This window comes from Nocardia sp. SSK8, assembly GCF_037034205.1.
In the GTDB taxonomy this organism is placed as follows: Bacteria; Actinomycetota; Actinomycetes; order Mycobacteriales; family Mycobacteriaceae; genus Nocardia.
The window spans coordinates 1-56,917 of record NZ_JBAGKD010000015.1 but is presented as its reverse complement, the minus strand read 5'-3'; the positions used below and the strand labels follow the sequence as shown (position 1 = coordinate 56,917).

The following is a 56,917-nucleotide window of genomic DNA, read 5'->3' as shown; positions in this document are numbered from 1 at the left end:
CAGGGCGATCGACGCGAGCAGGGTCGCGCCCGCGATGGTCCAGCCGATCGGGCCCGCCAGCGCGAGCAGCGAGGCGCCCGCCGCGGTCCCGCCGCCACCGGCGGCCAGCGCGCCGCCACCGAGCCACGCCAGTGCCGCCTGGCTCGCCGCCGCCCCGGACAGGGTCGAGATCGCGGTGCCGGTCGACGCGGTCCCGAAGGTGGTGGCGACCCAGATCGCCGCGGACGGAGCGAGTCCCGCCACCGCGGTGCCCGCCGCGAACCCGGCGCCGGCGCCGACCGCCGACGCCCGCGCCGCTTCCAGCTCGTGCTGCGCGAAGTCCTCCGCGTTCAGGAACTGCTTCCGGTGCACCGCGATCTCGTCGAAGTCGGTATCGAACGACTTCGGGGTGTTGGCGATGCTGTTCACCAGATGCTCGACCAGCTCGATCAGGTCGGTCGACCGTTCGCGCTGACGCAGCAGGGACAGACCCTTGTCGGCCATCGCCGTGAACACGCCGTTGTATTCCGCCACGGCGTCTGCATAGGGGTCCGGCTGCTTCGCGGTCAGCTTCTCGACCTTGCCCCTGGCGGTGTCTTTGACAGTGCCGACCTGCCCGGCGAACTGCGACGACGCGGTGCGCGCCATCTTGCCGAGTCCGTCGACGGTCCGGCCCAGGCCCTCCTTGGCATGGACGACATTGAGCTTCGTGCTGCCCAGGTCGAGTGGTTCCATCAGCGCCCCCTCCAAGATCGTTGCGGCTCAACAATCTAACGGAGAAGGGCGACCGCCGGTGACGGATCGGTTCAAGCGTGTAGGTCGAACCGGTCCAGGTTCATGACCTTGTCCCACGTGCGGACGAAGTCGCGCAGGAACTTCGGTGTGGCGGTGCGGGCGGCGTAGACCTCGCAGACCGCGCGGAGCTGGGCATCCCAGCCGAAGGCCAGGTCGACTCGACTGGCTTCCCAGCGTTTCCGGCCGGTGCGCCGCTCGGTGCCGAGATAGGTGCCGTCGTCGGCCGGTGACGGTTTCCACTCGGTGCTCGTGTCGAGCAGGTTGACGAAGAAGTCGTTGGTCAAGGTGCCGGGTGTCTCGGTGAAGACGCCGAGTGGGGATTGCTTGTAGTTCACGTCGAGCACGCGCAGACCGCCGAACAGGACAGTCATTTCCGGCACCGTCAGCGTCAGGAGGTTCGCCTTGTCGATGAGGAGGTATTCCGGTTCCAGCGGAGCGTTTTTGGCGACGTAGTTCCGGAATCCGTCCGCGGGGCCCGCTAGCGCGTCGAAGGACTCGATCTCGGTCCATTCCTGCACGGCGTCGCCGCGGCCGGGCGTGAACGGGACCGTCACCGTGTGCCCGGCGGCTGCGGCGGCCTGCTCGACGGCCGCGCAGCCCGCGAGCACCACGAGGTCGGCGAACGAGACCCGGACGTCGCCGCTCTGTTCACCGTTGAACTGCTGCTGCACAGCCTCGAGCGCGGTGATCACCTCGGCGAGCTGGTCGGGATGGTTTCGTTCCCAATGACGCTGGGGCGCCAGGCGGATACGGCCGCCGTTGGCGCCGCCGCGCATATCGCTGCCGCGGAAGGTCGAGGCCGCCGACCATGCCGTGTAGATCAGCTGTTGACGGGTGGGGCCCGAAGCGAGCAGTGCCGCTTTGAGTTCGCGGATGTCGTCGGGTCCGATCAGCCCGTGGGTGACCGGTTCGATCGGGTCCTGGAACAGCTGGGGTTCCCGCGGGACGAGTGATCCGCGATAGCGCGTGATCGGCCCGAGGTCGCGGTGGATCAGTTTGAACCACGCCTTGCGGAACTCCTCGGCCATCTCGTCCGGATTGTCCAGCCAGCGCCGCGTGATCTCCTGATACACCGGGTCGACTTTGAGCGCGATATCGGAGGTCAGCATATTGGGCTGATGCCTGCGGTTCGGGTTATCGGGCGCGGGCGTGGTGTCGGCGCCCGCGCCGTCCTTGGGGCGCCATTGCCACAGCCCGCCCGGACCGCGATAGACCTCCCAGTCGTAACCGTAGAGATTCTCGAGGAAGGTGTTGTCCCACCGCGTGGGGGTCGGAGTCCAGGTGACCTCGATACCGCTGCTGGTGGTGTCGGCGCCGACACCAGTGCCGAACGAGTTCTGCCAGCCCAGATCCTGCATTTCCAGCGGGGCGGCGGCCGGTGGCGGCCCGATGTCCTCCTGCGGGCCCGCGCCGTGGGTCTTGCCGAAGGTATGACCGCCCACGATCAGGGCGGCGGTCTCGATATCGTTCATCGCCATCCGGCGGAAGGTTTCCCGGATGTCGACGGCGGAGGCGACCGGGTCCGGGTTGCTGTCCGGGCCTTCGGGGTTGACATAGATCAGGCCCATCTGGGCCGCGGCGAGGGGTTGCTGGAGTTCGCGGGTCGAGGAGAAGCGCTCGTCGCCCATCCAGCTGCGTTCGGGACCCCAGTAGGTCTCATCGCCCTGCCACCAATCGATACGGCCGCCACCGAATCCCATCGTCTCGAATCCCATGGATTCGAGGGCGCAGTTCCCGGCGAATTCCATCAGGTCCGCCCAGGACAGGCTGTCCCCGTATTTCTGCTTCACCGGCCACAGCAGCCGCCGGGCCTTGTCGAGATTGGCATTGTCGGGCCAGCTGTTGATCGGGGTGAAACGCTGCATACCGTGCCCGGCGCCACCGCGGCCGTCATCGATGCGATAGGTGCCCGCGGCATGCCAGGCCATCCGGATGAGGAATGGACCGTAATGCCCGAAGTCGGCGGGCCACCATTCCTGGGAATCGGTGAATATCGCCTCGAGGTCGGCACGAACCTCGTCCAGATCCAGGGCTTCGAAGGCGGTGCCGTAATCGAAGTCCTCGTCGAGCGGATCGAGGGCGGGTGGGTTCTGCTGGAGTATGCGCAGGTTCAGCTGGCCGGGAAACCAGTCGGGGACGCCACCGACCGCTTCCGGCCGCGTGATCGCGCCGGTGAGAATGGGGCAACCTGTGTCCTCGGAATCCGCCATCGCAGCATCCTTTCGGGATGAACGCAGGAAAAAGTGCGGCGTACGTTGATTGCCGGTCGGGTCCGACCCTAACCGATCCGGTCGGCCGGTCTGTGGCGACATTTCGATCGCGAAGCAGGCTTTATGATGGCACGATGGCCGGTATCGCTGAGGATGTGGTGCTCCTGCTGGTGAGGATCCTGGTGAGCGTCGCTTTTTTCGCGAGCTCACGGAACAAATTCGGGAACATGCGCACATTCGCGGCCGAGAACGGGGTGCCGCTGCCGGTGGCGTATGCGGTCGCCGTCGCCGAGATGTGCGGTGCGATCGGGCTCTTCTTCGGCATAGTGGCGCCGGCGGCCGCGGTGGGTGTCATGGCGCTCATGGTTGCCACCATCTCGCTGCACATCCTCAAATGGCACAGCCCGTACTGGGCCGACAAAGGCGGCTGGGAGTACGACGCGATGCTGTTCGCGCTCGCCGGGGTGGTCGCGGTGTTCGGTGCCGGTACGGTGTCGGTGGACGGCCTGCGAGCCTGACTCCGAGGGCGTGTCTCACCGCTCAGGACCGGGCCGGGCTCGCCGTGATCGCGGCGGCTTCGAGATCGGCGTCCCTGGCCGCGGGACGGTGTCGCCCTGGGGGTGGTGTCCGGTGGTGCGGGAATCGGCTATCGCCAGTCGCCAACCGCAACTGTCTGAGTCAGAGCGTCGGCGTAGCGTGATGGACCAGCGCGAAGCGCTCCGTCGAGTGGCCTGAGCTCGAGTCAAACTGTCTGGGCCAGTTGACAGTAGCCCATTGACTCGGAGCTCTCGACGGCTCTACTATTCCTACTCAGGCGTAGTAATACTTCTACGTAGTCGTAGAAAACGGATTGGAAACCCCGCAATGGCAACGATTGCTTCCTTGCGTGAGTGGCTGTCGCTACCCCCGCTGACACCCGCAGAGGACTACGGCTTCTTCGGTCCGGAATCGGTGACCTGGCGTGTCTGGAGCTACCCGACGAGCTTGACCGTCGGGTTCCAGCGCGCCGTGGTGATCGAGGAGCTGGACCCCGCCCTGGTGGCGGCGGTGGACGCCACGCACGCGATCTACGACCGTCCGCGCACCCGGTACGACCGCACGCTGCGGTACTTCGCGATGGTGATGTTCGGCGACAGCCGGTCGACGGCGCACGCGGCCGACATTCTGGTGAAGGTCCACTCGAAGGGGATCGGGATCGACCCGGTCACGCACCGTTCCTACGATGCCAACGATCCCGCCTCGCAGCTGTGGATCCACCTGACCGCCTGGCATTCCATCCTCGTCGCGTACGAGAAGTACGGTCCAGGGCGGCTCAGCGAGGCCGACGAGCTGCAGTACTGGGCGGAGTGCGCGCGGGCGGCGGAGCTGCAGACCTGTGACCCGGCGGACGTGCCGCGCACCAGGGCGGGGATCACCGAGTACTTCGAGCAGATGCGCCCGCAGCTGATCGGCTCCGAGATCGCGCGCAAGGCGATGCGGCATCTGCTGCGGGCCGAGGTCATGATGCCGGAGATCCCGCGCGTGCTGCGGCCGATGTTCACGCTCGTCTACGCCTTCCTGCGCCGCGGCACCCTGGCGACCATGCCGCGCTGGATGCGCGAGATGGCGGGCCTGCCGACGGGACGGGTGCTCGATGTGCTCGTCACCGCGCCGATGAGCGCGGCCTTCACCCTGGTGAGTCTCAACGCGCGGCTGCAGATCCAGCTGCTGCGGCTGATCTCACCGATGACGGTGCCGGTCGCGGGGCCGGTGCTGCTGAAGATGCCGCCCGCCGAGGCCGTCACCCTGACGCCCCGTGAGGCGCAGGAGCGCTACGGCTACGACATTCCCGCGCAGGCGCATCAGGCGCTGCGCGACAAACAGCGAGCCCGGGTCTTCGGCCGCGGGGAGGCGCCGGACGAGCAGGGCCTCCGCGAATCCGAGGCCGTGCTCGGCGAGATCTCCCGGAAGGCGATGTGATGATCAAAGAACTGTTCGGGTACCGGATCAGCCTGCGGCAGCTGACCTTACTGGGGATCGCCTTCGGGGTGCCGTACGTCCTGATCGGGCTGGCCTGGCTCGGCGGTCACCACGAACACCTCGGTGATCTCCAGGGGCTGGACAAGGTGTTCTCGGCGCTCGGCGAAGTGGTCGCCTGGCCGGTGCTGCTGATCGCCGATATCGAGTTACGGTGACGCGGGCAGGGTGCGGGTCAGCGCCCGCACGGTCGGCCGAAGGGCTTGGGGCGGAAAGCGTTCCGGGTCCGACAGCACCAACCGGCCCAGCGATTCCACGAAACCGAGCAGGACCCGGCCGACCAGTTCGGTGTCCACGTCCGTCGGGCCGCCGCGCCGGGCGAGCCCGGCCTCGAGCAGCTGCATGCAGCGGGTGACGATCTTCTCCCTGGCGTCGCCGAGCAGGCCGCGGTACGAGGCAGGGGCGCCGTCGGCGGGGACGAGGATCAGCCGCCAGCGCACCGGATCGTCGCGGACCGCGGTCAGGAACGCCAGCACCGCCGCCTCGTACTCCGCGTCGGGGTCGGAGGTGTCGAAGTCGGCGGGCAATGCCTCGAGGACCTGGGCGATGCCGCGGGAGTGCTCGCGGCGCAGCAGGGCGTCGAGCAGCTGCGGCGCGGTCGGATAGATCGCGTACAGCACCGGTTTCGCGACACCGGCCTGCTTGGCCACCGCCTGCATGGTGAGTTCGGCCAGGCCGTCGCGACCGGCGACCACCCGGGCGGCGTCGAGCAGTTGCTCGCGACGTTCGTGCGGCGGTAGGCGCGGCCCGTTGCGGCGCCGCGGCCGGGCCGGTGGGGCGGGCGCGATCCGCCAGACCCCGTCGCTGTCCGCTTCGAGGCGTGCGCCGTCCGCGGTGCTGTCAACGTCCATATATCTACCCTAGCGTAGTAATTGCGTACTACGGACACGTAGAAACTCTGGTGAATCATCGTGCAGCAGTTGTCATCGGCTCCACCGGGCGATGCCCGCGACCGAGTCCTCACCGCAGGCCTGACCTACTGGCGTGACCATCCGCAGCGCGCCGTCGAAACCGCCGGTCGGCAGGTCACGATGACCGGCCGGGCGCTGACCGAACTGGTCCGCGCCCTGGTCACCCGGCGCTTCCCCACCGCCGAATTCGTCAAGCAGTGCGCCTTCATGGCCAGTGTGTCGGCCACCCCGACGCTGCTGGTGGCGATCCCGATCGCGGTGGTGGTCTCGATCCAGGTGGGCTCGCTGGTCAGCCAGGTCGGGGCGACCACCTTCATCGGCGCGGTCAACGGGCTGGGCATCATCCGCCAGGGCGCGCCGCTGGTGACCTCGCTGATGATCGCCGGCGCGGTCGGTTCGGCCATCTGCGCCGATCTGGGCTCGCGCACCATCCGTGAGGAGATCGACGCCATGGTCGTGATGGGAGTCGATCCGGTGCGGCGGCTGGTCGCCCCGCGCCTGGCCGCGGCGGTCGTGGTGAGCACCCTGCTGTGTGGGCTGGTGGTATTCGTCGGGTTCGCCACCGGATACGCCTTCAATGTCTATATCCAGGACGGCACACCGGGTTCCTACATCGGGACCTTCGCGTCGTTCGCGGTGGCGGCCGACCTGGTCGTGGCCATGGTCAAGGCCAGTGTGTTCGGCGTGCTGGCGGCGATCATCGCCTGTGACACCGGACTGCACACCCGGGGCGGGCCCGCGGGGGTGGCGAACGCGGTGAACTCCGCGGTGGTGAACTCCGCCATCGTGCTGTTCGCGGCCAATATCGTGCTCACCCAGATCTACAACGTCGTCTTCCCGTCGAAGGTGCTCTGAGATGGCGTCGGGATATACGCCGCCACTGTTGCGTCCGCTGCGCGGGCTGCGCGCCGCGGCGGCGGCACCGGCGACGGTGCCGGTGCGGCTCGGTCATCAGGGGCTGGTCTTCGTGCAGGCGGTCGCGGCGATTCCCTTCGCGCTGCGCCACTATCGCAAGGAACTGCTGCGCCTGATCACCGATGTGAGCTTCGGCAACGGCTCGCTGGTCGTCGGCGGTGGGGTGATCGGCGTGGTGGTCATCCTGTGCGCGTTCGGCGGGATCACCGTCGGCATGGAATCGCACACCGCGCTGAACCTGCTCACGATGAGCCCGCTGACCGGCGCGATCTCCGGCTTCGCCACCACCCGCGAACTGGCCCCGCTGCTGGCGACGCTGGCCTTCGGCGCGCAGGCCGGGTGCCGGTTCACCGCGCAACTGGGCTCGATGCGGATCTCCGAGGAGATCGACGCGCTGGAATCGATCGCCATCCGGCCGCTGCCCTACCTGATCACCACCCGCATGCTGGCCGCCGTCGTCGCCATCGTGCCGCTCTACACCGCCGGGCTGGCGGTGGCCTATCTCGCCACGAGGTTCACGGTCGTGTTCCTGGGTGGCACCACGCTGGGCACCTACGACCACTACTTCCACCAGTTCCTGAATCCGGTGGACCTGGTGTATTCGATCCTCAAGATCGTGGTCTTCGTCGCCGTGGCCACCTTCGTCCAGTGCTACTACGGCTACACCGCGACCGGTGGGCCCGAGGGCGTGGGCGTCGCCTCCGGCCGGGCCATCCGGATGACCATCGTCACCGTGGTCTTCGTGAATCTCCTGTTGTCCCTGTCGATCTGGGGCATCGACCCCGGCATCAGAATCTCCGGATAGGTCGTCATGATCATCGACCACAGCGGCCGTGGGCCGAGCGCCGCGCGGCTGGGGATGTACGGAGTCCTGCTCGCCGTCCTGCTGACCGGCACCGTCTTCCTGCTCGGCCTGCGCTACAACGGCGCGTTCCTCGACACCGTCGAGGTGACCGCGCACATGACCAGCACCGGCGACGGCGTTCCGCAACGCGCCGATGTGACCTTCCGCGGGGTGCTGGTCGGGCAGGTCGCGCACAGCGGCGTCGCCGCCCGGGGCGAGCGCCAGGATCTGCTCTTGCGCATCGAACCCGCACGCGCGCCGGGGATTCCGGCCACGGTGACCGCGCGGGTGGTGCCCAACAACATCTTCGGCGTCACCGCGGTCGAACTCGTCGACAACGGCCCCGCCGCCGACGGACTGCGCGACGGCGCCGTCATCACCCAGGACACGAGCACCGTGAGCACCCAGCTGCAGACCACCCTGACCACCCTGCGGACCGTACTCGACGCCATCGATCCGATCCGCTTGGCCGCCGTGCTCGGCACCCTGGCCGACGCGCTCGACCCCACCTACCGGCTGCCCGGCTCCACCATCGAACGCCTCGACACCTGGACCACCCAGGTCCGGGCGACCCCCGGAATCGGTGACCTCCTCGGCGATCTGGGCGCGGCCGCGGCCGCGGTGAACGAGTCCGCGCCGGAGCTGGTCGATTCCCTGACCGCCTCGGTGACGGCGGCGCGCACCCTCACCGAGAAGCGCGCGAATCTGATCGCGCTGCTCACCGCCGCCCAGGACGCGGCCGGGGTCACCAACGCGCTGTTCGCCCGCAACCCGGGCGTCGGCCCGGAGCTGGTGGGTGGGCTGCACGAGACCTTCGGTGCCCTGGCCGCCGATTCCGGCGCCATCGGCACCTCGGTCGCCAATCTGAATACGGCGCTGAGCAAACTCGCGACCGTCTTCAACTGGGGTCCCGGGCGGCAGATGCGCTGGGCGGTGGACGTGAGCTTCACGCCCTTCGTCCAGTACACGGCCGCCGACTGCCCCCGCTACGGCGACCTGGCGGGTCCTCGCTGCGGTGGGGCGACCGTGCCGGAATCCCCACCAGCGCAGCAGATTCCGGACCAGCTGGTCCCGCGCAGGGTGGAAGCGGCGGGCCCCGCGCCCGTGCTCCCCGCGGTCCCCGGTGTGCCGATGATCCCCGGTCTGCCCGCGATTCCCGGTCTCACTCAGCCCGCGGCGGCCTCGGGCGCCCTGTCCGGCGCGGACGCGATCGAGGCCATCGTCGGCGGGCCGCCGAACGCCGCGCAGCTGGTCCTGCTCCAGCCGGTCCTGGCGGGCGGGGCGGTCGAGGTCACCTACGCCGACGCACCGGAAGGCAACTGACATGATGAAGACCCGGACCGCCGTGCTGATCCTGACGGTGTTCGTCGGCCTGGCGCTCGTCGCGAGCTACACGATTTTCGCGACCCTGCAGCGCGGCGTCAGCGGCGACACCACCCGCTACACCGCGACCTTCGGCAATGTCCTCGGTCTGCGCGTCGGCGACGACGTGCGGATGGCCGGGATCCGGATCGGCCGGGTGGACGCCATCGAACTCGACGCGGACCGGCGCGCCGAGGTGGTGTTGCGCGTGCAGGCCCAGCACCGGCTGACGAGCACCACCAGGGCGCTGATCCGCTATCAGAACCTGATCGGCCAGCGCTATATCGCGCTGGCCGCCGGGTCGGAGGCGGGCGAGCGGCTGGCCCCCGACGGGCGGATCCCGTACGAGAACACCGAGTCCTCGTTCGACGTGTCCACCGTGCTGGCCGGATTCGAACCCCTTTTCGCCACACTGCAACCCGACGACATCAACTCCCTGTCGCACACCCTGGTCCAGGCACTCCAGGGAGACGGGGTGTCGATGAGCGCGCTGATCACCCAGGCGGCGCAGCTGGCCGGGACCTTCCGCGATCGTGACGAGATCCTCGGCCAGGTCATCACCAATCTCGGTGGCGTCGTGGAGGGTTTGGCGCACCGCAGCACCGAGCTCGAGACACTCATCACCCAGACCCGCACGCTGACCGTCGAACTCTACGAACAGGGCACGACGCTCGCGACCGCGGTCGAACAGGCGTCCGGCTCGACCGCCCGGCTCGCCGGGCTCATCGCCCGGATCAAACCCGGCCTCGCCCAGGCGCAGCAGTCGGCCAACGAAGGTGTGCGCCTGCTGCTCGGCAACGGCGAACGCCTCGACATCACCGCCGCCGAACTGCCGTTCGTGCTCGCCGGGCTCGCCCGGATCAGCGGCAACGGCACCTACATCAATTCCTACGTCTGCGGTCTCGACGTCTCGCTGTGGGGTGTCGTGCTCCCGCCGGGGACGTTGAGTCAGGTGGGCGGCACCGCGCACTCGGAGGTATGCCGGTAATGACGTCCCTTCCACCGTCCACCCTGCAGCGCCTGCGTCAGGCCGTCCCCACCGGCCGGCACTGGTGGCTGGGACTGGGCGCCGGTGCCGTGGTGGCACTGCTGCTGTTCGGGTCGAGTGTGCTCAGCGAGCTCGACCTCGGCAACCACACCGTGCGCGCCGAATTCGCCCAGGCGGCGGGGCTGCGGACCGGCGACAGCGTCGATATCGCCGGGATCGAGGTCGGCACCGTGCGGTCCCTGCGGCTGGCCGGTGACCGGGTCGAGGTGGCCCTGTCGCTCGACAGCGATCTGCGGGTGAGCGAGGACGCGAAGGCCGCGATCAAGATGTCGACCATTCTCGGGCGCATGCACGTGGAACTCGACCTCGGCACCCCCACCGCACCGGAAGGACAGCGGATTCCCTTGGAACGCACCGAAGTTCCCTACAACCTGGCCAAGGTCGTCGACGACGACCGCTACACCAACTCGTTCGAGAGCCTCGAACGCGTCGACCCGCAGGCCCTGCGCGCCTCGCTCGACGCGCTCGCCCAGCAGATGGGCGATTCGCCGCAGCTGACCGCCGCCGCGCTCGACTCGGTCGGCGCGCTGGCCGCGGTGATCAGTGATCGCCGGGACGAGGTCGAGCGGCTGCTGCGCGATATCGACACCGTCTCACAGGTGGTGTCGGACAACCAGAACGCCGTGCTGCTGCTGTTGACCAGGGGCGAGGCCATCGGCGACGCGGTCGCCCGGCGGCAGGCGCTGGTCACCGGGCTGCTCGACAATATCGCCGCCGTCTCGAAAGACCTGCGGGACATGGGCATCGACAACAGCGGGCAGCTCGCGCCGCTGATCGCCGATCTGAACACCATGTCGGCCGGGTTGCAGAAGAACAAGGCCAATCTCGACAACCTGTTCCAGATCATGCCGGTCACCCTGCGCCAGTTCAACAACAGCATGGGCAACGGTCCTTACGGCGAGTTGTATATGCCGTGGATGTTCCCCGACAACTGGCTGTGCTCGGTCGAGGCCGTCGCGGGGTGCCGCTGATGCGCACGAGAATCGCCCGGCTGGCCGTGCTGGCCGCCGTCGCCGCGTTGCTGTCGGGGTGTTCGGCCCTGCCGCAGAGCCTGACCTCGCTCCCGGACCGGCTGCTGGGCAGCGAGAAGACGATCACCGCGGATTTCGAGAATGTCGCCGGACTCTATGTCGGCAACGAGGTCTCCGTGCTCGGGATGCCGGTGGGCCGGGTCACCGAACTGGTGCCGCGCGGGCAGACCGTGCAGGTGCGCATGGTGGTCGATCCCGAGGTCGAGCTGCCCGCCGATGTCGTCGCCGCGCTCGTCTCGCCCCAGCTGATCACCAACCGCCATATCGAACTCACCCCCGCCTACACCGGCGGCCCGACGCTGCCCGACGGCGGTCACATTCCCTTCGCGCACACCAGGACTCCCGTCGAATTGGACCGGATCCTGCGCAACTTCGACGACATCGGCACCGCGCTGGCGGGCGACAATACCGACGGGCCGATGGCCAGCCGGGTGCTGTTCCCGCTGCTCGACGGCAACGGCGACCGGATCCGGGAAACCCTCGACGCGCTCGCGGGCGCCTTCGAGGTGACCCTGGCCAACAAGGACCAGATCGCCAACGCGGTCGTGCGGCTCAACGACGTCACCCAGATCGTCGCCGACAACGACGCGACCGTGCGCGACTTCAGCGCCCGGCTCACCGAGCTGGTCACCCTGATGCGCGACCAGGCGCCGGGCCTGCTGGCGGTGCTCACCCAGATCAACGACTTCGTCGCCAATACCAGCGCCGTCGTCGCCGAGAACGAGCAACCGCTCACCGACGCGCTGCTGCGCCTGACCACCATCACCGCGCAGATGCGCGATCACGCCCGCGGTCTCACCGAGATCGTCGACATCGCCCCGCTGTTCTTCCAGAACCTCGGCAACACGGTGAGCCCGGAGACCGGGGCGGTGCGCCTGCACCTGCTCACCGACAAGAGCCTGCTCGACAACGAACTGCTCGCCGTGTTCTGCGAACGCGTCCAGCTGCGGTCCGACGGCTGCCGCACCGGCAGACTCCAGGACTTCGGCCCCGACTTCGGCGTGCTGGCCGCGCTGCTGGGACTGACCCGATGAGCCTGCTCGCCCGCGCCGCCGCGCTCACCCTCGCTGCCTGCGCCCTCGCCGGGTGCACCATGACCGCCGACTCCATGCCCCTGCCGAAACCCGGCATCGACGGCCCCACCTACACCGTCCACGCGCAGTTCGACAACGCGCTGAACCTGCCCGACCGCGCGCACGTGAAGACCGGCGGCAGCGATATCGGCGTCGTCACGGGGCTGCGCACCGCCGATTTCGTGGCCACCGTCGACCTGGAGATCCGCGCGGATGTGCGCCTGCCGCGCGGCGTGCGCGCCGAACTGCGGCAGCCGACCCCGCTCGGCGACATCTACGTCGCCCTGCTGCTGCCCGAACAGCAGCCCGGCGCCCCCGTGCTGGCCGACGGCGATGTCATCGAGCGCGAGCACACCTCGGCGGGCGCGTCGGTGGAGGAGCTGATGATGTCGCTGTCGATGCTGCTCAACGGTGGTGCGCTGAGCCAGGTCGCGCGCATCACCAGCGAGGCGAACTCCATGGTCGCCGGTCGCGGCCCGCAACTGGCGCACCTGCTCACCGAGCTCACCGCGACCCTGGCCGCGCTCAACGCGCGCACCGGCCAGATCGACTCGGTGCTGCACGGTCTGGACGCACTGTCCACCACGCTGAACCAGCGCCGCGCCGAGCTCGGTCAGGTCGCCGACACCTTCCCGCCGTTGATCGCGGTCCTCAGCGAGAACAACCGCGCCATCACCGATCTGACCACCGAGGTCTCCACCACCCTGGGCGCGCTCGGCGAGTTCACCAGCACCAGCGGCGACGATTTCGCCGGGCTGTTCGACAGCGTGCAGGCGCTGATGGCCGGGTTCACCGAGATGGGCGACAACCTGGCCGGGGCCCTGGACCAGCTGCATGCGCTGAACCCGTCGCTGCTGGCCAGCACCGAGGGCACCAGCCTGGCCGTCGCGGCGACCGTGTCGTATCTGAGCGTCGGCGCACTGACCGACCCGAACGGCAGCCGCCTGCCCGACGGCTCGGATCCGGGCGCCTTCGCAGGCAGCCTCGCCGAGGTGCTCGCCCGGGTCCTGGCCCGAGTGCAGGGCGGTGGACGATGACCGAGCATCCTCGCGGCAGCGTGCGCTACACCCTCGCCGTGCTGAACACCTTCGTCGTCTGGGCGATCGGGGTGGCCCTGGAGGTGGCGGCCGAGTTCGCTCTCCGGGGCGCCGACCGGGCCCGGCGCCACGTCAACGGCCTCGCGGCGGCCGGACTGGTGGTAACGCTGGTGATCAGCGGCGGGTACCTGCTCGTCGACGTGGTCCGGATCGATCCGCGACGCGAAACCTTCACCGTCCGTGTCGAACTCGCCGCCTCGGGCGGGCTGATGGCCCACTCCGATGTCACCTTCCGGGGTGTGCGGGTCGGGACGGTGCGGTCATTGGAGCTGTCCGGCACCGGGGTGAGCGTGGTGGCCGAGATCGATGCCGAGCACCGGGTGCCCGCGGGCGGGGCGGCGGTGGTCGCGCGGCTCTCGGCGGCGGGGGAGCAGTATCTCGACCTGCGTCCGGATACCGACGAGCCGCCGTATCTGCGCGACGGCGCGGTCATCGAGCGGGATCGCACCGCCACCCCGATCACCATCAACGAATTCCTCACCGACACCTCGGCCTTCATCGGGGGACTGAATCCGCAGCGGCTCGATGTCATCGTCGCCGAATTCGAGAAGGCCCTCGCCGGTGGGCCCGACCAGCTGCGCACCGTGATCAGCGGCATCAGCCACGCCATGGCCGGGATGACCGAGCTGCTCCCGCAGACCCGCAATCTGGTGGAGAAGCTGGCGATCGTCGCGGAGACGACCTCGCACGCCCAGCCGGACCTGCGCACCCTCGTCGCGGGCTCGGGAGTGCTGTTCGAGCAGTTCGCCGCCGCCGACCAGGAGCTGCGGCGGCTGCTCGACCAGGGGCCGGGACAACTCGCCACCCTCGGCGGTGTGCTCGCCGAGACCACCGACCCGGTCACCGCCCTGCTGACCAACCTGCAGGCCATCACCCGCGCCGCGCGCCTGCGCACCCCGGCGCTGGCCGCGCTGTTCCCGGCGCTGCGGGGCAGCACGGCCCTGCTCGGAATCCCGGCGCACGACAACGCCTTCCACACGATGATGGACATCTGGCCGCGCCCGTTCTGCGAGTACGACACCATCCCGGTCTCGCCGGCGCAGGTCTCCGACGGCAGCGTCCGGCTCTACAACTACTGCGTCACCAGCGATCCCGCGCAGCAGGTCCGCGGGTCGGCGAACGCGCCACGGCCCGACACCCCCGACAACACGTCGGGCCCACCACCCGGCGTCACCGGGGACGAGCGGTATGTGCCGCTGCCCGGCCGATGAACCCCCGAGCTCCTGAAAGGAACCCCATGACCGACACCGAAGATTCGCCGGAATCCGAGCAGGCCGCGCCACGGTGGCGGCGCACCGGCACGATCGTGGCGGCGGCGCTGCTCGTCGGCGCCGGTGGGCTGACGGCCGGTGGCTGGTTCGGCTGGCAGTACCAGCGCGGGACCGAGCTGGAACGATCCCGCGCCGAAGCCCGCGACGCGGCCTGCGCCTACGGCTCACTGCTGTCGACCTATGACGCCGCCGACCTCGACACCTATTTCGCCGCTGTGCTCGACCACGCCACCGGCGCCTGGAAACAGGAATTCGAGTCCACCAGTGGCGATCTGCGCGATGTCCTCGTGCAGGGCGAGGTGACCTCGACGGCCGGTTCGGTGCAGTGCGCCGTCGCGACCGGCACCGTGGACAGCGCCGAAGCGATCGTCGTCGTCGACCAGTCCATCACCAGCGTCGGCACCCAGCAGCAGCCCCGCCGCGGCCAGCTGTCGATCACGTTGTCGCTGGACCGATCGGGGGACCGCTGGCTGACCAGCAAGGTCACCTCGCCGCTGCTGCGCACCGCCCCGTGAGCCACCGATGATCCGGCTCGCCGTCCTCGGGGCGGCCCTCGGCGCCCTCGTCCTCGCCGCGGCCGGTGGACTCGCGGCCCTGCTCGTTCTGCAGCGCCTGGCCACCCGGCTGCTCGACGCCGAGATACCGCCGGTGGACGCGGCGGTGGTCCGCGAGATCGAGGCGAAGCGCCCGAGTTTCCGGATGTCGGTCGACCAGCATGTCCCCGCCACGCCCTGGGAGGTGTGGGCGGCGCTCGAGGACGGTGCGTTCACCTGGGTCCCGTTCGTCGACGGCGTCACCTACCGTGGCCCGGACCGCGACCCGGGTGCCGTGCGGACCCTCGACGCGATCGTCTTCGCCGCCGCCGAACAGGTGACCCGCCGCGATCCACGGACCCGGCTGACCGTGGCCGCGATCCGGACCTCGGTTCCGCTGCTGGTCCGGTCCTACACGATGGATTTCGCGCTCACCGAAACCACCGACGGCACAACGGTTCTGCGGTGGACCGTGGCGGGCAGGCCCGGGATCTTCGCCTTCGTCCCGCTGAGCTGGACGGCGGTCTTCGTCTGTCCGTTCGTGCGCGTGGTCCTGGGGCGGTGGGCGAACTACTACCGCTGAGTGTATGGTTGCACTAATGGTTCATGCACTAACTATTAGTGCAATCATCATCTCGGCGAGGAGGCGGACGTGCGGGAGCTCGACGACCCGCTGCGGCTGGACCGGCAGGTGTGCTTCGCCCTGGCGGTGGCCAATCGCTCGGTGCTCGCGGTGTACCGGCCGTTGCTCGAGCCCATGGGGCTCACCCATCCGCAGTATCTGGTGATGCTCGCGCTGTGGGGCGAGGCCCCGATGTCGGTGAAGGCCGTCGCCGAATCGATCCAGCTGGACTCGGCGACCCTCTCGCCGCTGCTGAAGCGGCTCGAGGCGGCCGGGCTGATCACCCGGCGCCGCGACCCAGCGGACGAGCGCACCCTGCTCATCGACCTCACCGCCGCCGGGCGGGAACTCCGCGGCGAGGCCGAGAAGATCCCACCCGCGGTGGTCGAGCGGCTCGGGGTGAGCCTGGCGGATCTGGAAGAACTGCGTGACGTGCTCGGCCGGGTGAACGCGGCCGCCCGGAACGCCTGCGAGACAGGACGGACCTCATGACCGGCTCGACCCCGAATGCCTGGCAGCGCCTGCGCTACGTCGTCGGTGGCACGCTGCCGCCGACGATGTCGAACTGGGTCCGCGACGATCTCACCGGACCCGGCGCGACCCGCCGCTACCTGATGCGGTTCCTGCTGCCGGTCGTGCCGGTGCTGTGCCTGTTCCTGCTCACGCCCGGGCCGCTGTGGATCGGCCTGTCCATGATGGCGCTGCTGTACCTGCCGCTGGTGTACTTCACCGTCGCGCTGGTCTACGTCTACCGGCGTCACCGCCTGGTCAGCCACGGTCTCGACCCCGCGCTCGCGCACGCGGCCGAACGCCGCCGCGCCGACGCCGACCGTGTCGCCTACGAGCTACGTCACCAGCGCGGCTGACCGGGTTCCGGTCAGGGCTGCCCGGTGACGACGGCGGCGACGGCGTCCAGGAACGGCTGGCCGCCCATGGCGTAGCCGCCCGCGATCGCGCCCAGGACCAGGCCGACCGGGCCGGTGACGATGCTGAGGAAGCCGAAGCCCAGGACGGTGCCGATGAGCCCGCCGAGCAGGCCACCGGCGACCACGCCGACCACATTGCGGTTGATCTCGTTGGTCAGCTGGGACATCGGGCTGATGGTCTGCATCTCGCCGATCTCCTCGGCGCTCGCCTGCGGCGTGAGAACCAGGTGGCGGCCGTCGTCGGAGATCGTCTGCGCCACCCGCAGCGGGGCGCCGGAGATCTCGTAGGTGAGCGGGATCCGGGCGACGGTGGCGCCGGAGTCGGCGGTGAGGGTGACCGCGGTGTCGTCGTCGGTGAGGGCGAAGGTGCCGCCGGTGACGGTGGTGCTCAGCACCCGGGAGAACTCGGTGAGGGTGGCCTCGTAGTGCACGGACTGGTCGACCCCGGAGGCGACGGCCTGGGGCGCCGGTGCTTCCGGCCGCGCGGCGACGGTCCCGGCGCCGATCCAGACGGCGGTGCCGACCAGCAGCGCGGTAGCGGGGAAGTGACCGAGTTTCATCAGGGATTTCCTTTACGAACCTTGTTGTCCGGCAGTGAGATCGGGCAGACCCTAGCACCCTTTTTCGCCGGAGCGGGATTTCCGTCGAATTGGGCAGTGGACCAGTTATTCGCTGTAAAACTGTGCGACTTCACAATTCGACACGCTCCCGCGCGGCCGTGTAAGAACTGTCCAGCGAGTGGGCGTCGGTCGGGGCGTCCAGCGGAGGAAGTAGGGACAGACACAGATGGCGCGTCGGAAGAACCTTGTCGTGGCCGGTGTCTCGGTAGTGGCGGTGTTCGCCCTGGCAGGAAGCTTCTACGCGGCGCTGTCGGTGGCCGCCGAACTCGGTGCGCGGGTCTCCGGCCCCGCCGACCGGGAATCCGCCGAAACCACCTCCCCGATCGAGGTTTCGCCCACCCAGCCGCTGGGAACAATTATCGAGCTGTCCGTCGGAGTGGCATCCACCCTCAGTAAGTCCGCGACGCCGATTCCCCGCGAGGAACTCGGCGTCGGCGATTGCGTCGACGTGGCCGCCCTCGAAATTCGGAAGGCCTCCTGCGGCAGCGGGAATTCCCATTACAAGGTGGCGGAATCGGTACCGGCAGGTGGCCAGTGCCCCGGCGATGTCGACCGCGCCCAGCCCCGCACCCTGCCCGGCGGTGAGCACGAGACCCTGTGCCTGGACATCGACTGGAACGTCGGCGGCTGCGTCGACCTGTCCGGGAACTCGGTCGCGCACGTGGACTGCGCCGCCGACGTACCCGGCCGGGTACGGGTCCTCGAGATCCTGCCCGACACCACGGACGTGAACGTCTGCTCCTCCGGCGACCGCGGTGTCGTCTACGGGGAGCGCCGCTACGTGGTCTGCGTCAGCTCACGCTGAAGTGCGCGCTGCGGTGCGCGGTCGATCGGGCACCGAGCCACGTGCCTGCGGCGAATCGGGCCGCGGCTATCCCACGCAGACCGCCGCCGCCCGGCGGAATTCGGTCGGCGTCATCGATAGCGCCGACTGAAAGGCCCGATACAGGGTGCGTTCGCTGCGAAATCCGGCTTCGGCGGCGATCGCGGTGATCGACTTGTCCGGATAACGCAGCAGAGCGCGGCGGACATGGGCGATGCGGAGTTGGCGGAGGGTGCGCGCTACGCCGTCTTCGCCGACGACGCGGAACAGGGTGCGCCGGGAAATGAAGCAGGCCTTCGCGACCTCGTCCGCGGTGAGATCTGGATCACGATAACCCGCCGCGAGAAATCGCTCCACGCGCGCTTTCAGGTGGGTTTCCGATGTCTGTTCCGAAACCTGGGCGCCGACGGAAAGGTCGATGAGCGCGGCGGTGAGTTGTGGCGCGTGGGTTGCCAGCGACGCGGCCTGCTCCGGGGCCGAAACGGCCAGCCGGGCGAGGGAGGCCACGAAATTGGCGAGCACCTGTGCCGACGGGTCGGGGGCGATCATCGACGGCGCGCCGAACAGGGGTTCGCCGACGGTCGCGAGCGCGGCGATGGTCTCGCGTCGCATGCGGGTCACCAGCATCGAACGGTGCTGTTCGAGGCGTAACCGGGTGGGGCGGGACGTGTCGAACAGGGCGAGCGCGCCCGGCCGGAGATCGGCCGGGTCGAAGGTGGTGGTGTCCGGCATATCGACGATGGTGATGACGAACTCCTCGGTCGCGCGGGCGATATGACGGGGTGTCCGGGTGGAAATGTGGCCACCACAACGCGACCACGCCAGGGAGAGCGAATCGGTGTCGATCAAGGGGATGATTTCGCCGTAGAACGGAATTCCCGGAATGGGTGTCAGGGTGGTCGGCGCGGCGGTCTCGTCTATCACGGATTGCCAATAATCCACGACCTCGGCGGGCCCGACTTCGTCGGTGCTCAGCCTGTTCGGTCCGGAATGCACTGTGCGCCACCCCCCGTCAGCGAATTTGCCACTGGCGCAACGCTATCAGCTGATCCGCGCGGGGGTCGGATCGAACACGCCAGGGTGTCGGGTGCGTATTCTCGGCGGCGTCGATCGATTGTCGGAGAACACTGTTACCGGCTGAGGTGTTCTGGGCACCGCACAATCGCCCCGGGTGGAATGGGGGATATCGGCGTGGTATGCCGGATCGGCCATTCTTCGGGCAGGATTCATCCGTTCAGGGGTGCGGCGCGGACGCCGATTCGGCAGCGGTTCTGAGACGCCCTATCAGCGTGCCTTCGGCTATCCGGGGCCGCAGGTGACCGACGGCAGCGTGTCCATCTGCGGGCTCCCCGCGCTGAGCCGTCGCGGGTTGGCGTCGGCGACAACACGGTGCGCCGCAAGGTTGTGGCTGCGTGCAGTGACAGTGTTACACGGTGTCACGCACACTGGTGCACGTCACCGTCTCGCCTGGTGTGGGCACCATATCGCCGGGTGGGCGGGGCTGATGCCGCTCGACCGAAAGCACCGATGAATGACTGCGATGACGAAGGTGAAGGAACTGTCGAGGGGGGAGGCGGCGGGATACGCCGAAACGGCTGTCTGCCAGTGTGATCAGGTGGGACCGGCCGAGCTGGCGCGGGCGCTGTTCGCCGGTGACGTCGACGAGGTCCACGGCGAGGGTGGGGTCGGCGTGGCCGAGATCGGGCATCGATACGGGCTGGCGGTGCCGGAGCGGTTCCTCGTGCTGGCGGTGTCGGATCGGGCGGCCGAGGCGCGGCCGGTGTCGCCGGTCGAACTGCACCAGCGGATTTCGGAGTTGTGCGGGTGGCCGGTTCCGGCGGTGATCGGGCGGCACGGGGGGACGGTGCTGGCGCCCGAGCCCGGGATCGTCGCGGAGATCGGCTCCGCCGTGGACGAATCCACGCTCGGGGTGGTCTCACTGATGGCGTCGCGGCACCGGCTCGCACCGGCCGCCCGGCAGGCGCACGAGCTGCTCGATGTGGTGAACACGATCTACGGCGCCCCTGGCCTGTATCCCTTCGCCGATTTCGCCCTGGAACACCAGCTCACCCGTCCGGGGCCCGGTCGGGACCGATTGGCGGGCCTGATCGCACCTGTCGCGGACCACCCGGATCTGCTCACCACGCTGCGCACCCACCTGCGCGTGAATCTGCATCGGGGCGCGACCGCGCGCACGCTCTACGTGCATCCGAACACCGTCGACCACCGGCTCCGGAAGATCGCCGAACTGACCGGGCTGGACATTCTCGACAGCGCCACCCTGTGGCAGCTGCACGCGGCCGCGATCGTGCACGATTTCCTGCACCCGGACGAGGCCGTGCGCGGTTGGCGACCCGCTCGGGGCTTCCCGCGCACGCCGGGCCGACGAACACCGGCCGCGTGAGCCTCCCGGGGCGGCCCACCACCTCGAGTGAACTCCGGCGCGGTACCGCCGGGAACCGAGACTCAGGCCCGGGGCGTGGGTGTGCGGGCCTCGCTGCGGTACTGGTCCCACCAGGCGGCACTGTCCGGGTGAGCGGGGTCGGTGTCCTTGGGCGGGGTCGCCGTGGGGGTCGGGATGCGCAGGGCGCGCAGGCGCCAGTCGTCCTCGCGGATCGAGGCCACGATGCGGACGGGCATCACGGCGGTGAGGAGCAGGTAGTTGCCGACGCAGACCATCAGGCACAGCGGCGGCACCGAGACCACGGTGGCGATCTCCAGGATGCCCATCTCGGTCGGCTCACGGGAGATGGCCAGCACGTTCCCGCAGATACTGGCCAGCACGGCGGCCACCAGCAGCAGCTCGTAGACCCGCACCAGCGAGGTGGCCCGCTCGTCGCGGATGCCGACCAGGGTGAGGAAGGTGCCCGCGAGCAGGGCGACGGTGAGCCCGACCACGACCGGCCACAGCCAGGTGAGATGTTCGGGGATGCCCGCCACCTCGGCCAGGCTCGCGGTGAAGGTGAACGACGCGATCGCCGCCGCGACGACCAGCACCGAACCCAAGACCACTAGGAGCTTCGGCACCGTGAACGGAACGGGGCGGGGGTACGGGTCCGAGTGCTCCATCAGGCTCCATCCTACGGGCTACGGCCGCCAAATATGCAGGCCCCCAACAGAGTACGGGCACTCGCGAATTGGACACCGTCGAACACCGATCGGGCCCGCTCAGCCCTGGGTCGGGGGCACCGCGTCGGCCATCGGTTCGTCGGCCTCCGGGGGCGGCGGCGCGGTGGCCGCGTCGATCTGCTCGCCGATATAGCGGATGACGACCGCGATCATCGCCACGACCGGCACGGCCAGGAAGGCGCCGGTGATGCCGTAGAGCGAACCGCCCGCGGTGACCGCCAGCAGCACGACCACCGCGTGCAGCTCCATGCTGCGGCTCTGCAGGACCGGCTGCAGCACATTGCCTTCGAGCTGCTGCACCGCGATCACGATGCCCAGCACGATCAGCGCCGTGGTGAAGCCGTTGCCCACCAGCGCGACGAGCACGGCCAGCGCCCCGGCCACGAACGCGCCGACCATCGGGATGAACCCGCCGAGGAAGGTGATCACCGACAGCACCAGCGCCAGCGGCACATCGAGGATGAACAGCGCCGCGCCGATGCAGGTGGCGTCGACCAGGCTGACGACCGCCTGGGTGCGGATGAAACCGCCGAGGGTCGCCCACACCCGCTCCAGCACGGCCTCGAGGTGGCGGCCGCTGCGGTTGCCCAGCACCGAGTGCATCCAGGGCAGGAACCGCGGGCCGTCCTTGAGGAAGAAGAACACCAGCACCAGCGTCAGCACCAGGGTGATCAGCACCGAGGTCGCGGTGGACACGCCGGTGAAGACCCCGCCGGCGATCTGCGCGCCGCTGGACTGCAGCCGGTCCACGATCGCGGTGACCGCGGAATCGAGCTGTTCATCGCGGATGTTCAGCGGCGGTCCCTGGATCCAGTCCCGGATCTGGTTGATCCCGGCGGTGGATTTGTCGGCGAGCTCGGGTGCCTGATCGGCCACCGAGGGCACGATCAGCGCGACGATCCCGGCCAGGATCGCCAGGAAGCCGAGCAGGGTGACCGAGGCGGCCAGCGCCGGGGGTAGCTTGTGCCGGGTCAGCCAGCGGGTCGGCGGCCACAGCACGGTGGCCACCACGATCGCCAGCGCCACGGGCAGCAGGATCACCCACAGCTTGGCCGCGATCCAGCCGAGCACCCAGGCTCCGGCGGCGATCGCGACGACGCACAACGACCATTTGGCCAGCCACAGCAGGCCGACACCGATCACCTCCCCGCGATCACGCCACGACTTTCGGTTCGGGTGCGTCTCACTGGACGCTCGCACAGGCCCGGTCACGATGCCAGTGTGGCACGACCGCGCCATCCTTGACTCGTTCCAGAATGCGGAGAACACTGCGAACGTGCCCTCGGACGTGGGATTCCAGCAGCTGCTGCGGGGAGCGTCGTTGCGCGTGACGGCCCCGCGGGTGGCGGTGCTGAGCGTGGTGCACGAACACCCGCACGCGGAGACCGACGCGATCGTCCGGGCCGTGCGCGCCCGGCTCGCCGCGGTCTCGCGCCAGGCCGTCTACGACTCGCTGCACACGCTCACCGAGGCCGGGCTGCTGCGCCGCATCCAGCCCCGCGGCCTGCTGGCCCGCTACGAGACGCGCGTCGGCGACAACCACCATCACCTCGTCTGCCGTGCCTGCGGCGCCATCGCCGACGTCGACTGTCAGGTCGGCGCGGCACCGTGCCTGACCGCCGCCGACGACCACGGCTTCGTGATCGACGAGGCCGAGATCCTCTACTGGGGGCTGTGCGCCGAGTGCGCGGCCACCCACCACGACCCTGCCCGCAGCCCGCTCGACCCGTTCAGGAAGGAATGACCGTCATGACCTCCAGCGAGAGCGAGAATCCGGCGATCCCCGCGCCGACTCCGCAGCCCGACCGCCGCCCGCGCACCATCGAGGACTGGTGGCCCGAACAGATCGATGTCTCGGTGCTGCACGCGCACTCGTCGAAATCCAATCCGCTCGGCGAGGACTTCGACTACGCCGCGGAATTCGCCCAGCTCGATGTCGACGAGCTGAAAGCCGATGTCGCGGCCGTGCTGACCGACTCCCAGGACTGGTGGCCCGCCGACTACGGCAACTACGGCGGCCTGTTCATCCGGATGAGCTGGCACGCGGCCGGGACCTACCGGATCGCGGACGGCCGCGGCGGCGGCGGGCAGGGCGCGCAGCGCTTCGCCCCGCTCAACAGCTGGCCCGACAACGCCAATCTCGACAAGGCCCGGCGGCTGCTGTGGCCGGTGAAGCAGAAGCACGGCAACAAGATCTCCTGGGCCGACCTGCTGGTGTTCGCCGGCAATGTCGCGCTAGAGGAGATGGGTTTCCAGACCTTCGGTTTCGGGTTCGGCCGCCCCGATATCTGGGAGCCGGAGGAGGTGTTCTGGGGTCCGGAGGACACCTGGCTCGGCGACGAGCGCTACAGCGGCGACCGCGAACTCGCCGGTCCGCTCGGCGCGGTGCAGATGGGCCTGATCTATGTGAATCCCGAAGGGCCCAACGGGCGTCCGGATCCGCTGGCCGCCGCGCGCGATATCCGCGAGACCTTCGGCCGGATGGCGATGAACGACGAGGAGACCGCCGCCCTCATCGTCGGCGGGCACAGCTTCGGCAAGACCCACGGCGCGGGCGATGCCGCCCTGGTCGGCCCCGAGCCCGAGGCCGCGCCCATCGAGCAGCAGGGGCTCGGCTGGAAGAGCGCCTACGGCACCGGCAAGGGCGGCGACGCGATCACCAGCGGCTTGGAGGTGATCTGGACAGCCAGTCCGACGCGGTGGAGCAACGGCTTCCTGGAGAACCTGTACGGCTTCGACTGGGAGCTCACCCAGAGCCCGGCCGGTGCCTGGCAGTGGAAACCGAAGGACGGTGCGGGCGAAGGGCTCATCCCGGACCCGTTCGACGGTCCCGCGCGCACCCCCACCATGCTCACCACCGACCTGTCGTTGCGCGAGGACCCGATCTATGGCCCGATCACCCGCCGCTGGCTCGACCACCCCGAGGAGCTGGCCGAGGCTTTCGCCAAGGCCTGGTACAAGCTGCTGCACCGCGATATGGGCCCGCTGAGCCGCTATCTCGGGCCGTGGGTGCCCGAGCCGCAGCTGTGGCAGGACCCGGTGCCCGCCGTCGAGCACCCGCTGATCGACGAGGCCGATATCGCGGCGTTGAAGAAGGCGGTGCTCGACTCCGGGCTGTCGGTCACCCAGCTGGTACGGACGGCGTGGGCTTCGGCGGCGAGCTTCCGCAGCACCGACAAGCGCGGCGGGGCGAACGGCGCCCGCCTGCGGCTGGAACCCCAGCGCGGCTGGGAGGTCAACGAACCCGGCGAACTGGCGCGGGTCCTGCCGGTGCTGGAAGGCATCCAGCGCGATTTCGCCGCCGGGGGCAAGCGGGTGTCGCTGGCCGATCTCCTGGTACTCGCCGGGTCGGCGGCCGTCGAGAAGGCGGCCGCCGACGCGGGCGTGGACGTGACGGTGCCGTTCCATCCCGGCCGCACCGACGCCACCCAGGACACCACCGACGTGGACAGCTTCGCCGTGCTCGAACCGCGCGCCGACGGATTCCGCAACTACGCGCGCACCGGGGAGAAAGCGCCGCTCGAGCGTCTGCTGCTGGACCGCGCGTACCTGCTCGACCTCACCGCCCCGCAGATGACGGTGCTGCTCGGTGGCCTGCGCGCGCTCGGCCTCACTCACGGCGACACCGCCCACGGCGTCTTCACCGACCGGCCCGGCGTCCTGACCAACGACTTCTTCGTGAATCTGCTCGACCGGACGATCGAGTGGAAGCCCGCGGAGTCGGCGGAGAACCTGTTCGAGGGCGTGGACCGCCGCACCGGTGAGGTGCGCTGGACCGGAACGACCAACGACCTGGTCTTCGGCTCGCACTCGGTGTTGCGTGCGCTGTCGGAGGTGTACGCGCAGAGCGACGCGACCGCGCGGTTCGTGCGCGATTTCGTCGCCGCCTGGGTTCAGGTCATGGACAACGACCGGTTCGATCTGCGCTGATCCGTGGTCCGAGCCCGGGGACGCCCATCCGGCGGCCCCGGGCTCGCGCGGCGACCCGCGCCGGGCACCGACCGGGATCGCGGCCGTGGGTCAGGCCGTGCGCCGGTCGGCGCCCGAGCCGGTGCTCGCGCCGAAGTGCCGGTCGACGAAGTCGCGGATCTCGGCGACCGCCGCGGCGGCTTCGGGGGCGATGGCGGCCGCGGCCTGGAAGATGTGGACCTGCCGATCCCAGACCTGGAGTTCGCACGGCACGCCGTGTTCGTGCAGGCGCTGGGCCATCAGGACGCCGTCGGGATAGAGCAGTTCGGTGGAACTGACCTGGATCAGGGTCGGCGGCAGTCCGGTGAGGTCGGCGCGCGCGGGTGCGGGGACCGTCGTGGCGGCACCGGTGCGTATCAGGAAGTCCGCGAGGATCGGCGCCGCGACCGTGGAGAAGATCGCGTCGGCATGTGCCGAGGGCGCCGTGAACTTGGCGTCGTTCTCGAAGTCGGTGAGCGGTGACATCACGACCAGCGCGGCGGGTTGCGGGAGGCCGCGACGGCGCAGTTCGAGCGCGGTCATCAGGGTGAGTGTGGCCCCGGCCGAGTCACCCATGATCACGATGGACTCGGGGGCGAAACCCCAGGACAACGCGCGTTCGTAGCCGTCGACACAGTCGGCGACCGCGTCCGGGATGGTGTGCCGGGGCACCTTACGGTAGTCGACGGCCAGCAATTCGGCCCCGGTGTCGGTGGCGAATCGCGCGGTCATCTGCCGGTGCAGATTCCGGCCACCGACGATGAATCCACCACCGTGCAGGTACAGGATGAACCGGCCGGGCCGCCGGTTCGCCGGGACCTGCAGGGTCGCCGGGCAGTTCGGCAGGGCGACGCGAGTGCGCGCCACGGGGCGGGCGACCAGTGCCCGCCCGGTCCAGTCGACGAGGCGGTAGGGCCAGCGCGCGTCCGGGTGGCGTGACCAGGCGTTGATCAACGGGCGCACGGTCGTGCGGAGGGTGCGTTCCACCCAGCGGGACTGGCGGCTGCCACCCGGGAATTCGCGGCGCACGACGGCGGCGGGGGTGGGGGAACCGGGCGGGTGAGTGGATGACATCGGGACTCCTCGAGGTGACGGCATTGTCAGCAACGCCCGGATGATCCGGGCATGTTCAGTGTCGAGGGGCGGCGTCGGTGGTGTCACTGCACGAACTGTGGATTCGCGGGACGTCGAATTAGTGACGGGAAACAAAGGCTTCCGCGCTGGGCCTGTGACCGGTCCATACTGGGAGGGCAAGGTGACTGCTCGAACCGACAAATGTTGTGCCAGGTCAGAGGGAGGTTGCTCGATGCACGCCAATGTTGGGGATCGGCTCGTGGTGCACGGCCGGACCGTCGGCCGGACCGATCAATCCGGTGAGATCGTCGAAGTCCGCGGACATCACGGCGAACCGCCGTACGTGGTGCGGTTCGAGGACGGCCACGAGGGGCTGATGTTCCCCGGCCCCGATTGTGTGGTCGTGCCCCAGGGCGCCTGACCGCGGAATACTCGCTTGCGGCGCGGACCCGGCGTGTCCCACACTGGGCGGCCGATGCCGGGACCTGCGTGAACAGGCGCGGCCGACCGGGACGGGTGGTGCGTGTTCGAGGTGATCGTGGTGGGCTGCGGGCCCACCGGCGCGATGCTGGCCGCCGAATTGCGGCTGCACGGGGTGCGGGTCCTCGTGCTGGCGGAATCCCCCGGGGGCTCGCTCGAGCGCATCGTGTCCCTGCACGTGCGCAGCCTCGAGCTGATGGCGACGCGGGGGCTGCTCGACGAGCTGCTCGCGCGGGGGCGCAGGCGTCCGGTCGGGGGCATCTTCGCCGCCATTCCGGCGCCCCCTCCGGCGGGCATGGAATCGGCGTATCTGCTGGGGATTCCGCAGTCCGCGGTCGAGCGGGTGCTCACCGACCACGCCGTCGCCCTCGGCGCGCAGGTGCGCACCGGGTGCGCGGTGGTCGGCTTCACCCAGGACGACACCGGGGTGGACGTGGAACTGGCCGACGGCGAGCGGGTCCGCGCGCGCTACCTGGTCGGCTGCGACGGTGCCCGCAGCACGGTGCGAAAGATGCTCGGTGTCGGCTTCGCCGGGGAGCCCGCGCGCAACGACACGCTGATGGGGGAACTGGAGATCGGGGTCTCGCCGGAGGAGCTCGCCACCGCGATGGCCGAGCTGAGCCGGACCACCCGGCGGGTGAGCCTGCGTCCGCTCGGCGACGACGTCTACAGCGTCATCGTCCCCGCCGCGGGCGTCAGCGAGGACCGCACCCGCCCACCTACCCTCGACGACTTCCGGGAGCAGTTGCGCGCCTACGCCGGAACCGATTTCGGTGTGCACTCCCCGCGCCGGTTGACGCGGTTCGGTGACGCCACCCGGCTCGCCGACCGCTACCGGGTCGGCCGGGTGCTGCTGGCCGGGGACGCCGCCCACATCCACCCGCCCATCGGCGGCCAGGGCCTGAATCTGGGCGTGCAGGACGCCGTCGCCCTCGGCTGGAAGCTGGCCGCGCAGGTCGACGGCTGGGCCCCGGCGGACCTGCTCGACACCTACGAGAGCGAACGCCGTCCGGTCGCCGCCGCCGTCCTGGACAACACCCGCGCCCAGACCACGCTGCTGTCCGCGGAGCCGGGCGCGCAGGCCGTGCGCGGGCTGCTCACCGAACTGATGGACATCGACGCGGTGAACCGGCGCCTGATCGAGAAGATCACCGCCATCGACCTGCGCTACGACTTCGGCCCGGGCCCCGACCTGCTCGGCCGCCGCCTCCCCGATCTCGCCCTGACCGAGGGCACCCTGTACGACCGGCTGCGCGGCGGGCGCGGCCTGGTCCTCGACCGGACCGGCGAGCTGACCGTCGACGGCTGGTCCGACCGCGTCGACCTCCTCGCGGATCCCGCCGCGGCACTGGATGTTCCGGCCCTGCTGCTGCGCCCCGACGGGCACGTGGCCTGGATCGGCACCGACCAGCGGGACCTGGACGAGCAGCTCGCCCGCTGGTTCGGGACGCGGTAGCCGGAATCCGGAGCCATCCGGGCCGGGGGTCTGGCCGAACTCCGTTGCACCCAACCGGCGCGGCGTTCCCGCCGCCTCTACGGAAGTGACGGACAACCATGCGAACCCTGCGCAGCACCCTGGTCGCGGCCGCCGTTCTCGGCTCGGTACTCGGCGCCACGGCCTGTTCCGACGACGACTCGACCACCTCGACGACCCCGTCATCGACCGCCATGCCGATGACCTCCGCACCGTCCACCGGCGCCGATACCGGCGCATCCGGCCTGGTCGGCCCCGGCTGCGCGGACTACGCCGCCCAGGTACCCAGCGGCCCCGGCTCGGTGAGCGGCATGGCCCAGGACCCGGTGGCGGTGGCCGCTGGCAACAACCCGATGCTCACCACTCTGGTCTCGGCCGTGTCAGGCCAGCTCAATCCCGACGTCAACCTGGTCGACACCCTCAACGGCGGCGAGTTCACCGTGTTCGCGCCGGTGGACTCCGCCTTCGCGAAGGTCGACCCGGCCGCGATCGAGTCGCTGAAGACCGACTCGGCCGCCCTCACCGAGATCCTCACCTACCACGTGGTGCCGAACCAGATCGCGCCGCAGGACATCGCGGGCACCCACCAGACCGTGGCGGGCGCCGAGGTGACGGTGAGCGGTTCCGGTGACACACTGAAGGTCGGCGACGCGAACGTGATCTGTGGCGGCGTGCGCACCGCCAACGCCACCGTGTACATGATCGACAGCGTGCTCATGCCGCCGGCGTCGTGATGACGGCGATCGTCGCGCCGCCGCGGGCCGGGACGCCGGGGAAGAAATTCCCCGGCGGCACCCATTCGGGCCGCACAGCAGCCCGAAATCCCTCTCATGCCGACGTCAGGGACCACACGATGACCGACCGGCCGGGTACCGCACCGATCCGTTTGCGTGCGGTCGATCCGGCACCCGCCTGCCCGACGACCCCACCCGACCATGCCGTGCAGGACGGGCTGGTTCGGCTGCTGGGCCGGATCGCCGACGGTGACCGGGGCGCGTTCGCCGAGTTCTATCGCGCGACCAGCCCCCGGGTGTTCGGGCTCGCCCTGCGGGTGGTGCGCAATCACGGCGCCGCCGAGGACGTCACCCAGGAGGTGTTCCTGCAGGTCTGGTCGCTGGCAGCCGACTACGACCCCGGGAAGGCCAGCCCGATCGGCTGGCTGATGATGCTGACTCATCGCCGTGCCGTGGACCGGGTGCGGGCCGAGCAGTCGGCCACCCAGCGTGACCTGGTGTTCGGGCACGCGCACCTGGGCCGCGACCACGACGTCGTGGCCGAGCAGGTCACCCAGCGGCTCGACGAGCAATCGGTGCTGGACTGCCTGCACACGATGACCGAGCTGCAACGCGAAGCGGTCGCGCTGGCCTACTACAGCGGACGCACCTATTCCGAGGTTTCCGAAACCCTGGATGTGCCGTTGCCGACGGTGAAGAGCCGGATCCGGGACGGCTTGAGACGACTCGAGAACTGCTTGACCGGAGGGACATCCCGATGAGCGGCACAGATCGGCAGACCCCCTGGTCCTGGCTCGACGACGCCTACCCGTACGCCCTCGACGCGCTGAGCCCGCAGCAGCGCCGCGAGATCGACGACCGGCTCGACGCGGCCGACCCCGCCGACGCCGAGCAGTTCCACACGGCCGTGCGCCGCGTCCAGGAGACACTGGCGTCGCTGACCGTGGTCGACTCTGTTCCCCCACCGGCTCGGCTGGAAGCCGCGCTCCTGCAGGCCCTGGACCGGCTCGATCCGCAGGTCCGGCCGCTGGTCCGCCGCGAGAGCCGGTGGCGGCTGCGCTGGTTGTCGGTGGCCGCGGCGGCCATCATCGCGGTGGGCGCCGGGGTCGGGATCGCGGTGGTGATCGACCGGACCGGCGACGATCCGGGCGCGGTCACCGCGCAGCAGGTGGTCGAGGAACCCGACAGCCGGGAGTCCTCGGTGCCCGTCACCGGCGGTGGTGCGATGACCGTGTACCAGTCCACCTCGCTGGGGGCCGCGGCGGTATCGCTGGGCGATATGCCCGCGTTGCCCGCCGACCGCGCTTATCAGCTGTGGTTGATCCCCGACCAGGGCACCCCGCAGTCGGTGGCGCTCATGGACGGCCGGGACTCGGTCGTCACCGCGGTCGACAGAGCCGACATGCTCGCGGTGACAGTCGAACCGGCCGGGGGCTCGCCGGGGCCGACCACCGAGCCGATCGTCAGCATGGTCATCGGCTGACCGGGAGCGACAGCATGATTCGCCCTGTCCCGCCCGGCACCCCGGGTCGTACCGCCGCCGCGTTCGCCGCCACCGCGGCCGCGGCGACGGTGCTCGGTGTCGGCCATCTCGTGGCGGCCTTCCTCGACCCGAACGGCTCCCCGTTCTTCGTGCTGGGCGCCACGGTCGTCGACCACACACCGAAGTGGTTGAAGGACAGTGCGATCCGCTGGTTCGGCACCAACGACAAGCTCGCCCTGGCGATCACGATGGCGGTGGTCATGCTCGTGGCCGCCGCGCTCATCGGTCAGCTGGCCCGCCGTAACCTCGCGCTGGGCGCGGGTGTCCTGGGTGTGCTGGGCGCGGCGGTGGCCGGGCTGGCACTGCTGCGGCCGACAGCCGGGCCCGCTTTCGCTGTTCCCGCCCTGGTGGGGACGGCGGCGGGAATCACCGTGCTGTGGCTGCTCTTTCGTGTCCCGGCCGACCGGGACACCGGCACCGGGCCGACCCGGCGCACCTTCCTGCTCGCCTCGGCCGGGGTGGTGGCCGCCGCCGCGGCGGCCGGGGCGGCGGGCCGGTATGTCGGCGGCAGGCTGCGCGATATCGCCGCCGACCGTGCGGGTTTCGTGCTACCACCCGTCGCCGATCCGGCCCCGCCGGTGCTGCCCGAGATGGATCCGCCGGTGCCCGGCCTGACCCGGCTGGTCACCCCGGCCGACGAGTTCTACCGCATCGACACGGCCCTGCAACTGCCCGCGCTGACCCGGGACGACTGGCGGCTGCGCATCCACGGGATGGTGGAGCGCGAGATCCAGCTCGACTTCGACGACCTGCGGGCCCGCCGCGCCGTCGAGAAGATGATCACCCTGACCTGCGTCTCCAACGAGGTCGGCGGCGATCTCGTCGGAAACGCGACCTGGACCGGCTATCGGCTCACCGACCTGCTGGCCGAGGCCCGGCCGTCCGCCGAGGCCGATATGGTCCTCTCGCGCAGCGTGGACGGCTTCACCGCGGGCACCCCGCTGGACGCCCTCCTCGGAAACCCCGACGCCCTACTCGCCGTCGCCATGAACGGCGCGGCTCTCCCCGTCGCGCACGGCTACCCGGCCCGGATGGTCGTGCCCGGTCTCTACGGCTATGTCTCGGCCACCAAATGGGTGATCGACCTCGAGGTCACCCGCTTCGACCGCGCCCGCGCGTACTGGACCGACCGCGGCTGGGCGGACCGGGCCCCCATCAAGACCGCCTCCCGCATCGACGTCCCCGCCGCCTTCGCCACACTCCCGTCCGGCCCGATCACCGTGGCCGGTGTCGCCTGGGCGCAGGGCCGCGGCATCACCGCCGTCGAACTCCAGGTCGACGACGGACCCTGGCAACCCGCCACCCTCGCCACCGCCTACTCCCTCGACACCTGGCGCCCCTGGACCTGGACCTGGCCCGCTACCCCTGGCACCCACACCCTCCGCGTCCGCGCCGTCGACGGCACCGGCACCGTCCAAACCGACACCCGCGCCACCCCGTTCCCCGACGGCGCCACCGGCAGGCACACCCGCGTCGTCACCGTCCGCTGAACCGATCCACCGATCCCGAGATGATCTTTCCGGTAGCACACGAGAGGTTCCCACGGTGAAAGCACAACGAGGACTTGGACGTTCGGTGACGGCGCGGATGGTGGTGGGCGTTCTGGGCCTGGCGGGCCCGGTGTTCCCGGCGGCGAATGTGGTCACCCCGGTCGGCGGTGCCAGCTCCTACTACACCGATTGGGTCCGCGACGACGCGGCGCTCGGCCGCAACCGGTGGGGGCCCTCGCCGAACGCCTCCGCGCGCTGAACATCCCGGTGACGCTCGACGAACGGCCGGTCGGCACGCATTCGTGGGGCTACTGGGAGGACGATCTGAAGACCTCCTGGCCGTTCCTGGCGCACTCGATCGGCAGCCGGACGAACTGAGCGGCGCCGTCGGGTGGTCGGGTGTCGCGGTGCGGTGCCGGGCAGAATGGGCGGGTGCAGATCGGGATGCTCGGGCCACTGGAAATCCGGACGGGCGACGGGGAATCGCGCGAGATACCGGGTGTTCGGGTGCGGGCGCTGGTGATCGCGCTGGCGCTCGAGCCCGGGCGGGTGGTGCCCAAGGCGAAGCTGATCGACTGGGTCTGGGGTGAGCGGCCGCCCGCGGAGGCGTCGAATGCCTTGCAGGCGTTGGTGTCCCGATTGCGGCGGGTGTTGCCGGAGGGGGTCGTGGCGGCGGAGGGCGGGGGATACCGCCTCGCCGTGGATCCCGGTGCGGTGGACGCGGTGCGGTTCGAAGAGCTGCTCGGGCGGGCGCGTTCCGGTGACGACGCGCAGCGCGTGCGTCTCCTGCGCGAAGCACTGCGGTTGTGGCGCGGTACCCCGCTGCCGGACCTGGGCGAGACCGCCGCCACCGTGATCACCCGGTTGGACGGCTTGCGCCTGGCCGCACGGGAAGACCTCTACGAGGCGGAGATCCGGCTCGGCCGCGGTCCCGAGCTGGTCGCCGAACTGACGAGCGTGCTCGCCGAGCATCCGGGGCGGGAACGCCTGGCCGGTTCGGCCATGCGGGCACTGGCCGCCGCGGGCCGGGGCACCGAGGCCCTCGCGGTCTACCAGCGCCTCCGCGAGAACCTCGCCGACGAACTCGGCGTCGACCCGGCACCGGAACTGTCCGCGCTGCATGTGGCCTTGCTGCGCGGCGAGGCCGGGCAGCGACCCGCACGGCAGCCCACCACGAATCTGCGTGCCGAGCTGAGCAGCTTCGTCGGCAGGCACACCGAGATCGAGCGGGTCCGCGATCTGCTCGCCGCCCACCGGCTCACGACGCTGACCGGCCCCGGCGGCGCGGGCAAGACCCGCCTGGCCGTGGAGTCCGCGCGCACCCTGCTGGACACCTTGCCCGACGGCGTCTGGCTGGTCGAACTGGCCGGTATCGAGGCGGGCGGCGACCCGGCGCCCCAGGCCCTCGCCGCACTCGGGCTCCGGGACGCCCTGCTGGGCAGCGCATCCCCGGCCGACCCGGTCGACCGGCTGATCGCGGCCCTGCGCGACCGGGACACCCTCCTGGTGCTCGACAACTGCGAGCACGTGATCGACGCGGCGGCGGCCTTCGCGCACCGGTTGCTCGGCGCGTGCACGCGGCTGCGGATCCTGGCCACCAGCCGGGAACCACTCGGCATCACCGGGGAGGCGCTGTGGCAGGTCGAACCGCTGGCCGTGCCCGCCGCCGACGCCATACCCGCGCGGATCGAGTCCGCGCCCGCCGTCGCCCTGCTGCGTGATCGGGCCGCGGCGGTCCGCACGGACCTGCCCACCGACCCGGACAGCCTCGCCACCATGGCCCGCCTGTGCCGGGCGCTCGACGGCATTCCGCTGGCGATCGAACTGGCCGCCGCCCGCCTGCGCACCCTGTCGCTCGACGAACTCGCCCACCGCCTCGACGACCGGTTCCGGCTGCTGACCGGCGGCAGCCGCACCGCCATCGCCCAGCATCGGACCCTGCGCGCGGTGGTCGACTGGAGCTGGGAACTGCTCAGTGACCCCGAACGCCAGGTGCTGCGCAGACTCGCGGTATTCGCCGGCGGCGCGAGCCTGGACGCGGCGGAACAGGTGTGCGCGGGCGCGGCCGTCGCACGGGCCGAGGTGCTGGACCTGCTCACCGCGCTCACCGAGAAATCCCTGCTGCGGGCCGCCGCCGACGGCAGCCCGCGCTTCCGCATGCTCGAGACCATCCGGCGCTACGCCGCCGACCGGCTCGCGGAATCCGGCGAAACCGAGACCGTGCGCCGCGCGCACTTGGACCACATCACCACCCTGGCGGCCACCGCCGAACCGCACCTGCGCCGCGCCGAACAGCTGGAGTGGCTGACGATCCTGGCCGCCGACCACGACAATATCGCGGCCGCCCTGCGCGCGGCGCTGAGCGCGGGCGACGCCGCCGGGTCCATGCGCCTGGCCGCCGCGGCGGGCTGGTACTGGTGGCTGAGCGGCCACAAGGGCGAGGGCACCGAACTGATCACGGCGGCCGCCGCGCTCCCCGGGCCGGTCGACGACGAGACCCGCGCGCTGGTCTACGGGCTGATCGTGCACTTCGTGACCTCCGGCCGCGACGACGAACAGCAGGTCGCCGACTGGATCCGCGCCGCCCACCGATTCGGCCGGGACGCCCACGGCACCCACCCCGCCCTGCGTTTCACCGTGGCCCTGGAACGCATGCTGCGCGGTCCGTCGGAATTCCTGCCCGCTTTCGAAGCACTGCTCACCGACGACGACCCCTGGGTGCGAGCCCTGGCCCGGCTGCAACTCGGCAAGTTGCGGACCGTGCTCGGCCACGCGGGTTCGGAGCCCGACGAATACCTCGCCGCCGCGCTGACCGAGTTCCGGGCGCTCGGCGAACGCTGGGGCATGTCCTTCGCCCTGACCGAACTGGCGAACCGGACCGCGCAGCGCGGTGACTTCGCCCACGCCATCACGCTTTTCGACGAGGCCGTCGCGGTGGTCACCGAAGCGGGCACGAACGAGGACGCGGTCGCCATGCGCGCACGACAGGCCCAGCTGTTCGCGCGGCAAGGCGACACCGCGGCGAGCGCGGCCGCCCTGGCCGACGCCCAGCGCCTCGCCGATACCAGCGGCTGGCCGACCGCCCGCGCCGAAGTCGCCCTCGCCCGGGCGGAACTCGCGCGCGGAAGCCACGACCCCGCCCTCGCCCACCAGCAGCTCGCACTGGCCCGCACCCTGCTCGGCGCCGACGCCGACCGGCCGGTGGTCCAGGCCATGGTGCACACCACCCTCGGCTACCTCGCCGACGACCCCGCCATCGCGAGCACCCACCACGCCACCGCTTTCACCGCCGCGACCACCGTCGGCCACGCCCCGTTGCTGGCCACCGTCCTGGTCGGCCTCGCCGATCTGGCGCTGCGCCGCGACCGCCCCGGCCACGCCGCCCACCTCCTCGCCGCGAGCACCGCCGTCCGCGGGCTACCCGACCGGTCCCACCCGGACATCGCCCGTATCGAGCAAACCGCACGAGAACACCTCGGCGACAAGGGATTCGCCGATGCCCAGCGGGTGGGTTCCACGACCGACCCCGCCGAACTGGTCGCCGCCGTGCTCGCCGGGTGACGCTGGATCAGGGCAGCTGATCGAGGAACCCGCGCACCCGCGTCTCCTCGTCACTCCCGGTCGTCGGCAGCCGCAGTAGCGGAAAACCGTACCGGCGGCAGATCTCGTCCTTCACCGCGTCGCGGCGCAGCTGCACCGGATTCGCCTCGTGGGCGCTGAAACCGTCCACTTCCACCGCGGCGACATTCTGCGAGGTGATCCGGTTGTAGACGACGAAGTCGAACGACGACCGGCGCCGCACGAATTCCCGCTGCCCGGGATCGAGCCGATCCAGCCCGCGCGGGAACACATTCTGCAGGTAGACCTGCGGATGGATGGCCAGATGCCGATACCCGGCCGCCGCGAGCACCCGCTCGAGCAGGTCGAGGGCGATGTCCTCGGACGCGTACCGGGTCCGGCCCCAGCCGATCCGCGGATGCCTGCGGCGCCGCTCGGTGTACTCGGTGTAGAGCAGGTCGAAGATCGACACCACCTCGCTGTCGATCACGGCGTGGTCGGGATCGCGGTAGCGGATATAGCCGATGAGATCGCGCAGATACCGGCTCTCGGGCAGCTCGGAATGGTGGGTGACCAGCACGAACAACCGCCTGGCCCGGGAGACTGCCACATTGATCAGGCGCGGGTCGTCGGCGAACCGCAGCCCGCGCACCCCGCTGCGGGAGTTGTCGAGCACCGTGGTCATCACGATCGCCTCCTTCTCGCGACCTTGGAACTTGTGCACGGTGTCGGACTCGATCGACCTGATCAGGGCGTCGGTCACCTTGTCGGCCTGACGGCGATACGGGGTGGTGACGCCGATATCGTGCGGCGGGATGTCGGGGGTTATCCAGGACAGCACCTCGCTCCGGATCACGTCGATCTCCCGGTAATTGACGCGGTGCTTCGATTCCGGGTCGTCGTCGCCGGGCAGGCGGCGCATGTGGTTGCCGGGAACGGTCCGCACCACCCGCATCGGCGCCATACCGGGGGTGCTGTGGGTGAAGGGAATCAGCTTGTCGCCGTAGAAGGTCCGGTTGCAGAACTCGATGATGTCGGGATCGCACCGGTAGTGCTCGCGCAGCATCTCCCGGGGCAGGTCCGCGGGGAACAGGTCGAGGATCGTGGCCAGGATGCTGCGCCGGTGATCGAAGACCGGATCGGGAGCCGCGGGAATCCCGGTGAGCTTCTTCGTGACCGGCGGCAGCTGTTCCAGATCGCCGACCACCACGACGGTGCGCGCGCAGGCCAGGGCCGGTGCCACCGTCACCAAGTCCACCTGGGAGGCCTCGTCGATGATCAGATAGTCCAGCAGGGTCGCGCGGCCGATGCTGTTCTGCAGCGAATGGCAGGTGCTCAGGATGAGTGGGTAGTCCTCGGCGAACCGGGCGAACTGGGAGCGGTACCGGGTGTCGTGCGGGGTGCGGGGGAGTGCGCGGTAGCGTTCGCGCAGCGCGTCTTCGAGCAACAGCCGCGACAAGCGGGTCTGCTCGGCCCGCAACACGTCGAACTTCTTGCCCGCCAATGCCTTACCGAGCTGCTCGGCCCGCTGTTCGAGTTCGGCGATCTTCTTCTCGTAGTAGACCCGCTGGATGCGCAGCACCACCTCGATATCCTCGGCGTCGACCGTGCGCAGCGCGCGGTAGCGGAACCAGCGGTTCATGGTGTCGACCAGGCGGCCCCAGCCGTTGTCGCGGATCCAGCGCGGATCGGTGTCGGCGATGAAGTCGAGCAGTCTGGCCGCGCTGTAGCGGCGCAGCAGCGGTAGCTCCTCGGCGCCGGGGACCTCGTCGCGGTCGAAGTAGGACCGATAATGGTGCTGTTCGAGCCGGTAGGCGTGTAGCTGCCGGTGCAGCTGGGCGCGTTCGCGATCCTGCTCCTGCAAGGCCACCAACCGCCGGTTCACCCGGGCGAGATCATCGGCGGCCTTGCGGGCGGGGGCGGCGTCGGTGGCGAGCAGCGCCTCGACGGCGGCCAGGCGTGGTCCCTGGTCCTCGAAGAACTCCCGGCGCTTGTCGGCCCGCCCGAGATTGGCCGCCACCATCCCGAACCCTTCCCGGGTGAGCTTCTCGAAGACATTGTCGACCGCGGAATTGCTGAACGAGACCACCCCGACCGTCTGACCGGGACGGCAGAGAACCGAGGCGATGATATTGAGAATGGTCTGGGTCTTACCGGTTCCGGGCGGACCGTCGATCACCGAGATCGGGAAACGCAGCGCGTTGCGCACCGCCGCGCTCTGACTCAGATTGGTGCGGAACGGATACACCGGCAGTGGTGTCTCGTCCTCGGGCCGGGGCTCGATCGGCGCGGGCGCGAGAATCCGGGCCAGCGCGCTGTCGGGGTGGATGAACTCCAGCTTGCGGTGATTGCGGAGCAGGACGCCCTGGTCGCCGTCCAGCTTCTCGGCCACGGCACGCCAATAGGCCAGCACCGCGCGGGAATCGGGAGGCGCGGCGGCATTCGGCAGCACCCGCACCCGTTCGGCGGCGTAGGACTGCCAGCCGCCCCGTTCGTTCGCCACGTGCCACCACACACCGATCCCGGGCTGGCCGGTGAACACGTAGGCCTCGGTCGCGCGCTTGCGGGAACCATCGACCAGCAACTGTGCCTGATCTCCCAGCGGAACCCGGTGCGGCTCTTCGAGAATCGCGATCCGATCCCACCCGTACCGGTACTGCTTCGGGGTGCCGAACCACACCAGGACCTGGTGCGGTTCCGTCCGGAAGGCGGTGATCGACGAGGTCTTGTCGTCGGGAACCCCGTCGTCCTTGCCCAGCACGACAATCGCGACAACCCGTGGATCGACCACCGAACCCCCTCGTCCCACTCCCCAGCGGACCGTGCCTGCGCGCGACCGGAGCCGACGGCCCGGCGCGCGGTACCGAGATTACCCGGTGTGGCCGAAAGTATCTGCCGGGCAGCGGGATTCAGTCGAGTTGCTCGGCGACGAACTCCGCGGCCCGGTCCCGGTCGCCGTTGACGAAATACAGGAAGTGGCCGTAGCTCAGGGCATTGCCGAACCCGGCGGACGGGTCACCGCCCGCGCACACGCGGTCGCCCGCGCTGCAGTAGTCGTGCAGGCGGTCGGCGAACCCGGCGAGCGCGCCGGTGGGCAGCGGGCCGGTGCCGGACAGGGCGGCATCGGCGGTGCCACGGTTGTACGGTTCGGCGCCGTTGCGCAAGGGGTTGCCGAACAGGGTGATGGCGTCGATGCGGGCGGTCGCCTGATCGGTGAGCGCGGCACGGTCGGCGAGGGTATTGCCGATGACGCGGGCGCCCTGCGAGTAGCCGAGCAGCACGAGCCGCTGGTCGGGGCAGGGGGAGTCGTTGAGCAGCGCGGTCAGGGCCGCGACGCCGCGCACCGCGCTGTCGGGGCTCATCGACGCGGGATAGTCGAGTTCGCCGACCGTGGCGGTGCGGCCGGACTCCCGCGCGATCCGCGCGCCCAGCGGGGTGAGCAGCAGACTCCCGGACTGCGGTTCGAGGGTGCCGCGCACCGTGACGACCCGGACCTGCGCGCAGTCGCCGGGGCCGGTGCCCGGGTCGGCGGCCGCGGACGGCAGGGTGGGCACGGCCAGTGCCGCGGCGGTGGTGGCCGCGGCGAGCAGGATTCGGGATCGTCCACGCATCCGTTCACTGTAGTGCGCGCGTGAACGGTTCGGACAGGGCGAATCGGCGGGCGTCGGTGGCACGGCGGGGCCGAATCCGGTTGCCGCGCACGGTCTCGCGCTCAGTCGAGGTCGATCGCGACCGCGCGGCCCGTCCGGAACCAGTAGTCGTGCAGCTCCCGGATCTTCGCGCGCGAGGGCCGCCCCCGCAGATGGACCGCGCACTCGCCGAAATCGAACGGGACGACCGTCCCGCACAGCAGGGCGCGTGCCGTCTCGAGTTCCGCCGGATCGGTGATCTCGCGGGCCGTACCGCGGTATTCGCCGTCGGGCAGCCGCAGGGTGACGGCCGGATCGGCGCGCACATTGCGCAACCAGGCGTTGACCGCGTCCGGCCGCGCCAGCGTTATCTGCGGCGGCATCAGCTGCACCAGATAGGCGCGATCGCCCTCGCGCAGCACGCGCACGCATTTCGGCCGGGGCAGACCGGTCTTGCGGCCGGTGGTGGTGAGCACGCCGTAGCCGCGCGGCACCCGGAGCTTGAACAGCGGCAGCATCGCGTCGCTGAGCAGCTTGCCGTGCCGGGCCGTGCGGATGAGCCTGCCGTGCCTGCCGACGGCGTCCCTGGCCGCCGCGATTCGCGCTCGCTGGTCTGCGTCGTCCATGTCTCCATGATGCGCCCGCCGGGGCAACGGGATCGTCATGTCGGTGATCCGGCCCGGGTGGGTACGCCTTCGATGACAGCTCGTCCATCTCGAGAGGAGTTCGATCTCGTGGAGGAATTCTTCCGGCCGTTGATCGTCGTGCTGGTGACCATGGCGATCACGGTCTCGGCGGGACTGCTGGTCGACCGGGTGTTGCGCTACGCCGCCCGGCGCGATCCCGGCACCCATCTGCCGACCCTGCTGCGCCGCGCGCAGCTCCCCCTGCAGGTGCTGCTCGGCACGGCGGCCCTGCACCTGACCTATCCGCTGGCCCACCTCGACCTGCGCCAGGACGTCGTGATCCGCAATATCCTGGCCACGGCGGCGATCCTGGCGGCGGCCTGGCTGGTGGTCCGGGTCGCCGACGCGGTCGCCGAGAACCTGCTGCGCCGCTACGCCGAGCGCACCAGCGAGACCTCCCGGGTGCGTCAGCTGCGCACCCAGCTGGGGCTCGTGCGCCGGGTGATCACCTCGGTGTTGGTGGTGACGACCGCGGCCGTGGCCATCCTGCTGCTGTTTCCGGGCCTGCGCACCCTCGGCACCTCGCTGCTCGCCTCGGCCGGTGTCATCGGCATCATCGCCGGTGTCGCCGCGCAGTCGACGCTGAGCAATCTCATGGCGGGACTGCAGATCGCGTTCGGAGACTCGGTGAAGATCGGCGACACCGTGGTGGTGGAAGGCGAATGGGGCACCGTGGAGGAGATCACCCTGGCCTTCCTGACCGTGCGGATCTGGGACGACCGGCGGCTGACCATGCCGGTCTCCTACTTCAACAGCAAGCCCTACGAGAACTGGTCGCGCGGCGGCCCACAGGTCACCGGCACCGTCCTGCTGCACCTCGACTACAGCACCCCGATCCCGATCCTGCGCGACCACCTGCACGACTACCTGCGCGGCAGGCCGGAATGGGACCGCCGCAGCTGGAGCCTGCTGGTCACCGACAGCACCCCGGTCGATATCGTCGTCCGCGCGGCCATGTCCACCGCCAACGCCGACGACGCCTGGACCCTGCGCTGCGCGGTCCGTGAGGAACTGCTGACCTGGCTCGGCCGCCACCACCCCAACGCGCTCCCCAAGATCCCCACCGCGCTCGTCGGCGGCCGCGACGCGACCATGCCACTCGACCGCGCGGAAGCCACCGTGCGCTGATCGCGGGATACGGTGCGGGGACAGGACCGCAACGAAGGCAGACGGCATGACCACCGCATCCGAGGAGGTCCGCGTCGTCGCGTCCCGGGCGTGATCGGGAGCGCGTGCGCTGTTTCCCCTGCGGAAGTCCGGGTATGGCCGCAACAGAATGTCGGTCCACTTCAGGAGGTGCAGGTCATGCCCCAGCAAGCGTGGAGTGCCAAACGTGAGCGGCAGTACAAGGACATCAAGAAGTCCGAGCTCGAGCGTGGGCGCAGTACGAAGCGTGCCGAGGAGATCGCCGCGGCCACGGTGAACAAGACCCGGGCCCAGCACGGGGAGACGAAGGGCAAGCGCGGGGGTCAGCGGGCGCAGGGGAGTGGCAAGACCCGCGACGAGCTCTACGCGGAGGCGCGCAAACGCAATATCGACGGCCGTTCGAAGATGAACAAGCAGCAACTGGCCCACGCCCTCGGACGCTCCTGACCGCGGCGAAAGGGTTCGCCGTGCAGATCGGATTCGAACTACGCCTTCTACCGGTTGCCGAGCCGGGACACCTTCGCCGCGTGGCGCGAGCGCACCGGCGAGGATTTCGTCGTGGCGGTGAAGGCCAGCCGGTATCTCACCCACATCAAACGCCTGCGTGACCCGGATGAGCCGGTCGCGCGCCTGCTCGACCGCGCCGAGGGACTCGGTGACCGGCTCGGCCCGATCCTCCTCCAGCTCCCACCCACCCTGTGCGCCGACGCCGACCTCCTCGACGCCTGCCTGCGGTGCTTCCCCGCCTCGGTGCGGGTGGCGGTGGAACCGCGGCACGAGTCGTGGTGGACCGACGAGATCCGCGCGGTCCTGCACGCCCGCTCGGCCGCCTTGGCCTGGGCCGATCGCGAATCCCGGCCGGTCACCCCGCTGTGGCGCACCACCGACTGGGCCTACCTGCGCTTACACGCGGGTCGCGCCGCTCCGCGCCCGCACTACGGACGCCAGGCCCTCGACACCTGGGCCCACCGGCTGCTCGACGAGTTCCCCGCCGCCGACAGCTACGTCTACTTCAACAACGATCACGGGGGCGCGGCCGTCCGCGACGCGATCACCTTCGCCCGCCTGGCCGACCGCGCCGGTGCCGCGGTGACCCGCGTTCCCGATCTGTCCGAGGCGGTCGCCGCATGACCACCTATCCCGGTGCCGCCCACTACATCCACCAGCAACCCCGCCGCACCGAGATCGTCGCCTGCGCCCCCTGGCTGACCACCGAACTCGACCTGGTCGCCCCGACCTGGTGATATGCCTCGGCGCCATCGCCACCCACGCCATCCTGGGCACGAAAGCCAAGGTCACCGAACTGCGCGGCCTGCTTGTCGAGCACGAGCACTTCCGCGTCGGCGTGACCGTCCACCCGTCCGCGATCCTGCGCGCCCCCGACCGCGCCCGGGCCTATTCCGGGTTCGTCGATGATCTGCAGGCGCTGTTCGCGAAGACCCGGTCCAGCAGGTCGTAGAGCCGCTCGCGGTCCTGCTCGCCGAGGCGGTCCAGGCCGTCCTGGGTGGTACGCATCTTCGCGCGGATGGCCTCGGCGACGCGTTCGCCCTCCGGGGTGATGACCAGGGTGGTGACGCGGCGGTCGGTGGCACTGGTCTCGCGGCGCACCAGGTCGCGCTTCTCCAGCCGGTTGATGATGCCGGTGACATTCGACGCGTCACAGGCCATCCGGTCGGCCAGCGCGCGCATCGCGACCGGGCCGCGGCGCAACACGGTGAGGGTCTTGCCCTGGCTGGCGGTGAGGTTCTCGCTCGCGGCGGCGGCGGTGAAATCGCCGTAGTAGGCACCCAGCGCCACCGACAGCAGCTCCATGAGCTGGGCCGTATCGACGGGGGACGTGGGTGCCATGCGCACACTCTATCCGCAGAAACTTGACTATCTCAAATATCTGCCTCTAGCGTTGCTTGAAGTTCTCAACCTTCGACATTCTCAAGTAGCCACCAGGAGATCCAGTGATCGTCACCGATACCTCGCGCACGGCCCAGGTCCTGTCACGGCCTGTCACGATCAACGGCCTGACCGTCCCGAACCGCATCGTGATGGCACCGATGACCCGCATGTTCTCGCCCGAGGGCATCCCCGGTGCGGACGTGCGCTCCTACTACGCGCGCCGCGCCGCCGCCGGTGTCGGCCTGATCGTCACCGAGGGCACCTACGTCGGCCACGACTCGGCCGGGCAGAGCGATCGCGTGCCGCGCTTCCACGGCGAGGAGCAGCTGGCCGGCTGGGCGCGGGTCGCCGCCGACGTGCACGCCGCGGGCGGCACCATCGTCCCGCAGCTGTGGCACATCGGCATGGTCCGCAAGCAGGGCGAGCCGCCCTTCGCCGACGCTCCCGCCGTCGGCCCCTCCGGGATCCGCGTCGACGGCACCGAGGGCACCGGCAAGGCCATGACCCAGGCTGATCTCGACGAGGTCATCGGCGCCTTCGCCGACGCCGCCGCGGCCGCCGAGCGCATCGGCTTCGACGGTGTCGAACTGCACGGTGCCCACGGCTATCTGCTCGACCAGTTCTTCTGGTCGCGCACCAACCGCCGCGGCGACACCTACGGCGGCGACCCGGTGGCCCGCACGCGGTTCGCCGCCGAGATCGTGGCCGCTGTCCGCGCCGTCGTCTCGCCCACCTTCCCGGTGATCTTCCGCTACTCCCAGTGGAAGCAGGAGGCCTACGACGCCCGCCTGGCCGAGACCCCGCAGGAGCTCGAGGCCATCCTGGCCCCGCTCGCCGCCGCCGGTGTCGACGCCTTCCACGCCTCCACCCGCCGCTACTGGCTACCCGAGTTCGACGACTCCGACCTGAACCTGGCCGGCTGGACCAAGAAGCTCACCGGCAGGCCCACCATCACCGTCGGCTCGGTCGGCCTCGACGGCGACTTCCTGCGCGCCTTCGCGGGCCACGGCGCCGAACTCGGCAGCATCGACAACCTCCTCGACCGCATGGAACGCGACGAGTTCGACCTGGTCGCCGTCGGCCGCGCCCTCCTCCAGGACCCCGACTGGGCCGCCAAGCTCCTCGCGGGCCGCCTCGACGAGATGCGGCCGTACGACGCGGCCGCGCTGAAGACCCTGAGCTGAGCATCGGGTGGTCGCCGGTCTCCGGCGACCACCGTTCTCAGGTCTCGAGTTCGGCGATGGTGGCGGCCACGGTGGTCGCCTCGGCCTTCCCCGTTCGCACGTAGTAGTCCAGCGCGTTCTTGTAGCTGGCGACAGCCGTATTCGGTTGGTGCACAGCGCGATAGGCATCGCCGAGCAGCTGACTGGTGATCGCCTGCTGCTTGTCGACGCCTTCCTCGGTGAAGAGTTGCAGCGCCTTGTCGAAGACCGCGATGGCGTCGTTGGCCTGGCCGAGGGCGAGGTGGGCGCGGCCGAGTGCCAGGCGCGCCTTCGCCCGGTTGTCGGTTTCGCCGGGGTTCGCGTCGAAGTCGCCGACTGCTTGTTCGGCGCACTCGCGGGCTCGCTGGAAATCGCCCGCGCCGAACTCGGCCCGGGCCTGCTGTAGCCGCAGGATCGAGAAGACGCGCGCGCGGTCGGTGGGGCTGATCTGCTCCTCGGTGGCCGCGACGGTGACCTCCCAGGACTGCCGATAGGCGGTGAGCGCGGTGCCGAAATCTCCTTCGGCCGCGGCGATCTTGCCGAGCCACTCCAACGCGCTCTGCTCGCCCAGGACGTGCTGCTGTTCCCGGGCGATGTCCAGCGATTCGGCGAAGCACTCGCGTGCCCGGCCGAACTCCCGCAGCTCCAGATGGACGGCGCCGAGCTGGGAGGTCATCTGCATGATGCCGAGCCGGGACTCGACGGCCCGGGCGGAGGCCAGTCCGAGCAGGTGGGTATCGATCCACGCGTCGTAGAGCCCGTGCAGGTGCAGGTATTTCCACACCGCCACACACAGCGGCCACACCAGGTCATGCAGCTGTGCCCCGTGGGCCGCGCGCACGGCGGCGATCACGTTGTCGCCTTCGAGCTCGAGCCAATCCAGGGCTTCCGGGCGGGTGAACTCGGGCAGATCGCGGGCGAGGTCCGACAGCAGGTCCGTCACCGGCCGCACCCACCAGCGATTCGAGACCTTCCGGGCGCGGGGCAGGGTTTCGCGGAGATACCAGGTGATCCACGCGGTCACGGCCCGCTTCCGGATGTCGGGCGCGTCGGTGGACTCCGCCCGCGCGCGAGCGTCGTCGCGGAGGACCGGGTGGAAGGCGTAGCGGGCCTGATGCCGGTCGGGGGAGGTCAGCAGGTTCAGTTCGGTGAGCTTCTCGAGGACGAGATACACCTCGTCGGGTTCCGCATCGAGCACGGCGGCAGCGGCTTCGACACCGAAGTGTGCCGCAGGCAGGAACCCCAGCAGGCGGTACGCGAATTTCTCGACGTCACCGAGATTCTCGTAGGTCGTGTCCAGGAATGTCCGCATCCGCTTCTCGTCTCCGAGTTTCAGCAGCAGGAGTCCGGACTTCTGCAATTCGCGCAGGAGACTGTGCGCCATCGGTGGCCGGTCGCGGATCTGGGCCGCCAGCACTTTGATCAACAGCGGAAGCCTGCCGCAATAGTCGGCCAGTTCGTCGACCAGCGCGGGATCCAGCGACGCGGCGGTATCGCCCAGCCTCGCCACGAACAATGCCCGCGCCTCCTCGGTGGACAGGAGATCCGGGGTGAAGGCGGCGAATTCGTGCTGTTCCAGGTCGCGCCGCCGGAAAGAACTGGTGGCGACGATGACCATGCCGGGCGCGTCGACCGGGACGAACGGCAGGATCTGTGCCGAGCTGTCGAGGTCGTCGACCACCAGCAGCCGTGTCATCTCCCGCCACACCCGGTGGAGGCTGTCGATCTTCTCGGCGGCGGTGGCGCCCTGATCGGTGTCCGGGACGCCGACCTGGCGAAGAGCCCGGCCCGCGAGTTCGCCGAGCGGCACCGGCGAACCGTCGGCGTGGCGGCCACTGAGCCAGATGATCGGGCTGTCGACGAGCGCCCGGTTCTCTTTCCAGAACTGGGTCACCAGGCACGAAACGCCCAGTCCCTCCAGGCCGTACACGTACATCGACGACGGATGCCCGTGTTCTCGGCACCAGCGGACGTGGGCCGCCATATCGTTCATCACCGGCTCGCGGGGGACGAACGGATTCGCCCACGGTGGTATCGCGTTCGCGCTCACTGCCTGCCTCCCCATGACCTGCCATCAGCGCCTCACTGTATACGACCTCCGGAGGGCGGAATCGCGGCCGAGCAGGCGCACGGTCAGTGGGATCCGGTGTCTATTTCCTTGAGATCCACCGAGATTCGCCGGTCGCCGATCAGCAGCGTCATCGGCCGATCGCCGACACGGCTCTTCTCCGGCCCGGTGTGCACCGCGGCGGCGATGACGGCGGGCACCATCGGCCCGTGCGCGGACCCGGGTATCACCGCCTCCACCAGCAGACCGTCGCGGCGGAGCAGGCGCAGGCGACCGGGATCGACCTCCGCGACGGCGATCCCGCAACCCGGACGGTCCCTCAGCTGCTGCCGCAACACCTCATCGGTGTCGATTCCGGGGCGGACCGGGACAACGACCGCGTCCGCATTGCCGTTCAGATCGCGTCGCGGGTGCGCCGCGTGCACCACCAGGCAGGACTCGGTGGCGCGGTGGCCGCGGTTCCGGCGCGGGGTGACGTCGGCGGGCCAGCGGCGGAGACGAGCGGTCGGGCCGTCCTCGGGATCCTCGTGCCATTCGCAGGTGACCCGGCAGGCCTGGACCGGATCGTCATGGGGTGCCAGAGCTTCCGCGGGATACGGGAACTCCGGCGCGGGTCGGCCGGGTTCGGGCAGACACAGCAGCCGGTAGAACGTCGCACGCAGGGTGTCGAGGCAGGCGCCGGGATGCGAGGTCGCCAGCGCGCGTACGGCCCGCATCCGGGTGCGGTCGTAGGTGGTGATCGCGCGTCCGATCTGGTCGGGCAGGGGAAGCCCGGGATCGAGGCGCGGTGCCAGCTCGCCGAGCAGGTCCGCCGCCGAGCCGGTGGCGACTTCGTCGCGGGGGAACGACGCCAGCATTGTGGGAACCTCGTGCGCGGCCGCGTAAGTGGTGACCGCGCCGTGGTCGCCGATCATGAGGTCGGCGGCGAGAACGGCCTGTTGCCAGCCGCTGATCGGTGGGATGAGCCGCAGTCCGGAACGCAGCGCGTCGGCCAGCCACGTGCGAATCTGCCACGGGCCGTGGGCGAACCAGACATTCGGATGGAGTATCGCCGTGACGAGGTAGTCGTCGAGTGGGAGTTCGCTGAGTAGGTCGTCGATCAGATCGGGGTGGCGGCCCAGCAGTGATTGCGGACCCCACGTCGACGACACCGTCACGACGGTTCTCCCGGCGGCGCCCAAGGCCACGCGGTAGGCGGGCCGCAGGTGTCGGCTGGCCTGCATGCGGTCGAAACACGGGTCGCCCGCGATCACGGTGTGGGGGAGGGCCTCCGGGGCCGTTCGGGCGAGACGCTGCCGATCAGCGACGTGCGCGAGAACGACCGCGTCCGGCACACGCCCGTCGCGCACGAGCCATTCCCGCCCCAAGCCGTAGACGTTCTCGATTCTCGATTCTCGATTCTCGATTCTCGATTCTCGATTCTCGATTCTCGATTCTCGAGCTATTTTACTATAGCCGACGCCGTGTGAAAGTACGGCTAATGGTGCAGAAATGCGGTGTAGATCTCCACTGTGATGTACGGATATCGCGAGGTCGAAATTATCGGTGAGTGCGCGTTCCCAGGGGATTGTCTGCGCACCGGATGTGCGGAGTTGTTCTTCCACATCGCCGGTGACTTTGGAAACGTCGGGAAAAGTGAATATCAGTTGAATGCGCCGGTCGGAGTCGAAAACGGGAAGGATATCCGACAGCCGATTCCACGCCGTCATCGTGTGGACGACGATCAGCACCGTCCTGGCCGTCTGAACGGTGATCCAGTAGGGGTGCGGCGATCCCTGCGATTCGCTCTGCTCCGACGTGCGGTGCAACCTGACACTCCTACCGGCCGATTCCCGCGTCTACCGTAGCGCGGTGGCCCCGCCCGGCACCCCACCGGCCGGAGCGCGACTGACTCACCGCGACCATGTCCGGGACGCGAGACCGCGCGGTTTGTCTCCGGCCCGCTGCGGGTGCCGATGCCCGGCATTGCGCCACCACGAGGCGGCCTCGGACGTCTGCCCGCGATAGCGCAACCGGATCGCGAGATTGTGCATGGCATCGGTGTGCCCGGTATTCGCCGCCTTCTGATACCAGGTGACCGCCTCGTCGTACTGCTGGGTCCGGTCGAGGATCACCGCGAGGTTGTACATGGCGTCGGTGTGCTCGGCGGCGGCTGCCCTGCGGAACCAGTGCTCGGCGTCTTCGAAGCGCCGCACCCGGGCGTGGAGGTTTCCCAGCTCGACCATGGCGTCCGTGTGACCGAGGTGGGCGGCACGCCCCCACCGGTCCGCCGCCTGGGTGAGGTCGTTGTCGCCTGCGCAGTGCGCACCCTCGGCGAACAGCGTCGCGGCATCGACGTGCGGCGAAACATCACCCGGAACCGGTGGACGACCGCCCGCCGCGAACAGCCGCAGATCACCGGTGACATCGACGCTGCGCCGTTGCGGCCGGGGCTGACCGTTGCTGTGCAGGATCTGCTCGACCCGCCGGTAGAGCTGGTCGAGGGTCAGGTCGGCTTCGGTGCCCGCCCGCAGCAGCGCCCCGGTGAACGCGGTGTGCCGTTGTCCTGCGGGCGCGAGCGAGGTCTCGTCCCGGACCGAGGACGTGATCGTGTAGGTGCCCCGGACATCGATCTGGCCGTCGACGGCGGCCGCCGCCGAGGTCATCGCCTCGAACGCGCGCCCGGAGAAACAGCAGTCCAGGATCAGCACCCGCGCGCGGGCCCGGCTCTCCAGAAGTTCGTCGCGCAGCGTCGCGAACGGCACCGAACTCCATTCGGGCTGCTCGTAGTCGCTGCCCGGCAAGGTCAGATACAGCCGCCCGCGCCGGTCCACGATCCCGTGCCCGGTGTAATAGATCAGCAGGACATCGTCGGCTTCGGCCGCGGCGACCGCGACAGCCTTGCCGACCTGCGCGGCATCGCCGGGATCGATGAGCGCGCGGCAGTGCCCGGCGGCGAGCGCCCCGCCGGTCGGCGCGGTCAACAGTCCGGCGAGATCGGCGACATTGTTCGCTGCCGCCGGAATAGCGGGGAACCTGGCGTCGGCATAACTGCCCACGCCGACAAGAGCGGCCCGCCAACCCTCGCGATCCACGGCAGAGATCACGGCCGGTTGTCGAACCTCTCCAGCATGCTCTGCAACGTCCGCGCGACGTCCGGTTCCTTGATCCGCTTGGCGTCCACCGTGATCTCGGTATGCTCACCGGTCTTCACCGTCACACTGATATCGGACCGTCGCGCGGTCAACCACCCACTCAACGACTGGATCAACACCGGCGCCAGCCCCCCGGCCCCGAGCGTAACGACGAGAACCTCGGTGAGCCCACCCATCTGCCCCGCCCCGATCTCCCCGGCAGGCCGACTCACCCGCCCTCGCAACTCATCGGTGTCGTTGAACCACTCCAGCATCCGGAACAGCTCATCGGCACTGCCATCGGTGTGAATAGTCAACTGATTCGGCGGATTCGACATGCGGGGTGTCCTCTCGGGCGGTGTGACTTCGGCGGATCCTGCCGCGTCGAGAGCGCTCGGCACTGACTCACGATCCCCCAGTCGCAGTTGCTGATTCGAGCATAGCTATGCCGGACCGGCAACGGTGATGCCTGCCCCGCAGAACGGCTCAGTGCCTGCCTTCGGCGAACTCCTCGACGATCTTGGCGCAGAAGGCGGGGAGGTCATCGGGGTTGCGGCTGGAGATCAGGCCGTTGTCGGTGACGACGGGGCGGTCGACGACGGTGCCGCCCGCGTTGCGGATGTCGGTGCGGACGCTGGGGTAGGCGGTGAGGGTGCGGCCGCGGACGGCGTCGGCTTCGACGAGGGTCCAGGGGCCGTGGCAGATCACGCCGATCGGTTTGCCGGTGGCGGCGAATTGCTTGACGAAGCCGACCGCGGCGGGGTCCTGGCGGAGTTTGTCGGGGTTGGTGGTGCCACCGGGGAGGAGGAGGGCGTCGTAGTCGTCGGGGCTGGCCTCGGCGACGAGCTGGTCGACGGGGAAGGTGTCGCCGGGCTCGACATCGTGGTTCATCGCCTGGATCGTGCCGGAGGTCAGCGACAGCAGCTCTGTCGTCGCTCCGGCCTCCTCGACCGCGGTTCGTGGGTGGACGAGCTCGACCTGTTCCACTCCGTCGGTGGCCAGGATGGCGACGGTCTTTCCGGTCAGCGGGTGCTGGGCCATGGCGTTTCTCCTCGCTCGGGGTCTGCGAGGCGCATACCCGCTCCCGGCCGCCGAAACAGGGCGGGTGATTGAGGGGAGGGGACGCGGGTAGGGCCGGGGTGAGACCGATTACCCGCGCAGGAAGGTAGGTGTGGTCATGTCGTCGATGGATCCCGATCCCGGGCGGATTCCCGATCTGGAACCGGGGGGTGGGGTGCGGCCGGGCGCGACGCCGCCGGAGACCGCGCAGACGTCCGGATTGTCCGCGCCCGAACCGCGCACGAGCAGGCGGTTCCCGCCGACCGGCGTCGGGGCGATCGCCGTGCTGGTGCTGCTCATGGCGGTCTTGATCGCCGCCGCGATCGGTGTGCTGGCCGCGCTGTGAGTGCCAGGTCCTAACGCCGAGCGGGGCGGAAGGAAACGATCGGATAGCCGTCTTCCGGGTCGGTGCTGATCTGGGCGCGGACCCGGTAGACCTGTTCGACCAGGTCGGCGGTGATCACCTCGGCGGGCGTGCCGAGGGCGACCACGCGGCCACGGTCCAGGATCAGGACGCGGTCGCAGAACATGGCGGCCAGGTTGAGGTCGTGCAGGGCGATATAGCTGGTGACGGGCAAGGCCGCGACCAGGGCGAGGATGTCGAGCTGGTGGCGGATGTCGAGGTGATTGGTCGGCTCGTCGAGGAGGAGTTCGCGGGGGTGCTGGGCCAAGGCCCTGGCGATCTGGGTGCGCTGGCGTTCGCCGCCGGAGAGGGTGTGCCAGCGGGCGCTCGCCTTGTGGGTCATCCCGGTGTGGGCCAGGGCCTCGCGGACGGCTTGCGCGTCGGCGGCCGCGTCACCGCCGAACACCCCGCGATGGGGGATGCGGCCGAGCGAGACCACGTCTTCGACGGTGATGTCGACTTCGGTGTCGGCGTGCTGGTCGACGACCGCGACCCGGCGGGCGACCTTCGTGCGCCGCAGGGTCGTGAGGTCGGCGTCGTCGAGCAGCACCCGGCCGCTGTCGGGGCGGTCGATGCCGGACAGCAGTCGCAGCAGCGACGACTTCCCGGAACCGTTGGGCCCCAACAGCCCGATGGTCTCCCCGGGGTCCGGCGCCACGGTGACGCCGTCGAGCACCAGCGCACCGCCGCGGGTCCAGCGCAGTTTCTCCGCACGCAAGCTCATGCCATGGCCCGATTCCGCAGCAGCAGCACGATGAAGGCGGGCACCCCGATCAGTGCCGTCGCCACGCCGACCGGAATCTCGGTGGGCGCGAAGACGGTCCGGGCCACCACATCGACCCACACGGTGAACACCGCCCCCGCGAGCACGGCCGCGGGGAGCAACCGGCTGTGCCGGGGACCCACCACGAAGCGCGCCGCGTGCGGGAGCACGAGCCCGACGAAACCGATCGCCCCGGCCGCGCTGACCAGGGCGGCGGTCGTCAGCGCGGTGACCCCGAGCAGCAGCGCGCGGGTGGCCCGCACCGGAATGCCCAGCGCCGCCGCCGAGGCCGCGCCGAAGGTGAACGCGTCGAGCGCGGCCGCGCGGCTAAGGCAGATCACCAACCCGATACCGGTCACCGTGGCGCACACGGCCACATCGGACCAGTCCGCCCCGGCGAGCGAACCGAGCAACCAGAACAGCACGCCGCGGGTCTGCTCGGCATCGGCGCTGGAGACCACGATGAACGAGGTGAGCGCCGAGAACAGTTGCGTCCCGGCCACTCCGGCCAGCACGATCCGGGCGGTGCCGCCACCCGCCGCCGCGGCCAGCACCAGCACCAGCACGAACGCCGCCAAGGCACCACCGAACGCCCCGGCGGCCAGCGAGATCGAGCCCGCGCCGAGCCCGAGCACCGCGACCAGCACCGCGCCGGTCGAAGCCCCCGAGGAAATACCGAGCACGAACGGATCGGCGAGCGGATTGCGCAGCACCGATTGCAGAATCGTCCCGCACAGCGCCAGCCCCGCCCCGCACACCGCGGCCAGCAGAGTCCGCGGCAGCCGCAACTCCCAGACGATGCCGTCCTTGATCCGGCTCACCCCGGCCGCGCCGAATCCCAGATGCTCGCCGACCACCGCGTAGACCTCGCCCACCGACAGATTCGCCGGGCCGATGGTCAGCGCGATCGCGATCGAGAACACCAGCAGCACGCAGCCCGCCACCAGCGCGAGCGCGAGGACGGCGGTCCCGCGTCGCGGCACGAGCCCGGTCAGCGGACCGGTCCCCACTGCGCGAGCGCGGCGGCGAGCTTCTCCACGCCGTCCACGGTGCGCAGCGACGGGTTCAGGTCGGCGCCGTTGACCACGACGAAGCGCTGTTCCCGCACCGCCGTCAGCTGTGAGGTCACCGGATGTGATCGCAGGAAGGCGATTTTGCTGTCCAGGGCGTCGCCCTCGATGGTCCGCCTGCTCAGGTCGGCCAGCACCAGCACCGACGGATCGCGGTCGGCGACGGCCTCCCAGCTGACCTGCGGCCACTCGTCGGTGGTGTCGGCGAAGATATTGCGCGCGCCCACGGCGGCGGTGATGATGCCCGAGGACCCGCAGCATCCGGCCATGTACGGGGTGTTCAGGTCGGAGAACCAGTAGGCGATCGAGGTGTCGGCGTGCGCGCCCGCGGTGGCGGCGGCAGCGGCGAGCCGCTGTCGCAACGAGGCCACCAGTGCCTCGCCACGGTCCGCGACATCGAAGATCGCGGCCAGCTGCCGGATCTCGGTGTACACCGAGTCGATGCGCAGGGGTTCGGTGCGCGCGCCGTCGGAGTTCACGCTCGCCGCCGATTTGCCGTCGCAGTCGGTGGGGGACAGGTACGTGGGCACGCCGAGCTGCTCGAAGCGGTCGCGGTCGGCGACCCCGCCGGGGCCCAGTGTGCCGCCGAAGGACGCGGAGACGAAGTCGGGTTCGGCGTCCAGGACCACCTCGAGCGACGGCTTGTTCTCGGCCAGCCGGGGCACCTTCGCATTGGCGTCGGCCAGGTCGGCGCGCACGGGATCGGTCCAGGTCGCGGTGCCCGCGAGACGGTCGGCCAGCCCGAGCGAGAGCAGGATCTCGGTGGAACCCTGATTCAGCGAGACCGCGCGCTGTGGCGGCCCGTCGATCGTGACCGACCGGCCGCAGTTCTGCAGCGTCAAGGGAAAACCGTCGGCGGACGCGGTGGTGTCGGTCCCCGCGCCGGAGGTCCCGCATCCCGCGAGCGCCAGGGTGAGAACGGACACGGCACACAGGTGCCGGAAAGCCAGGCGCATCGCGCGTGAACTCCTTCGTCAGGGCTCGATCGCGGAGCCTCGAAAAGTGGTGCGGCGAGCGTCGAGTAATCGGGCTCCAGCCCGGATGGGCCGTTACCGTTGCGCGTCAGCCCCGGATTCGCACCGGGTTCCCTCGACCATTCGCTGGGCAGATGCTACCCGGGCACCGGGTCACCGGTTCGCGGCGAGACCGGCGGCCAGCTTCTCGATGGCGTCGATCTCGCGGATACCGGGATCGAGTTCGGACCCGGTCAGCACCACATAGCGCTTGTCCCGGACAGCGCGCATGCGGCTGGTCGCCGGATTCGATTCCAGGAAGGCGATTTTGGTGGCGAGGGCGTCACCGTCGACCCGCTGACGGCTCAGATCGGCGAGCACCAGCACGTCGGGATCGGCGGCGACGACGGCCTCCCAGTTGATCTCGGGCCAGTCCTCCCGCTGCTCGGCGAAGACATTGCGGGCGCCCACCTCCGTGGCGTAGAGACCGGGCGCCGAACAGCAGCCCGCCATGTAGGGCGCCTCGAGGCCGGAGAACCAGAACGCCACCGTCGGCGCGGCCCCGGCGGGTGCGGTCGCCGCCGCCAGCCGTCCTTTCAGCTCGTCGACCAGCCGCGCGCCGCGCTCCTGTACATCGAAGATGCGGGCCAGCTCGGTGATCTCCTGGAACAGCGTGTCGACGGTGAGCGGTGCGGTCCGGGTGACAGTCTCGCCCTCGACCCGCGCGCCCACACACACCGACGGCGACTGATAGGTGGGCACACCGAGCTGGGCGAAGCGCGAGCGCTCCGCCACCACCGCGGGCGTGAAGGTGTGCGCGCTGGCCGAGGTGACCAGGTCGGGTTCGGTGGCGAGCACGGTCTCGAGCGACGGATCGTTGTCCGCGAGCCGGGGGACGGTGGCATTGCCCGCGGCCAGCTCGGGCAGGACCGGGTCGAACCAGGTGGAGGTCCCGGCCATCCGGTCGGCCAGCCCGAGCGAGAGCAGGATCTCGGTCGACGCCTGATACAGCGACACCGCCCTGGTCGGCGCCTTGTCGAAGGTCACCGCGACACCACAGTTCTCGAGAGTGAACGGATAGCTGGTCTTGCCGGGCACGCTCGCGGAGGTCTCGGTGCGGGATTCGGGGGTATCGGCGCCGCCGCAGGCGGCCACCAGGCAGGCGATCGTGCTCAGCGCGGCCAGCAGCCGCAGGGATCGCGGATGCACGCGGGGGACCATGGTCAGCGGACCTCGTTTCGAACGGCCGGTGTGGTGAACCGGCGGGAATCGGCCACGGGCCGGGCAGCCTCGCGGATCGGGATCGGGGGGCGCACGCAGTCGGCGCCGGAGGACTGCACCCAGCCGTGCTCGGTGGTGACGACCCCGAGCGGGGCGTCGTCGTGCTGCTGGTCCGGGCGCGCCCGCACGGCCGCCCGGGCGGCGGCGAGTTCGGGGGCGACGGCGTCCGTGCCACGGGTGAGCGCACCGGCCAGCACCGCGACTTCGGTGACCTTCTCGGCACCGAAGGCCAGCCACGAACGCACCCGCTCGTCCAAGGCGGTCTCCGGACTCAGCGAGTACGGAACATGCAGCAGCGAACAGGAACTCGACACCGCCACCGACCCCGCACTCCCGAGCAGCGAGCCCAGGGTCCGCAGCGCCGCGTCGAGATCGGTGCGCCGGAAGTCACGGCCGTCGACCACCCCGGCCACCACGAGTTTGCGGGTGAGCGCGGGGACCGAGGCCACGGCCTCGAGCGTCGTTCCCGCCGTGAAATCCAGTGCGACACCGTCGATTCCCATATCGGCCAGCGCGGCCAGCGCGGGGCCGGGAGGCCCGAAGGGAATGGCGACGAGCAGCGCGGGCCGCCGGGCGGTGCTGGCCAGCGCGGCATAGGTGGTGCGCAGCCGCGCGATCTCGCGCCCGGTGAGCTCGGTGCCCAGGATCGGTTCGTCGAGCTGGACCCAGGCCGCGCCCGCGTCGGCCAGGGCGGTGAGCAGTTCCCGGTAGCGCGGGATCAGCTCGGGGAGCCGGTCGAGCGGGTCGCCGGTGGCGTGGCGGGCGCGGGTCAGGAAGGTCAGCGGGCCGATCACCACGGGCCGGGCGGGGACCCCGAGCTCGCGGGCCTCGGCCAGTTCGGCGAGCAGGTTCTCCGCGTGCAGGGTGAACCGGGTGCTGGCGTCGATCTCGGGAACGAGATGGTGGTAGCCGGTGCCGAACCAGGGCGCCTGGTCGAGCGGTGTGTGGGTTGCGGTGCCGCGCGCGGCGGCGAAATAGCGGTCGAGGGGGTCGTCGATGTCGCGCACCCGCGCGGGGAGCGCGCCGAAGAGGGCGGCGGTGTCGAGCATCTGATCGTGATAGGAGAACGTGCCGACCGGGATCGAGTCCAGGCCCGCCGCGGCCAGCACGCTCAGGTGGGCCAGGCGCAGTTCGCGGGCGGCGGCGTGCAGGCGGTCGGCGTCGAGCGCACCGGCCAGATAGGTCTCGACGGCGTGGTGCAGCTCCCGGTTCGGCCCGATCCTGGGCAGGCCGAGTACGGTCGCGGTGAACGGGGTGGGCGGGACTGCCACGGTCATCGTCTCCAGGGCGGTGCGGACGGCCGCGCGCCTGATCCGGGGCAGCGGCGTCCACCGACCGCCGCGACAGGATGTCGCCCGGGCCGGAGTGCCCGGCGGGGTCGGAGAAGCGGTCCGCGCGCCCGGTCCACGAGGCGGTGGCCGCCGGACACGGCGTGTCCGGCACAGCGGGCAGGTCTTCGGACTCGCGGGCACCGGCCTGATCGGCCGACCTACTGGCCGTCGCTTCCCGGGTGGCTACCCAGTGCGTGATGACGGCGGTCGTTCCCGCTCACCGCTGCGGGACAGTCCCGGATTCCCACCGGGTTCCCTCTCGCCGGGGAACCGGAGGTCCGGTCCACCGGTTTCGACACGATCACTCCCGGACGGAACCCGCCGCGGGCTGGTGACCGTGAACCAGCTGCGCGCCCATGATAAGCCCGCCGGGCCGCGGACCCGTGCGGTATCCCGGACCGGGCGCCCGCCCGCCGCGGCGGCATCGTATGCTGACCGGGCAGCTGGTTCGCCGGTGGCGAGGACGACGGGAGCCCCCGCGCCGCCGCCGGTGTCGACACCTGGCGCAACCGAGCGTTGCGCGGTGAAGAGGGAACCCGGTGGGAATCCGGGGCTGTCCCGCAGCGGTGAGCAGGAACGAAAGCCGTCATCCGAGCACTGGACGCATGTCCGGGAAGCGACGGCCGGTAGGTCGGCGCCCAGGGGCTCCGGTGCTTGCGAGTCCGAAGACCTGCCGCTGTGCCGGGCGCGCCGCGTCCGGCAGCCGTTTCCTCGTGGATCGCGTGCCCGTGCGCGCGGAATGGGTGACGGCTGTTCGCCTGCCAGCCAAGGGAGTTCCGCTGTGGTCGCACCCACCAGTGCCCAGTCCGTCAACACT

The 56,917-nt window shown here is 70.2% G+C and carries 54 protein-coding genes, 2 pseudogenes and 2 riboswitches (1 of these 58 cut by a window edge); of the genes and pseudogenes, 34 read left to right on the top strand and 22 right to left on the bottom strand.

Annotation, left to right across the window (positions count from 1 at the left end; all coding sequences use genetic code 11):
* Both WA675_RS23900 and katG (WA675_RS23895) read right to left on the bottom strand, forming a co-directional pair.
* A protein-coding gene (locus WA675_RS23900) for a hypothetical protein (protein ID WP_336087325.1) crosses the window boundary here: on the bottom strand, positions 1–714 show its 5' portion. 297 nt of this gene lie to the left of the window's left edge; the window shows 714 of its 1,011 coding nt (coding positions 1–714); the start codon lies at positions 712–714; its stop codon lies beyond the left edge, outside the window.
* A gap of 71 nt (positions 715–785) precedes the next feature.
* Positions 786–3,011: a catalase/peroxidase HPI gene (gene katG / locus WA675_RS23895; protein WP_442945712.1), complete on the bottom strand. Its 2,226-nt coding sequence runs from the start codon at positions 3,009–3,011 to the stop codon at positions 786–788.
* 107 nt (positions 3,012–3,118) lie between these two features.
* On the opposite strand from katG (WA675_RS23895), the gene WA675_RS23890 reads away from it, so the two are divergent.
* The 3 genes from WA675_RS23890 (at position 3,119) to WA675_RS23880 (ending at position 5,158) form a co-directional block, all read left to right on the top strand.
* The gene (locus WA675_RS23890) at positions 3,119–3,502 is read left to right on the top strand and encodes a DoxX family protein (RefSeq protein WP_336087321.1); all 384 of its coding nucleotides are present in this window, start codon (positions 3,119–3,121) and stop codon (positions 3,500–3,502) included.
* A 346-nt stretch (positions 3,503–3,848) separates the two neighbouring features.
* Positions 3,849–4,943: an oxygenase MpaB family protein gene (locus WA675_RS23885; RefSeq protein WP_336087319.1), complete on the top strand. Its 1,095-nt coding sequence runs from the start codon at positions 3,849–3,851 to the stop codon at positions 4,941–4,943.
* Positions 4,943–5,158, top strand: coding sequence for a hypothetical protein (locus tag WA675_RS23880; RefSeq protein WP_336087317.1), 216 nt, complete (start codon positions 4,943–4,945; stop codon positions 5,156–5,158). The genes WA675_RS23885 and WA675_RS23880 overlap by 1 nt, the downstream gene beginning before the upstream one ends.
* On the opposite strand, the gene WA675_RS23875 is transcribed toward WA675_RS23880, so the two are convergent.
* Positions 5,150–5,851, bottom strand: coding sequence for a TetR/AcrR family transcriptional regulator (locus tag WA675_RS23875; protein ID WP_336087315.1), 702 nt, complete (start codon positions 5,849–5,851; stop codon positions 5,150–5,152). The two genes, WA675_RS23880 and WA675_RS23875, sit on opposite strands and share 9 nt — an antisense overlap.
* 69 nt (positions 5,852–5,920) lie before the next feature.
* On the opposite strand from WA675_RS23875, the gene WA675_RS23870 reads away from it, so the two are divergent.
* The 12 genes from WA675_RS23870 to WA675_RS23815 all read left to right on the top strand — a co-directional run bounded on the left by WA675_RS23870 (position 5,921) and on the right by WA675_RS23815 (position 16,573).
* Positions 5,921–6,766: an MlaE family ABC transporter permease gene (locus WA675_RS23870; protein WP_336087313.1), complete on the top strand. Its 846-nt coding sequence runs from the start codon at positions 5,921–5,923 to the stop codon at positions 6,764–6,766.
* 1 nt (position 6,767) lies between these two features.
* Positions 6,768–7,631: an ABC transporter permease gene (locus WA675_RS23865; RefSeq protein ID WP_336087311.1), complete on the top strand. Its 864-nt coding sequence runs from the start codon at positions 6,768–6,770 to the stop codon at positions 7,629–7,631.
* Between the two features lie 6 nt (positions 7,632–7,637).
* Positions 7,638–8,993, top strand: coding sequence for an MlaD family protein (locus WA675_RS23860; protein WP_336087309.1), 1,356 nt, complete (start codon positions 7,638–7,640; stop codon positions 8,991–8,993).
* Position 8,994: 1 nt separating this feature from the next.
* On the top strand, positions 8,995–10,020 hold the full coding sequence (locus WA675_RS23855) for an MlaD family protein (RefSeq protein WP_336087307.1): 1,026 nt from the start codon (positions 8,995–8,997) through the stop codon (positions 10,018–10,020).
* Positions 10,020–11,051, top strand: coding sequence for an MCE family protein (locus tag WA675_RS23850; RefSeq protein ID WP_336087305.1), 1,032 nt, complete (start codon positions 10,020–10,022; stop codon positions 11,049–11,051). Before WA675_RS23855 ends, WA675_RS23850 begins: the two co-directional genes overlap by 1 nt.
* Complete coding sequence (locus WA675_RS23845; RefSeq protein WP_336087303.1) at positions 11,051–12,145, top strand: MCE family protein; 1,095 nt, start codon at positions 11,051–11,053, stop codon at positions 12,143–12,145. The genes WA675_RS23850 and WA675_RS23845 overlap by 1 nt, the downstream gene beginning before the upstream one ends.
* Positions 12,142–13,221: an MCE family protein gene (locus tag WA675_RS23840; RefSeq protein WP_336087301.1), complete on the top strand. Its 1,080-nt coding sequence runs from the start codon at positions 12,142–12,144 to the stop codon at positions 13,219–13,221. The genes WA675_RS23845 and WA675_RS23840 overlap by 4 nt, the downstream gene beginning before the upstream one ends.
* Positions 13,218–14,492, top strand: a complete 1,275-nt coding sequence (locus tag WA675_RS23835) for an MCE family protein (RefSeq protein ID WP_336087299.1) — start codon at positions 13,218–13,220, stop codon at positions 14,490–14,492. Before WA675_RS23840 ends, WA675_RS23835 begins: the two co-directional genes overlap by 4 nt.
* A 26-nt stretch (positions 14,493–14,518) precedes the next feature.
* Positions 14,519–15,067: a hypothetical protein gene (locus tag WA675_RS23830; protein ID WP_336087297.1), complete on the top strand. Its 549-nt coding sequence runs from the start codon at positions 14,519–14,521 to the stop codon at positions 15,065–15,067.
* 7 nt (positions 15,068–15,074) lie between these two features.
* Positions 15,075–15,668: an SRPBCC family protein gene (locus WA675_RS23825; RefSeq protein WP_336087295.1), complete on the top strand. Its 594-nt coding sequence runs from the start codon at positions 15,075–15,077 to the stop codon at positions 15,666–15,668.
* 69 nt (positions 15,669–15,737) lie between these two features.
* Positions 15,738–16,199 carry a MarR family winged helix-turn-helix transcriptional regulator gene (locus WA675_RS23820; protein WP_336087293.1) on the top strand — a complete coding sequence of 154 codons (462 nt, stop codon included), beginning with the start codon at positions 15,738–15,740 and terminating at the stop codon, positions 16,197–16,199.
* Positions 16,196–16,573 carry a DUF5313 family protein gene (locus tag WA675_RS23815; RefSeq protein WP_336087291.1) on the top strand — a complete coding sequence of 126 codons (378 nt, stop codon included), beginning with the start codon at positions 16,196–16,198 and terminating at the stop codon, positions 16,571–16,573. The genes WA675_RS23820 and WA675_RS23815 overlap by 4 nt, the downstream gene beginning before the upstream one ends.
* A gap of 11 nt (positions 16,574–16,584) precedes the next feature.
* On the opposite strand, the gene WA675_RS23810 is transcribed toward WA675_RS23815, so the two are convergent.
* Positions 16,585–17,193 (bottom strand): hypothetical protein, encoded by a 609-nt coding sequence (locus tag WA675_RS23810; RefSeq protein WP_336087289.1) that lies wholly within the window; start codon positions 17,191–17,193, stop codon positions 16,585–16,587.
* A gap of 226 nt (positions 17,194–17,419) precedes the next feature.
* On the opposite strand from WA675_RS23810, the gene WA675_RS23805 reads away from it, so the two are divergent.
* Positions 17,420–18,058 carry an LppU/SCO3897 family protein gene (locus tag WA675_RS23805; protein ID WP_336087286.1) on the top strand — a complete coding sequence of 213 codons (639 nt, stop codon included), beginning with the start codon at positions 17,420–17,422 and terminating at the stop codon, positions 18,056–18,058.
* Positions 18,059–18,124: 66 nt separating this feature from the next.
* Here WA675_RS23805 and WA675_RS23800 read toward each other — a convergent pair whose 3' ends face one another.
* A complete protein-coding gene (locus WA675_RS23800; protein ID WP_336087284.1) occupies positions 18,125–19,072 on the bottom strand; it encodes a helix-turn-helix transcriptional regulator in 948 nt (315 codons plus the stop codon).
* 544 nt (positions 19,073–19,616) lie between these two features.
* Between WA675_RS23800 and WA675_RS23795 the strand changes: the two genes are divergently transcribed.
* On the top strand, positions 19,617–20,480 hold the full coding sequence (locus WA675_RS23795) for a PucR family transcriptional regulator (RefSeq protein ID WP_336087282.1): 864 nt from the start codon (positions 19,617–19,619) through the stop codon (positions 20,478–20,480).
* Between the two features lie 62 nt (positions 20,481–20,542).
* Here the strand turns inward: WA675_RS23795 and WA675_RS23790 are convergent, their stop codons facing one another.
* Together WA675_RS23790 and WA675_RS23785 are read right to left on the bottom strand one after the other, a co-directional pair.
* Positions 20,543–21,145 (bottom strand): DUF2637 domain-containing protein, encoded by a 603-nt coding sequence (locus WA675_RS23790; RefSeq protein ID WP_336087280.1) that lies wholly within the window; start codon positions 21,143–21,145, stop codon positions 20,543–20,545.
* 99 nt (positions 21,146–21,244) lie between these two features.
* A complete protein-coding gene (locus WA675_RS23785) occupies positions 21,245–22,420 on the bottom strand; it encodes an AI-2E family transporter (protein ID WP_442945711.1) in 1,176 nt (391 codons plus the stop codon).
* A gap of 61 nt (positions 22,421–22,481) precedes the next feature.
* Between WA675_RS23785 and WA675_RS23780 the strand changes: the two genes are divergently transcribed.
* Positions 22,482–22,949, top strand: coding sequence for a Fur family transcriptional regulator (locus WA675_RS23780; protein WP_336087275.1), 468 nt, complete (start codon positions 22,482–22,484; stop codon positions 22,947–22,949).
* Positions 22,946–25,135, top strand: a complete 2,190-nt coding sequence (katG, locus tag WA675_RS23775; RefSeq protein WP_442945708.1) for a catalase/peroxidase HPI — start codon at positions 22,946–22,948, stop codon at positions 25,133–25,135. Before WA675_RS23780 ends, katG (WA675_RS23775) begins: the two co-directional genes overlap by 4 nt.
* A 90-nt stretch (positions 25,136–25,225) precedes the next feature.
* On the opposite strand, the gene WA675_RS23770 is transcribed toward katG (WA675_RS23775), so the two are convergent.
* Positions 25,226–26,227: an alpha/beta hydrolase gene (locus WA675_RS23770; protein WP_336087270.1), complete on the bottom strand. Its 1,002-nt coding sequence runs from the start codon at positions 26,225–26,227 to the stop codon at positions 25,226–25,228.
* A 232-nt stretch (positions 26,228–26,459) separates the two neighbouring features.
* On the opposite strand from WA675_RS23770, the gene WA675_RS23765 reads away from it, so the two are divergent.
* From WA675_RS23765 to WA675_RS23725, 9 genes and pseudogenes are all read left to right on the top strand, one after another.
* A complete protein-coding gene (locus tag WA675_RS23765) occupies positions 26,460–26,648 on the top strand; it encodes a DUF1918 domain-containing protein (RefSeq protein ID WP_336087268.1) in 189 nt (62 codons plus the stop codon).
* A 102-nt stretch (positions 26,649–26,750) separates the two neighbouring features.
* Positions 26,751–28,163 carry an FAD-dependent monooxygenase gene (locus WA675_RS23760; protein ID WP_336087266.1) on the top strand — a complete coding sequence of 471 codons (1,413 nt, stop codon included), beginning with the start codon at positions 26,751–26,753 and terminating at the stop codon, positions 28,161–28,163.
* 98 nt (positions 28,164–28,261) lie between these two features.
* Complete coding sequence (locus tag WA675_RS23755) at positions 28,262–28,915, top strand: fasciclin domain-containing protein (RefSeq protein WP_336087265.1); 654 nt, start codon at positions 28,262–28,264, stop codon at positions 28,913–28,915.
* Positions 28,916–29,034: 119 nt separating this feature from the next.
* The gene (gene sigK, locus WA675_RS23750) at positions 29,035–29,676 is read left to right on the top strand and encodes an ECF RNA polymerase sigma factor SigK (RefSeq protein WP_336087263.1); all 642 of its coding nucleotides are present in this window, start codon (positions 29,035–29,037) and stop codon (positions 29,674–29,676) included.
* Positions 29,673–30,398 carry an anti-sigma factor gene (locus tag WA675_RS23745; RefSeq protein ID WP_336087261.1) on the top strand — a complete coding sequence of 242 codons (726 nt, stop codon included), beginning with the start codon at positions 29,673–29,675 and terminating at the stop codon, positions 30,396–30,398. Before sigK ends, WA675_RS23745 begins: the two co-directional genes overlap by 4 nt.
* A 14-nt stretch (positions 30,399–30,412) precedes the next feature.
* Complete coding sequence (locus WA675_RS23740) at positions 30,413–31,948, top strand: molybdopterin-dependent oxidoreductase (RefSeq protein ID WP_336087260.1); 1,536 nt, start codon at positions 30,413–30,415, stop codon at positions 31,946–31,948.
* 85 nt (positions 31,949–32,033) lie between these two features.
* Positions 32,034–32,207: a hypothetical protein gene (locus tag WA675_RS23735; protein WP_336087258.1), complete on the top strand. Its 174-nt coding sequence runs from the start codon at positions 32,034–32,036 to the stop codon at positions 32,205–32,207.
* Positions 32,183–32,326, top strand: a pseudogene (locus WA675_RS23730) (esterase family protein); the annotation flags it as partial. The gene WA675_RS23735 and the pseudogene WA675_RS23730, both read left to right, overlap by 25 nt.
* 54 nt (positions 32,327–32,380) lie before the next feature.
* Entirely contained in the window at positions 32,381–35,509 is a 3,129-nt protein-coding gene (locus WA675_RS23725; RefSeq protein WP_336087256.1) for a BTAD domain-containing putative transcriptional regulator, read from the top strand.
* Between the two features lie 7 nt (positions 35,510–35,516).
* On the opposite strand, the gene WA675_RS23720 is transcribed toward WA675_RS23725, so the two are convergent.
* From WA675_RS23720 to WA675_RS23710, 3 genes are all read right to left on the bottom strand, one after another.
* A complete protein-coding gene (locus WA675_RS23720) occupies positions 35,517–38,297 on the bottom strand; it encodes an AAA domain-containing protein (RefSeq protein WP_336087254.1) in 2,781 nt (926 codons plus the stop codon).
* 118 nt (positions 38,298–38,415) lie between these two features.
* Positions 38,416–39,117: a cutinase family protein gene (locus WA675_RS23715; protein WP_336087251.1), complete on the bottom strand. Its 702-nt coding sequence runs from the start codon at positions 39,115–39,117 to the stop codon at positions 38,416–38,418.
* A 101-nt stretch (positions 39,118–39,218) separates the two neighbouring features.
* The gene (locus WA675_RS23710; RefSeq protein ID WP_336087249.1) at positions 39,219–39,761 is read right to left on the bottom strand and encodes a nitroreductase/quinone reductase family protein; all 543 of its coding nucleotides are present in this window, start codon (positions 39,759–39,761) and stop codon (positions 39,219–39,221) included.
* 108 nt (positions 39,762–39,869) lie between these two features.
* On the opposite strand from WA675_RS23710, the gene WA675_RS23705 reads away from it, so the two are divergent.
* The 4 genes and pseudogenes from WA675_RS23705 (at position 39,870) to WA675_RS23690 (ending at position 42,426) form a co-directional block, all read left to right on the top strand.
* Complete coding sequence (locus tag WA675_RS23705; RefSeq protein WP_336087246.1) at positions 39,870–40,949, top strand: mechanosensitive ion channel family protein; 1,080 nt, start codon at positions 39,870–39,872, stop codon at positions 40,947–40,949.
* 177 nt (positions 40,950–41,126) lie between these two features.
* Positions 41,127–41,414 carry a plasmid stabilization protein gene (locus WA675_RS23700; protein WP_336087243.1) on the top strand — a complete coding sequence of 96 codons (288 nt, stop codon included), beginning with the start codon at positions 41,127–41,129 and terminating at the stop codon, positions 41,412–41,414.
* A 48-nt stretch (positions 41,415–41,462) separates the two neighbouring features.
* Positions 41,463–42,098, top strand: a pseudogene (locus WA675_RS23695) (DUF72 domain-containing protein); the annotation flags it as partial.
* 61 nt (positions 42,099–42,159) lie between these two features.
* A complete protein-coding gene (locus WA675_RS23690) occupies positions 42,160–42,426 on the top strand; it encodes a hypothetical protein (protein WP_336087504.1) in 267 nt (88 codons plus the stop codon).
* Here the strand turns inward: WA675_RS23690 and WA675_RS23685 are convergent.
* A complete protein-coding gene (locus WA675_RS23685) occupies positions 42,363–42,815 on the bottom strand; it encodes a MarR family winged helix-turn-helix transcriptional regulator (RefSeq protein ID WP_336087241.1) in 453 nt (150 codons plus the stop codon). The two genes, WA675_RS23690 and WA675_RS23685, sit on opposite strands and share 64 nt — an antisense overlap.
* A gap of 104 nt (positions 42,816–42,919) precedes the next feature.
* Here WA675_RS23685 and WA675_RS23680 point away from each other — a divergent pair, with 104 nt between their 5' ends.
* Positions 42,920–44,041 carry an NADH:flavin oxidoreductase gene (locus WA675_RS23680; protein ID WP_336087240.1) on the top strand — a complete coding sequence of 374 codons (1,122 nt, stop codon included), beginning with the start codon at positions 42,920–42,922 and terminating at the stop codon, positions 44,039–44,041.
* 37 nt (positions 44,042–44,078) lie between these two features.
* On the opposite strand, the gene WA675_RS23675 is transcribed toward WA675_RS23680, so the two are convergent.
* The 5 genes from WA675_RS23675 to WA675_RS23655 all read right to left on the bottom strand — a co-directional run bounded on the left by WA675_RS23675 (position 44,079) and on the right by WA675_RS23655 (position 50,281).
* Positions 44,079–46,109, bottom strand: coding sequence for a tetratricopeptide repeat protein (locus tag WA675_RS23675; protein WP_336087238.1), 2,031 nt, complete (start codon positions 46,107–46,109; stop codon positions 44,079–44,081).
* Between the two features lie 83 nt (positions 46,110–46,192).
* Entirely contained in the window at positions 46,193–47,935 is a 1,743-nt protein-coding gene (locus tag WA675_RS23670; protein WP_336087236.1) for a hypothetical protein, read from the bottom strand.
* 84 nt (positions 47,936–48,019) lie between these two features.
* Positions 48,020–49,213, bottom strand: a complete 1,194-nt coding sequence (locus tag WA675_RS23665) for a caspase, EACC1-associated type (RefSeq protein WP_336087235.1) — start codon at positions 49,211–49,213, stop codon at positions 48,020–48,022.
* Positions 49,210–49,578: an effector-associated constant component EACC1 gene (locus WA675_RS23660; RefSeq protein WP_336087233.1), complete on the bottom strand. Its 369-nt coding sequence runs from the start codon at positions 49,576–49,578 to the stop codon at positions 49,210–49,212. The genes WA675_RS23665 and WA675_RS23660 overlap by 4 nt, the downstream gene beginning before the upstream one ends.
* Before the next feature lie 148 nt (positions 49,579–49,726).
* On the bottom strand, positions 49,727–50,281 hold the full coding sequence (locus WA675_RS23655; RefSeq protein ID WP_336087231.1) for a type 1 glutamine amidotransferase domain-containing protein: 555 nt from the start codon (positions 50,279–50,281) through the stop codon (positions 49,727–49,729).
* Positions 50,282–50,417: 136 nt separating this feature from the next.
* On the opposite strand from WA675_RS23655, the gene WA675_RS23650 reads away from it, so the two are divergent.
* Positions 50,418–50,645, top strand: a complete 228-nt coding sequence (locus WA675_RS23650; RefSeq protein ID WP_336087229.1) for a DUF6480 family protein — start codon at positions 50,418–50,420, stop codon at positions 50,643–50,645.
* Between the two features lie 10 nt (positions 50,646–50,655).
* Here WA675_RS23650 and WA675_RS23645 read toward each other — a convergent pair whose 3' ends face one another.
* From WA675_RS23645 to WA675_RS23625, 5 genes are all read right to left on the bottom strand, one after another.
* The gene (locus tag WA675_RS23645; RefSeq protein WP_336087227.1) at positions 50,656–51,426 is read right to left on the bottom strand and encodes an ABC transporter ATP-binding protein; all 771 of its coding nucleotides are present in this window, start codon (positions 51,424–51,426) and stop codon (positions 50,656–50,658) included.
* Positions 51,423–52,448, bottom strand: a complete 1,026-nt coding sequence (locus WA675_RS23640; protein ID WP_442945710.1) for a FecCD family ABC transporter permease — start codon at positions 52,446–52,448, stop codon at positions 51,423–51,425. The genes WA675_RS23645 and WA675_RS23640 overlap by 4 nt, the downstream gene beginning before the upstream one ends.
* Positions 52,449–52,456: 8 nt before the next feature.
* Positions 52,457–53,491: an ABC transporter substrate-binding protein gene (locus WA675_RS23635; protein WP_336087225.1), complete on the bottom strand. Its 1,035-nt coding sequence runs from the start codon at positions 53,489–53,491 to the stop codon at positions 52,457–52,459.
* Positions 53,492–53,662: 171 nt separating this feature from the next.
* A complete protein-coding gene (locus tag WA675_RS23630; RefSeq protein WP_336087223.1) occupies positions 53,663–54,697 on the bottom strand; it encodes an ABC transporter substrate-binding protein in 1,035 nt (344 codons plus the stop codon).
* Between the two features lie 14 nt (positions 54,698–54,711).
* Positions 54,712–56,046, bottom strand: coding sequence for a hypothetical protein (locus WA675_RS23625; protein ID WP_336087221.1), 1,335 nt, complete (start codon positions 56,044–56,046; stop codon positions 54,712–54,714).
* 153 nt (positions 56,047–56,199) lie between these two features.
* A riboswitch (cobalamin riboswitch) is annotated at positions 56,200–56,406 on the bottom strand.
* Between the two features lie 199 nt (positions 56,407–56,605).
* A riboswitch (cobalamin riboswitch) is annotated at positions 56,606–56,774 on the top strand.
* The last annotated feature ends 143 nt before the right edge of the window (positions 56,775–56,917 follow it).

Bases quoted from the DNA above. Each gene is read 5' to 3' on its own strand.
- WA675_RS23710 (WP_336087249.1), bottom strand. From the start codon at position 39,761: ATGGACGACGCAGACCAGCGAGCGCGAATCGCGGCGGCCAGGGACGCC.
- WA675_RS23650 (WP_336087229.1), top strand. From the start codon at position 50,418: ATGTCGTCGATGGATCCCGATCCCGGGCGGATTCCCGATCTGGAACCG.
- katG (WP_442945708.1), top strand. From the start codon at position 22,946: ATGACCGTCATGACCTCCAGCGAGAGCGAGAATCCGGCGATCCCCGCG.
- WA675_RS23855 (WP_336087307.1), top strand. From the start codon at position 8,995: ATGATGAAGACCCGGACCGCCGTGCTGATCCTGACGGTGTTCGTCGGC.
- WA675_RS23765 (WP_336087268.1), top strand. From the start codon at position 26,460: ATGCACGCCAATGTTGGGGATCGGCTCGTGGTGCACGGCCGGACCGTC.
- WA675_RS23840 (WP_336087301.1), top strand. From the start codon at position 12,142: ATGAGCCTGCTCGCCCGCGCCGCCGCGCTCACCCTCGCTGCCTGCGCC.
- WA675_RS23740 (WP_336087260.1), top strand. From the start codon at position 30,413: ATGATTCGCCCTGTCCCGCCCGGCACCCCGGGTCGTACCGCCGCCGCG.
- WA675_RS23685 (WP_336087241.1), bottom strand. From the start codon at position 42,815: ATGGCACCCACGTCCCCCGTCGATACGGCCCAGCTCATGGAGCTGCTG.
- WA675_RS23835 (WP_336087299.1), top strand. From the start codon at position 13,218: ATGACCGAGCATCCTCGCGGCAGCGTGCGCTACACCCTCGCCGTGCTG.
- WA675_RS23715 (WP_336087251.1), bottom strand. From the start codon at position 39,117: ATGCGTGGACGATCCCGAATCCTGCTCGCCGCGGCCACCACCGCCGCG.
- WA675_RS23860 (WP_336087309.1), top strand. From the start codon at position 7,638: ATGATCATCGACCACAGCGGCCGTGGGCCGAGCGCCGCGCGGCTGGGG.
- WA675_RS23790 (WP_336087280.1), bottom strand. From the start codon at position 21,145: ATGGAGCACTCGGACCCGTACCCCCGCCCCGTTCCGTTCACGGTGCCG.
- WA675_RS23875 (WP_336087315.1), bottom strand. From the start codon at position 5,851: ATGGACGTTGACAGCACCGCGGACGGCGCACGCCTCGAAGCGGACAGC.
- WA675_RS23810 (WP_336087289.1), bottom strand. From the start codon at position 17,193: ATGAAACTCGGTCACTTCCCCGCTACCGCGCTGCTGGTCGGCACCGCC.
- WA675_RS23625 (WP_336087221.1), bottom strand. From the start codon at position 56,046: ATGACCGTGGCAGTCCCGCCCACCCCGTTCACCGCGACCGTACTCGGC.
- sigK (WP_336087263.1), top strand. From the start codon at position 29,035: ATGACCGACCGGCCGGGTACCGCACCGATCCGTTTGCGTGCGGTCGAT.
- WA675_RS23770 (WP_336087270.1), bottom strand. From the start codon at position 26,227: ATGTCATCCACTCACCCGCCCGGTTCCCCCACCCCCGCCGCCGTCGTG.
- WA675_RS23850 (WP_336087305.1), top strand. From the start codon at position 10,020: ATGACGTCCCTTCCACCGTCCACCCTGCAGCGCCTGCGTCAGGCCGTC.
- WA675_RS23830 (WP_336087297.1), top strand. From the start codon at position 14,519: ATGACCGACACCGAAGATTCGCCGGAATCCGAGCAGGCCGCGCCACGG.
- WA675_RS23845 (WP_336087303.1), top strand. From the start codon at position 11,051: ATGCGCACGAGAATCGCCCGGCTGGCCGTGCTGGCCGCCGTCGCCGCG.
- WA675_RS23805 (WP_336087286.1), top strand. From the start codon at position 17,420: ATGGCGCGTCGGAAGAACCTTGTCGTGGCCGGTGTCTCGGTAGTGGCG.
- WA675_RS23645 (WP_336087227.1), bottom strand. From the start codon at position 51,426: ATGAGCTTGCGTGCGGAGAAACTGCGCTGGACCCGCGGCGGTGCGCTG.
- WA675_RS23745 (WP_336087261.1), top strand. From the start codon at position 29,673: ATGAGCGGCACAGATCGGCAGACCCCCTGGTCCTGGCTCGACGACGCC.
- WA675_RS23865 (WP_336087311.1), top strand. From the start codon at position 6,768: ATGGCGTCGGGATATACGCCGCCACTGTTGCGTCCGCTGCGCGGGCTG.
- WA675_RS23635 (WP_336087225.1), bottom strand. From the start codon at position 53,491: ATGCGCCTGGCTTTCCGGCACCTGTGTGCCGTGTCCGTTCTCACCCTG.
- WA675_RS23825 (WP_336087295.1), top strand. From the start codon at position 15,075: ATGATCCGGCTCGCCGTCCTCGGGGCGGCCCTCGGCGCCCTCGTCCTC.
- WA675_RS23815 (WP_336087291.1), top strand. From the start codon at position 16,196: ATGACCGGCTCGACCCCGAATGCCTGGCAGCGCCTGCGCTACGTCGTC.
- WA675_RS23755 (WP_336087265.1), top strand. From the start codon at position 28,262: ATGCGAACCCTGCGCAGCACCCTGGTCGCGGCCGCCGTTCTCGGCTCG.
- WA675_RS23795 (WP_336087282.1), top strand. From the start codon at position 19,617: ATGACGAAGGTGAAGGAACTGTCGAGGGGGGAGGCGGCGGGATACGCC.
- WA675_RS23885 (WP_336087319.1), top strand. From the start codon at position 3,849: ATGGCAACGATTGCTTCCTTGCGTGAGTGGCTGTCGCTACCCCCGCTG.
- WA675_RS23700 (WP_336087243.1), top strand. From the start codon at position 41,127: ATGCCCCAGCAAGCGTGGAGTGCCAAACGTGAGCGGCAGTACAAGGAC.
- WA675_RS23660 (WP_336087233.1), bottom strand. From the start codon at position 49,578: ATGTCGAATCCGCCGAATCAGTTGACTATTCACACCGATGGCAGTGCC.
- WA675_RS23890 (WP_336087321.1), top strand. From the start codon at position 3,119: ATGGCCGGTATCGCTGAGGATGTGGTGCTCCTGCTGGTGAGGATCCTG.
- WA675_RS23880 (WP_336087317.1), top strand. From the start codon at position 4,943: ATGATCAAAGAACTGTTCGGGTACCGGATCAGCCTGCGGCAGCTGACC.
- WA675_RS23655 (WP_336087231.1), bottom strand. From the start codon at position 50,281: ATGGCCCAGCACCCGCTGACCGGAAAGACCGTCGCCATCCTGGCCACC.